This is a genomic window from Halomonas sp. GXIMD04776, assembly GCF_049808615.1.
Lineage (GTDB): Bacteria > Pseudomonadota > Gammaproteobacteria > Pseudomonadales > Halomonadaceae > Modicisalibacter.
The window spans coordinates 1-55,556 of the sequence record NZ_JBNCAN010000025.1 but is presented as its reverse complement, the minus strand read 5'-3'; the positions used below and the strand labels follow the sequence as shown (position 1 = coordinate 55,556).

Annotated in this window: 59 protein-coding genes and 1 pseudogene (1 of these 60 running past the window's edge); 35 read left to right on the top strand and 25 right to left on the bottom strand. The window is 58.6% G+C overall.

What is annotated here, in order from left to right; genetic code table 11:
• From ACPF7Z_RS16045 to ACPF7Z_RS16035, 3 genes are all read left to right on the top strand, one after another.
• Positions 1-750, top strand: partial view of a histone deacetylase family protein gene (locus ACPF7Z_RS16045; RefSeq protein WP_425194266.1) — the 3' portion only. Its footprint begins 282 nt before the window's first position; 750 of the gene's 1,032 nt are visible here — the last part of the coding sequence; its start codon lies off the left edge, out of view; it ends in the stop codon at positions 748-750.
• Positions 751-1,077: 327 nt separating this feature from the next.
• Positions 1,078-1,623, top strand: coding sequence for a PIN domain-containing protein (locus ACPF7Z_RS16040; RefSeq protein ID WP_425194265.1), 546 nt, complete (start codon positions 1,078-1,080; stop codon positions 1,621-1,623).
• Between the two features lie 172 nt (positions 1,624-1,795).
• The gene (locus tag ACPF7Z_RS16035; protein WP_425194264.1) at positions 1,796-2,494 is read left to right on the top strand and encodes a glutathione S-transferase N-terminal domain-containing protein; all 699 of its coding nucleotides are present in this window, start codon (positions 1,796-1,798) and stop codon (positions 2,492-2,494) included.
• Positions 2,495-2,503: 9 nt separating this feature from the next.
• Here ACPF7Z_RS16035 and ACPF7Z_RS16030 read toward each other — a convergent pair whose 3' ends face one another.
• Positions 2,504-2,845: a zinc ribbon domain-containing protein YjdM gene (locus tag ACPF7Z_RS16030; protein ID WP_425194263.1), complete on the bottom strand. Its 342-nt coding sequence runs from the start codon at positions 2,843-2,845 to the stop codon at positions 2,504-2,506.
• A gap of 67 nt (positions 2,846-2,912) precedes the next feature.
• Positions 2,913-4,880: a hypothetical protein gene (locus ACPF7Z_RS16025; RefSeq protein ID WP_425194262.1), complete on the bottom strand. Its 1,968-nt coding sequence runs from the start codon at positions 4,878-4,880 to the stop codon at positions 2,913-2,915.
• A 306-nt stretch (positions 4,881-5,186) separates the two neighbouring features.
• Here ACPF7Z_RS16025 and ACPF7Z_RS16020 point away from each other — a divergent pair, with 306 nt between their 5' ends.
• Positions 5,187-6,203, top strand: coding sequence for a patatin-like phospholipase family protein (locus ACPF7Z_RS16020; RefSeq protein ID WP_425194261.1), 1,017 nt, complete (start codon positions 5,187-5,189; stop codon positions 6,201-6,203).
• A gap of 211 nt (positions 6,204-6,414) precedes the next feature.
• Complete coding sequence (locus ACPF7Z_RS16015) at positions 6,415-7,827, top strand: PhoH family protein (protein WP_425194260.1); 1,413 nt, start codon at positions 6,415-6,417, stop codon at positions 7,825-7,827.
• Between the two features lie 35 nt (positions 7,828-7,862).
• Here ACPF7Z_RS16015 and ACPF7Z_RS16010 read toward each other — a convergent pair whose 3' ends face one another.
• The 6 genes from ACPF7Z_RS16010 to zwf all read right to left on the bottom strand — a co-directional run bounded on the left by ACPF7Z_RS16010 (position 7,863) and on the right by zwf (position 13,047).
• Complete coding sequence (locus tag ACPF7Z_RS16010) at positions 7,863-8,918, bottom strand: patatin-like phospholipase family protein (protein WP_425194259.1); 1,056 nt, start codon at positions 8,916-8,918, stop codon at positions 7,863-7,865.
• A 249-nt stretch (positions 8,919-9,167) separates the two neighbouring features.
• Positions 9,168-9,419, bottom strand: coding sequence for a hypothetical protein (locus tag ACPF7Z_RS16005; RefSeq protein ID WP_425194258.1), 252 nt, complete (start codon positions 9,417-9,419; stop codon positions 9,168-9,170).
• Positions 9,420-9,539: 120 nt separating this feature from the next.
• Positions 9,540-10,148: a DUF938 domain-containing protein gene (locus ACPF7Z_RS16000; RefSeq protein WP_425194257.1), complete on the bottom strand. Its 609-nt coding sequence runs from the start codon at positions 10,146-10,148 to the stop codon at positions 9,540-9,542.
• A 32-nt stretch (positions 10,149-10,180) separates the two neighbouring features.
• The gene (locus tag ACPF7Z_RS15995) at positions 10,181-10,843 is read right to left on the bottom strand and encodes a bifunctional 4-hydroxy-2-oxoglutarate aldolase/2-dehydro-3-deoxy-phosphogluconate aldolase (protein ID WP_425194256.1); all 663 of its coding nucleotides are present in this window, start codon (positions 10,841-10,843) and stop codon (positions 10,181-10,183) included.
• 24 nt (positions 10,844-10,867) lie between these two features.
• A complete protein-coding gene (pgl, locus tag ACPF7Z_RS15990) occupies positions 10,868-11,557 on the bottom strand; it encodes a 6-phosphogluconolactonase (RefSeq protein WP_425194255.1) in 690 nt (229 codons plus the stop codon).
• On the bottom strand, positions 11,557-13,047 hold the full coding sequence (zwf, locus tag ACPF7Z_RS15985; protein ID WP_425194254.1) for a glucose-6-phosphate dehydrogenase: 1,491 nt from the start codon (positions 13,045-13,047) through the stop codon (positions 11,557-11,559). The genes pgl and zwf overlap by 1 nt, the downstream gene beginning before the upstream one ends.
• Before the next feature lie 212 nt (positions 13,048-13,259).
• On the opposite strand from zwf, the gene ACPF7Z_RS15980 reads away from it, so the two are divergent.
• From ACPF7Z_RS15980 to ACPF7Z_RS15895, 18 genes are all read left to right on the top strand, one after another.
• A complete protein-coding gene (locus tag ACPF7Z_RS15980) occupies positions 13,260-14,117 on the top strand; it encodes a MurR/RpiR family transcriptional regulator (protein ID WP_425194253.1) in 858 nt (285 codons plus the stop codon).
• 116 nt (positions 14,118-14,233) lie between these two features.
• On the top strand, positions 14,234-14,935 hold the full coding sequence (locus ACPF7Z_RS15975; RefSeq protein ID WP_425194252.1) for a beta-ketoacyl synthase chain length factor: 702 nt from the start codon (positions 14,234-14,236) through the stop codon (positions 14,933-14,935).
• 17 nt (positions 14,936-14,952) lie between these two features.
• Complete coding sequence (locus tag ACPF7Z_RS15970) at positions 14,953-15,711, top strand: lysophospholipid acyltransferase family protein (RefSeq protein ID WP_425194251.1); 759 nt, start codon at positions 14,953-14,955, stop codon at positions 15,709-15,711.
• Between the two features lie 18 nt (positions 15,712-15,729).
• On the top strand, positions 15,730-15,993 hold the full coding sequence (locus ACPF7Z_RS15965; protein ID WP_425194250.1) for a phosphopantetheine-binding protein: 264 nt from the start codon (positions 15,730-15,732) through the stop codon (positions 15,991-15,993).
• 4 nt (positions 15,994-15,997) lie between these two features.
• Positions 15,998-16,561: a hypothetical protein gene (locus ACPF7Z_RS15960; protein ID WP_425194249.1), complete on the top strand. Its 564-nt coding sequence runs from the start codon at positions 15,998-16,000 to the stop codon at positions 16,559-16,561.
• A complete protein-coding gene (locus ACPF7Z_RS15955; protein WP_425194248.1) occupies positions 16,551-18,326 on the top strand; it encodes an AMP-binding protein in 1,776 nt (591 codons plus the stop codon). Before ACPF7Z_RS15960 ends, ACPF7Z_RS15955 begins: the two co-directional genes overlap by 11 nt.
• On the top strand, positions 18,316-19,080 hold the full coding sequence (locus ACPF7Z_RS15950; RefSeq protein ID WP_425194247.1) for a glycosyltransferase family 2 protein: 765 nt from the start codon (positions 18,316-18,318) through the stop codon (positions 19,078-19,080). The genes ACPF7Z_RS15955 and ACPF7Z_RS15950 overlap by 11 nt, the downstream gene beginning before the upstream one ends.
• Positions 19,077-20,030: a glycosyl transferase gene (locus tag ACPF7Z_RS15945; RefSeq protein ID WP_425194246.1), complete on the top strand. Its 954-nt coding sequence runs from the start codon at positions 19,077-19,079 to the stop codon at positions 20,028-20,030. The genes ACPF7Z_RS15950 and ACPF7Z_RS15945 overlap by 4 nt, the downstream gene beginning before the upstream one ends.
• Complete coding sequence (locus ACPF7Z_RS15940) at positions 20,020-21,576, top strand: HAL/PAL/TAL family ammonia-lyase (protein WP_425194245.1); 1,557 nt, start codon at positions 20,020-20,022, stop codon at positions 21,574-21,576. Before ACPF7Z_RS15945 ends, ACPF7Z_RS15940 begins: the two co-directional genes overlap by 11 nt.
• Positions 21,566-22,180, top strand: a complete 615-nt coding sequence (locus ACPF7Z_RS15935) for a LolA family protein (RefSeq protein ID WP_425194244.1) — start codon at positions 21,566-21,568, stop codon at positions 22,178-22,180. Before ACPF7Z_RS15940 ends, ACPF7Z_RS15935 begins: the two co-directional genes overlap by 11 nt.
• Entirely contained in the window at positions 22,164-24,584 is a 2,421-nt protein-coding gene (locus ACPF7Z_RS15930) for an MMPL family transporter (protein WP_425194243.1), read from the top strand. Before ACPF7Z_RS15935 ends, ACPF7Z_RS15930 begins: the two co-directional genes overlap by 17 nt.
• Before the next feature lie 37 nt (positions 24,585-24,621).
• Complete coding sequence (locus ACPF7Z_RS15925; RefSeq protein WP_425194242.1) at positions 24,622-25,896, top strand: NAD(P)/FAD-dependent oxidoreductase; 1,275 nt, start codon at positions 24,622-24,624, stop codon at positions 25,894-25,896.
• 24 nt (positions 25,897-25,920) lie between these two features.
• Positions 25,921-26,559 (top strand): DUF3261 domain-containing protein, encoded by a 639-nt coding sequence (locus ACPF7Z_RS15920; protein WP_425194241.1) that lies wholly within the window; start codon positions 25,921-25,923, stop codon positions 26,557-26,559.
• Positions 26,556-27,740 carry a beta-ketoacyl-ACP synthase gene (locus ACPF7Z_RS15915; protein ID WP_425194240.1) on the top strand — a complete coding sequence of 395 codons (1,185 nt, stop codon included), beginning with the start codon at positions 26,556-26,558 and terminating at the stop codon, positions 27,738-27,740. Before ACPF7Z_RS15920 ends, ACPF7Z_RS15915 begins: the two co-directional genes overlap by 4 nt.
• A 1-nt stretch (position 27,741) precedes the next feature.
• Positions 27,742-28,233, top strand: coding sequence for a hypothetical protein (locus ACPF7Z_RS15910; protein WP_425194239.1), 492 nt, complete (start codon positions 27,742-27,744; stop codon positions 28,231-28,233).
• Positions 28,230-28,955, top strand: a complete 726-nt coding sequence (gene fabG, locus ACPF7Z_RS15905; RefSeq protein ID WP_425194238.1) for a 3-oxoacyl-ACP reductase FabG — start codon at positions 28,230-28,232, stop codon at positions 28,953-28,955. Before ACPF7Z_RS15910 ends, fabG begins: the two co-directional genes overlap by 4 nt.
• A gap of 119 nt (positions 28,956-29,074) precedes the next feature.
• On the top strand, positions 29,075-29,752 hold the full coding sequence (locus tag ACPF7Z_RS15900; RefSeq protein WP_425194237.1) for a LolA family protein: 678 nt from the start codon (positions 29,075-29,077) through the stop codon (positions 29,750-29,752).
• A gap of 78 nt (positions 29,753-29,830) precedes the next feature.
• On the top strand, positions 29,831-30,454 hold the full coding sequence (locus ACPF7Z_RS15895; protein ID WP_425194236.1) for a hypothetical protein: 624 nt from the start codon (positions 29,831-29,833) through the stop codon (positions 30,452-30,454).
• On the opposite strand, the gene ACPF7Z_RS15890 is transcribed toward ACPF7Z_RS15895, so the two are convergent.
• The 7 genes from ACPF7Z_RS15890 to ACPF7Z_RS15860 all read right to left on the bottom strand — a co-directional run bounded on the left by ACPF7Z_RS15890 (position 30,451) and on the right by ACPF7Z_RS15860 (position 38,716).
• Positions 30,451-30,813, bottom strand: a complete 363-nt coding sequence (locus ACPF7Z_RS15890) for a RidA family protein (RefSeq protein WP_425194235.1) — start codon at positions 30,811-30,813, stop codon at positions 30,451-30,453. The two genes, ACPF7Z_RS15895 and ACPF7Z_RS15890, sit on opposite strands and share 4 nt — an antisense overlap.
• Before the next feature lie 44 nt (positions 30,814-30,857).
• On the bottom strand, positions 30,858-31,712 hold the full coding sequence (locus ACPF7Z_RS15885; protein WP_425194234.1) for a universal stress protein: 855 nt from the start codon (positions 31,710-31,712) through the stop codon (positions 30,858-30,860).
• Between the two features lie 85 nt (positions 31,713-31,797).
• Entirely contained in the window at positions 31,798-33,288 is a 1,491-nt protein-coding gene (locus tag ACPF7Z_RS15880; RefSeq protein WP_425194233.1) for a SulP family inorganic anion transporter, read from the bottom strand.
• Between the two features lie 128 nt (positions 33,289-33,416).
• A complete protein-coding gene (locus tag ACPF7Z_RS15875) occupies positions 33,417-34,358 on the bottom strand; it encodes a DMT family transporter (RefSeq protein ID WP_425194232.1) in 942 nt (313 codons plus the stop codon).
• Positions 34,359-34,397: 39 nt separating this feature from the next.
• Positions 34,398-35,213, bottom strand: coding sequence for a slipin family protein (locus ACPF7Z_RS15870; RefSeq protein WP_425194231.1), 816 nt, complete (start codon positions 35,211-35,213; stop codon positions 34,398-34,400).
• 47 nt (positions 35,214-35,260) lie between these two features.
• Complete coding sequence (locus ACPF7Z_RS15865) at positions 35,261-36,736, bottom strand: NfeD family protein (protein WP_425194277.1); 1,476 nt, start codon at positions 36,734-36,736, stop codon at positions 35,261-35,263.
• Between the two features lie 66 nt (positions 36,737-36,802).
• Positions 36,803-38,716, bottom strand: a complete 1,914-nt coding sequence (locus tag ACPF7Z_RS15860) for a DUF748 domain-containing protein (RefSeq protein ID WP_425194230.1) — start codon at positions 38,714-38,716, stop codon at positions 36,803-36,805.
• A 255-nt stretch (positions 38,717-38,971) separates the two neighbouring features.
• Here ACPF7Z_RS15860 and fmdA point away from each other — a divergent pair, with 255 nt between their 5' ends.
• The 4 genes from fmdA to ACPF7Z_RS15840 all read left to right on the top strand — a co-directional run bounded on the left by fmdA (position 38,972) and on the right by ACPF7Z_RS15840 (position 41,933).
• Positions 38,972-40,198, top strand: a complete 1,227-nt coding sequence (fmdA, locus tag ACPF7Z_RS15855; protein ID WP_425194229.1) for a formamidase — start codon at positions 38,972-38,974, stop codon at positions 40,196-40,198.
• Positions 40,199-40,280: 82 nt separating this feature from the next.
• Entirely contained in the window at positions 40,281-40,796 is a 516-nt protein-coding gene (locus tag ACPF7Z_RS15850) for an AmiS/UreI family transporter (RefSeq protein WP_425194228.1), read from the top strand.
• Between the two features lie 62 nt (positions 40,797-40,858).
• Positions 40,859-41,233: an FmdB family zinc ribbon protein gene (locus ACPF7Z_RS15845; protein ID WP_425194227.1), complete on the top strand. Its 375-nt coding sequence runs from the start codon at positions 40,859-40,861 to the stop codon at positions 41,231-41,233.
• Between the two features lie 55 nt (positions 41,234-41,288).
• Positions 41,289-41,933, top strand: coding sequence for a TIGR04282 family arsenosugar biosynthesis glycosyltransferase (locus ACPF7Z_RS15840; protein WP_425194226.1), 645 nt, complete (start codon positions 41,289-41,291; stop codon positions 41,931-41,933).
• A 37-nt stretch (positions 41,934-41,970) separates the two neighbouring features.
• On the opposite strand, the gene ACPF7Z_RS15835 is transcribed toward ACPF7Z_RS15840, so the two are convergent.
• The gene (locus ACPF7Z_RS15835) at positions 41,971-42,678 is read right to left on the bottom strand and encodes a DUF6969 family protein (RefSeq protein ID WP_425194225.1); all 708 of its coding nucleotides are present in this window, start codon (positions 42,676-42,678) and stop codon (positions 41,971-41,973) included.
• 35 nt (positions 42,679-42,713) lie between these two features.
• Entirely contained in the window at positions 42,714-43,439 is a 726-nt protein-coding gene (locus tag ACPF7Z_RS15830; RefSeq protein ID WP_425194224.1) for a hypothetical protein, read from the bottom strand.
• A 258-nt stretch (positions 43,440-43,697) separates the two neighbouring features.
• On the opposite strand from ACPF7Z_RS15830, the gene ACPF7Z_RS15825 reads away from it, so the two are divergent.
• From ACPF7Z_RS15825 to ACPF7Z_RS15810, 4 genes are all read left to right on the top strand, one after another.
• Entirely contained in the window at positions 43,698-44,795 is a 1,098-nt protein-coding gene (locus ACPF7Z_RS15825) for a phosphotransferase (RefSeq protein ID WP_425194223.1), read from the top strand.
• A gap of 97 nt (positions 44,796-44,892) precedes the next feature.
• Positions 44,893-46,116, top strand: a complete 1,224-nt coding sequence (locus tag ACPF7Z_RS15820) for an ABC transporter substrate-binding protein (RefSeq protein WP_425194222.1) — start codon at positions 44,893-44,895, stop codon at positions 46,114-46,116.
• The gene (locus tag ACPF7Z_RS15815) at positions 46,116-47,819 is read left to right on the top strand and encodes an ABC transporter permease (protein WP_425194221.1); all 1,704 of its coding nucleotides are present in this window, start codon (positions 46,116-46,118) and stop codon (positions 47,817-47,819) included. The genes ACPF7Z_RS15820 and ACPF7Z_RS15815 overlap by 1 nt, the downstream gene beginning before the upstream one ends.
• Before the next feature lie 37 nt (positions 47,820-47,856).
• Positions 47,857-48,495: an ATP-binding cassette domain-containing protein gene (locus ACPF7Z_RS15810; protein WP_425194220.1), complete on the top strand. Its 639-nt coding sequence runs from the start codon at positions 47,857-47,859 to the stop codon at positions 48,493-48,495.
• A gap of 588 nt (positions 48,496-49,083) precedes the next feature.
• Here the strand turns inward: ACPF7Z_RS15810 and ACPF7Z_RS15805 are convergent.
• Positions 49,084-49,857 carry a YiiX/YebB-like N1pC/P60 family cysteine hydrolase gene (locus ACPF7Z_RS15805; RefSeq protein ID WP_425194219.1) on the bottom strand — a complete coding sequence of 258 codons (774 nt, stop codon included), beginning with the start codon at positions 49,855-49,857 and terminating at the stop codon, positions 49,084-49,086.
• A gap of 148 nt (positions 49,858-50,005) precedes the next feature.
• Between ACPF7Z_RS15805 and ACPF7Z_RS15800 the strand changes: the two genes are divergently transcribed.
• From ACPF7Z_RS15800 to ACPF7Z_RS15790, 3 genes are all read left to right on the top strand, one after another.
• Positions 50,006-50,692 (top strand): TIGR04283 family arsenosugar biosynthesis glycosyltransferase, encoded by a 687-nt coding sequence (locus ACPF7Z_RS15800; protein ID WP_425194218.1) that lies wholly within the window; start codon positions 50,006-50,008, stop codon positions 50,690-50,692.
• 61 nt (positions 50,693-50,753) lie between these two features.
• Entirely contained in the window at positions 50,754-51,344 is a 591-nt protein-coding gene (locus ACPF7Z_RS15795) for a sigma-70 family RNA polymerase sigma factor (protein ID WP_425194217.1), read from the top strand.
• Positions 51,341-51,571: a zf-HC2 domain-containing protein gene (locus tag ACPF7Z_RS15790; RefSeq protein WP_425194216.1), complete on the top strand. Its 231-nt coding sequence runs from the start codon at positions 51,341-51,343 to the stop codon at positions 51,569-51,571. Before ACPF7Z_RS15795 ends, ACPF7Z_RS15790 begins: the two co-directional genes overlap by 4 nt.
• A gap of 37 nt (positions 51,572-51,608) precedes the next feature.
• Here the strand turns inward: ACPF7Z_RS15790 and ACPF7Z_RS15785 are convergent, their stop codons facing one another.
• Both ACPF7Z_RS15785 and ACPF7Z_RS15780 read right to left on the bottom strand, forming a co-directional pair.
• On the bottom strand, positions 51,609-52,091 hold the full coding sequence (locus tag ACPF7Z_RS15785) for a DUF302 domain-containing protein (RefSeq protein ID WP_425194215.1): 483 nt from the start codon (positions 52,089-52,091) through the stop codon (positions 51,609-51,611).
• A gap of 76 nt (positions 52,092-52,167) precedes the next feature.
• Entirely contained in the window at positions 52,168-52,839 is a 672-nt protein-coding gene (locus ACPF7Z_RS15780; RefSeq protein ID WP_425194214.1) for a haloacid dehalogenase type II, read from the bottom strand.
• Positions 52,840-53,033: 194 nt separating this feature from the next.
• On the opposite strand from ACPF7Z_RS15780, the gene ACPF7Z_RS15775 reads away from it, so the two are divergent.
• Positions 53,034-53,258: an addiction module protein gene (locus ACPF7Z_RS15775; RefSeq protein ID WP_425194213.1), complete on the top strand. Its 225-nt coding sequence runs from the start codon at positions 53,034-53,036 to the stop codon at positions 53,256-53,258.
• Positions 53,259-53,412: 154 nt separating this feature from the next.
• On the opposite strand, the pseudogene brnA reads toward ACPF7Z_RS15775, so the two are convergent.
• The 5 genes and pseudogenes from brnA to ACPF7Z_RS15750 all read right to left on the bottom strand — a co-directional run bounded on the left by brnA (position 53,413) and on the right by ACPF7Z_RS15750 (position 55,377).
• A pseudogene (gene brnA, locus ACPF7Z_RS15770) lies at positions 53,413-53,682 on the bottom strand (type II toxin-antitoxin system BrnA family antitoxin).
• Positions 53,672-53,941: a BrnT family toxin gene (locus tag ACPF7Z_RS15765; protein ID WP_425194276.1), complete on the bottom strand. Its 270-nt coding sequence runs from the start codon at positions 53,939-53,941 to the stop codon at positions 53,672-53,674. The pseudogene brnA and the gene ACPF7Z_RS15765 overlap by 11 nt, the downstream one beginning before the upstream one ends.
• Before the next feature lie 129 nt (positions 53,942-54,070).
• Entirely contained in the window at positions 54,071-54,352 is a 282-nt protein-coding gene (locus ACPF7Z_RS15760) for a type II toxin-antitoxin system RelE/ParE family toxin (RefSeq protein WP_425194212.1), read from the bottom strand.
• Positions 54,349-54,621 (bottom strand): CopG family ribbon-helix-helix protein, encoded by a 273-nt coding sequence (locus ACPF7Z_RS15755; protein WP_425194211.1) that lies wholly within the window; start codon positions 54,619-54,621, stop codon positions 54,349-54,351. The genes ACPF7Z_RS15760 and ACPF7Z_RS15755 overlap by 4 nt, the downstream gene beginning before the upstream one ends.
• Positions 54,622-54,759: 138 nt before the next feature.
• A complete protein-coding gene (locus ACPF7Z_RS15750; RefSeq protein WP_425194210.1) occupies positions 54,760-55,377 on the bottom strand; it encodes a LysE family translocator in 618 nt (205 codons plus the stop codon).
• Between the last annotated feature and the right edge of the window lie 179 nt (positions 55,378-55,556).

Below are 55,556 nucleotides of genomic sequence, written 5' to 3'. Positions count from 1 at the left end.
CGGCGCATGGATAGCGGCAGGATCCCGGACAATATCGAAGGCAAGATCGGCTACTACGCGCTGACCACGGATACCTCGCTCTGCCCCAACACCTTTGCCGCCGCCCAGACCAGCAAGGACATTGCCCTCTCGGCGCTGGATCATGCCATCAACACCGGTGAACCCGCCTTCGGCCTATGCCGCCCACCCGGCCATCATGCTGCTATCGACCAATACGGCGGCTACTGCTTCTTCAACAACGCCGCCATTGCCGCACAACACGCTTTGAATAGTGGCATGCGCAAGGTCGCGATCCTGGATGTCGACTTCCACCATGGCAACGGCACCCAGGACATCTTCTACGAACGCGACGATGTATTGTTCCTCTCGCTGCACGGCGATCCGCGTCAGGAATTCCCCTACTTCCTGGGCTTTGCGGATGAGACCGGACGCGGCAAGGGCGAGGGCTTCAACGTCAACTACCCTCTGCCCAGCGGCACCGACTACGCCACCTGGGCCAACACGCTGGACGATGCCATTCGACGCATAAAGGCCTACCAGCCGGAAGTGCTGATCATTTCCCTTGGTGTCGACACCTTCGAGTACGATCCAATCAGCTCCTTCAAATTGAAGAGCGACGACTACCTCGACTGCGGGCGGCGCCTCAAGACACTCGGGCTTCCCACCACCTTTCTGCTTGAAGGCGGTTACGCCGTGGAGGAGATCGGCATCAACGTCGTGAATGTGTTGATCGGCTTCGAAGGCAGCTGAATTTATCGGTACCCCGGACATTGCGCTGTTTGCAACGTCGTCAACCACTGCGCTGACCCAGGAGCCGCAGGATCAGGGTCAAGAGCTGGTCGGGCAGTGTCGATAGATAGAAGACACTATAACAACAGGTCAGTCCAAGGCCTGATCACATAGCGAAACGGCCTCATCGAGGTCGTTTTCGATTCATTGCTGTTCTCGAACCATTGCACTCCAGCGCTGCACAGCAGTAAAGAAAAGCATCGTTTATGCCGATAAATAAGTCAGGTTTTAAAATGAATGATGCTTTCAAGCTGAAACGGTGGTCACTTAAGCGTGAGAAGATAAATCATGAAATGGGCGTTCATCGATTACGAAAATATCGGAAGTCTCGGCAAGATCGACCTTTCGATCTACGAGAAGATAATTGTCTTTCTTGGCGCAAAACAGCCCAAACTGGATTTCACCGATATCAAGTATGACAAGCCTATCAATCTGGTCGTGGTCCAGTTAAAGGCAATTCAGGACAATAACCTGGATTTTCACTTAGCCTATTACCTTGGAAAATTCGATACCCAGGCGGACAATGCGATAGCCTTCGAAGTCATCAGCAACGACTCTGGCTTTTCGCCGCTCATCGCCCATATCAAAAACAGCGGTCGTATTTGCAAACAGGTCAAAGTAGCTGGCGCTCCCGCGGATACTCAAAAGCTGATCAAATACCTCACTTCTATCCCAAAGGAGAAGCGCCCACAGAAGATAGCCAGCTTACGTAATCACATCGCGGCACACCTTGCAATCAAGGGCAACGAAGTGGCTATTCAAAATCAAATAAATCAGTTAGTTAAAGCCAACATCGTTACGCTTTCAGATGCCTGTATAGAATATAAATACTAACTTATAGCAGCCATATAGGCTGGTAACTGTTGGGCGGCCCTTGCTCTACCTGACACCGTCATTCGGACACGCGGCACCGGACTCCGGCTTGCAAGAGAAGCGAGAACTAACGCAAGATCAATGCTCTTGTATCGATGTAAGTCCATTTGGCCAATCCGCAAGGTTTCTTATGATGACCGATCTCAGCGCATTTCCCGTTACCCATAAGTGGCCCGCCCAGCATCCCGATCAGCTTCAGCTATACTCACTGCCCACACCCAATGGGGTGAAGGTCTCGATCATGCTCGAAGAGATCGGATTGCCCTACGAGGCGCACCGCGTCAGTTTCGACGATGGCGATCAGCATTCCCCCGAATTTCTTTCGCTGAATCCCAACAACAAGATTCCCGCCATCCTAGATCCCAATGGCCCGGCGGGTAAGCCACTACCGATGTTCGAGTCAGGCGCCATATTGCTCTATCTGGCCAAGAAGACCGGACAACTATTGCCTAATGATCCTCATGAGCGCTACGAGGCACTGCAGTGGCTGATGTTCCAGATGGGTGGCATCGGTCCGATGTTCGGACAAGTCGGTTTCTTCAATAAGTTTGCCGGCAAGGAGATCGAGGACAAACGCCCTCGGGATCGCTATGTCGCGGAGTCGCGGCGCTTGCTGGGTGTCCTGGATCGACATTTAGAGAGTCGGGACTGGCTGCTGGGCGATACCTACTCGGTAGCGGATATTGCCACGTTCCCATGGATACGCAATCTGATTGGCTTCTACGAGGCGGGTGACTTGGTGGGCATTGACGATTTTTCGCATGTCACCCGCGCCCTGTCTGACTTTCTGGAGCGGCCCGCCGTGCTACGTGGCCTGACGATTCCAGAATAGTCGTCTCCATCACACCTTCTTGACGAACTCCGACTTGAGCTTCATCGCGCCCACGCCGTCGATCTTGCAGTCGATATCGTGATCACCTTCGACAAGACGGATGTTCTTGACCTTGGTGCCGACCTTGACCACCGAGGAGGAGCCCTTGACCTTGAGGTCCTTGATCACGCTGACGGTATCACCGTCCTGCAGCAGGTTACCGTGAGCATCACCGACCATCAGCGCGTCACTGGTATTCTCGACCGCTCCATCGATGACCCACTCATGGGCACATTCCGGGCAGATCAACAGGCCCATGTCCTCGTAGGTGTATTCCGAGGAGCACAGCGGGCAATTGGGTAACTGACTCATGAATTCTACCTACTGTTATTAACAAGGCGCGGAGTGTACCGGGTCGATGTGTAGAAGCACAGGCCGCTCAATGATCCGCCGCCCAACTCCCCCGGCCCAAGCCGACGATCCGGGCGACTTCGTCATCGGGAACCGCCAGCGTATCCCCCTTTTCCAGCGGATCGTAGTGAAACACGTAGAGCCGCGAGGCGAACTCGGCGATAGGCAAGGACGCCTCACCGGGACGCTCGCCATGGCCTTGAGTCGCACACACGATATTCTGCCCCCAGTCCTGACCGCTGTCGTTGTTGGGGTTGAAGAAATAGACGCGCATTTCGTCGTTGGGGTCCAGCATCACACGGAGCAGGGTAATCGCATGCCGCCCCACCAGACGTGCGGCGCTGTCGGTCACGACGATTCCCGCAGGCTGCGGGTGAATCAAGGGCATGTTGCCGTTGTAAAACGGGTGATAACACGCATAGAAATGGCGAATGAATCCCGCGTAGTCGTCAATCTCGCCGGTGCGTATATTCGCCACCACACGAAACCCCTGCCCGACCCACCAGCCGTAGAATTCAGGATTGATCCAGCGATGCAGATCGTCGTCACGCTTGCCACATAACCGGCCCATTTCCATGTAAAGACGATCGAGATGCGGTATCAGCACCAGAGAAACCGGGTCAACGTCCAGCGGTGGCACCTTGGCAAGACCCGCCTCCAGGGACTTGGAGGAGATGCGTTCACCCTCGAACCGGGTAAGCACTTCATCGTCTCGGGCCGCCCATGCCACGAGTTGCAAGAGATAATCGCCATCGTTATCGGCCCACATGGAAAGACCGATGACCGATTGGCAGGTCGGGTTATTGCCCTGCCCCACACCCAAGGGCTGGCCCAACAAGCTCAGCACACCGGCAAGCAGAAAGACGCGCGGCGGATGCGCTTCGCCGAAGACGGCACTCAACGTACTTGACGTATCAGAAGATAGCGTTAACCGGATCTGACGCCACAGACCAGAGGCGATGGGGGCCGAAAAAAGCGCGCCGCGTTCAAGTAGCAAGGACAACCCGTAAACCGCCTGACTGGTCTCTGGATAAATGGCTTCATCGATCAGCGCATAAACCAGCTGTCGGTAACACAGCAGGGTCTCGCATCCGGTACTGCTCAGCCCCAGTGCTACCAGCAACAAGTCGTCGCGATGACCGCGCAGGTAGCGCAGCAATGCGGGGTGATAGGGCGATACCAGGCCCGTATCGTGCATTGCACGAGCGAAGTCAGTGGCTTCTGTGGCCAACGCGGTTTCATCCATTGCTGCCAAGCGCTGGGTGTACACCTCAAGACCTGGATCGTCACGACAGCCCGGGGTGGGGCCAAACAGTGCACTCACCAAGCGCGCAGCGCTTTCCGTACCGGCGGTATATATTTCAGGATCGAACAGACACTGGGCAATCTGGCTGATCATCTGCTTGATGCTGTCCGTCTGAACCGGACGCTGGGCGAGCAGGCGCTGGATCTCATCGACCAGGCTCTCGAGAATGCTTTCGTAACCCAGGTGTGCCAGCAGATACTGATACAGTGCCTGCACGATCTTCCCTAGCGCTTGCGGGCGCTCTCGATCCGCCTCGCTCATTGGTCCGGCAAGAAGATCCAGATTCAATGCCATCACCTGATTGAGGAAATTTCTAGCCTGTTCGGCGGAAATGCCTAGATGGAAGTAGCCCCCCAAGGCAACGGCCAGCAAGCGGATTTCGCTAAGCGCCTCGATGGTGGCGACGTCGGGTTCACCGTGACGCAGCGAACGCACGGCCAGGGCGGGCTTTAGAATGGCGGGCGAGGCCCAGTCACTGCCCGCGAAGACCCCCGCCATCTCCATCGTCGCAACGCGGACATACAACGCAGCGAAGCCGCCGGAGATTGTCATCACCTCCCTCGCCGAGGCCAGTACCTCCTCTTTCGAGGGATTTGGCTCAACCAGATGGGCCTGAGCCAGTCTCATCAAAGCACCGTCGAAAGCGACAATCGACGAATCCAGACCTCCGTCGGGGTAGGTAAAACTCATGGCTAATTTCCTTATTGGCTCTGGGGAGAAACCACATGTACATAGTGCGCTGACGCACAGATGAATCACGATGAAGCGTGGCACTTTCAGCAACGAACTTGCACGCTTTATTGTTCTCATTCATCAAAATAATTTTTTACGGCTACCCCGGTTAAGGTAAGTCCTGCGGCAGCGGACAACCCTCTTCTAGGCACTCATGCACATCGAAGCTTGGGTTGGGGCGTTTGTCGCCTTCGCCAGCAGCAGCTATGCTGGTCGATATTGCAATGCACAATGACAGGACAGATAAATGTCCACGGGAGAACGATGACTCAAGCCAAGGCGATCAATCTGGCCCTGCAAGGTGGTGGCGCTCACGGCGCTTTCACCTGGGGCGTGCTCGACTATCTGCTCGAAAGCCCTCGAGTGCGCATCGAGGGCATCAGCGGTACCAGTGCCGGTGCCATGAACGCAGTGATCACCGCTGACGGCTTGCTTGAAGGCAATGAAGACCTCGCCCGGGAAGAACTCGAAAAGTTCTGGTTCTCGGTGAGCAAGGCGGCCCTGCTCAGCCCCATACGACGCACGCCATTGGACATGTGGATGGGTAACTGGAGTCTGGACTGCTCGCCGGGCTATCTGTCCTTCGATCTTTTCAGCAGGGTGATCTCGCCCTATCAGTTCAATCCGCTGGGCATCAATCCGCTGCGGGACATTATCGCCGAGCGGGTCGATTTCCAGCGTGTGCGGGCATGCCAGTATCTCAAGCTGTTCGTTTCCGCAACCAACGTGCGCTCGGGCAAGCAGCGGGTCTTTCGACGCGAGGAGATGAGCCTGGATGCGGTCATGGCCTCCGCCTGCTTGCCGTTTTTGTACAAGGCGGTGGAAATCGACGGCGAAGCCTACTGGGATGGCGGCTATGTGGGCAATCCGGCGCTCTTCCCATTGATGGAGGAGTGCGATTCACGCGACATCGCCATCGTGCAGATCAACCCGATCTATCGCGACAAGGTGCCACGCAGCGCCCCGGAGATTCTCAACCGCATGAACGAGATCACCTTCAATACGTCGTTGATCAAGGAGGTGCGCACCATTGCCATGCTCAAACGCCTGATCGAGGTCAGCGACAGCACTATGACCTGTTATCGCGACGCGCACTTCCATCGCATCGATGCCGAAGATGCGCTGCAATCGTTATCCGTTTCGAGCAAACTCAATGCCGAATGGGCCTTCCTCACACATCTGTGCAACCAGGGCCGGCGTACCGCCGCGGCCTGGCTCGACGAAAATTTCGAGGCACTCGGCGAACGTTCGACGCTGGATATCGATTCGGTTTACATGTAAATGTCGTAAACGTGGAATGACACTAATGGCATTCCCGATGTCAAAGGTCCATGTTGAAAGCATCATGTTGAAGAAAGAGTCCATTGACCACTTTTGAAAGGAGCCCACAACTTGTAGTCAGGAAGACGACGTCTGAGCATCGATGTCACGCAGATGACATTTCCGCAACTGGCGTCGTTCATCGCCGTTACTTTCAGGAGTACCTACGCCGATGGTTCGAATCGACAAGAAAGTCACCCGCCTTTACGTACTCGACACCAACGTTCTGCTCCACGATCCCGCTGCGCTTTATCATTTCGAAGAACACGATGTGGTCATTCCCATGACCGTGCTCGAGGAACTCGACAAACTCAAGAACGGCGTGCGTGACATTGCGCGTACCGCCCGGCAGGTCAGCCGTACGTTGTCCGAACTCACCAGTGCCGTCTCCTTCGACGAAATCCAGCAGGGCATTCCCTTGATCGATGCCGTCGGTCAAGGGGGGCGTCTGCGCTTCCTGTGCTACAGCAATCTGCAACCTCTCGATCACCTGGAGGATAACGCCGACAATCGTATCCTGGCCGAGACCTGTCGCCTGCGAGATGAGCGCCCGGATGCCTCGGTGATTCTGATCACTAAGGATATCAACCTGCGGGTCAAGGCAGCGGCGTTGAACGTGCCGGTGGAGGATTATCGTAACGATCGCGTGTTCAGCGACAGCGACGTCATGATCGAAGGCGCCAAGGTCTACACCATCGCCGGCAAGGACGGCGCGGGCCTATGGGAGTCGCTCAACGTCGAGGTCAAGGTCGAGCGCGTCGATCACCACCTCTTCTACCATCTCAGTGGCGAGATGCCCCCTGATTGGCACATCGGCATGCTGGTCTCCGACAGTGACAATGGCGCCGATTTCGAGGCCATCGTTCGCGACCTCACCCCGAACAGTGCGCGCCTTCAACTGTTGACCAACTACCGTCACCATGCCGGCGTGTGGGGCGTGCATGCTCACGACAGCCGTCAGAACTTTACCCTCAACCTGCTGATGGACCCGGAGATCGACCTGGTCACCATCGCCGGCAGCGCCGGTACCGGCAAGACCTTCATGACCCTGGCTGCCGCCTTCCAGCAAACCCTGGATACCAAGCTGTTCGAGCGCATCGTCTTCACTCGCGCGCCGATCCCCATGGGCGAGGACATCGGCTTTCTGCCTGGCACCGAAGAGGAAAAGATGTCGCCCTGGATGGGGGCCTTCCATGACAACATGGACAATCTGCTTCGGGACGAGAGGGACGGCACTTCGAGCTGGAGCGAAGGCGCTACCCGTCAACTGATCGGCTCACGAGTGCAGATCCGCTCGCCAACCTTCATGCGTGGACGCACACTGAACGATACGTTCCTGATCATCGACGAGGCCCAGAACTTCACACCGAAACAACTGAAATCCCTGATCACCCGGGCCGGTCGCAACACCAAGATCGTGTGCCTGGGTAACGTCGGCCAGATCGACACGCCTTACCTCACCACCAATACCTGTGGCATGGCCGCGGTCGTCGAGCGTTTTCGCGACTGGCCCCATGCCGGCCATGTCACCCTTAAGAGCGTCGAACGCTCTCGCCTGGCCCTGGCAGCGGAAGAACTGCTATAGCGTCAAAACCTCAGGAGCGGCTCAGGCAAAGCCATTCAAGTAAAGAGCCGCTCTATTTGCACCGAGGCATGGCGTCCGACTGAACGTTCATTGGCAGCCAACCAGCGTTCGGTTCTATTTCGGCCGAGATCACGCAGGTGGCTGATGAATCCATTAGACGCATTGAGCTTACTGATACTGTTCATATCCGCAAGATCGTCAGCCTCGATTAGATGAAAGCGCAGACGCTCCAACAGGCGCTCCAGACGCCCTCGAGGCAGCCAAGCACGAGACGACGAGGTAGCGATATAGCTGCGCGCCTGGCAGAGGGTGCGCATCTCCCGCAGGAAACTGGAAGAAAAACTCAACTCCATGCTACGGCTGGCAATCCCCTTGGCGCTGCGAGGGAGCTCTTGGATCTCGAGAGAATCAAGCAAGATCAACAGGATATCCGGCGTCTGGCAATCGTAAACCAGCGGATAGATCGCAGGATTGGCGGTATAACCACCGTCCCAGTAGTACTCATCCTCGATTTCTACCGCTTGATGCACGCTTGGAAGGCAGGCGGAAGCCAGCAGGGCCTTCTCGCTGAGCTCCCGGTTGCCGAATAGCTTTACCTTGCCGGTTCCGACATGGGTGGCCGCGATGAAGAGCTTGAGCGGACAGGCTTGTCTCAGGCGCTCGAAATCGAACTGCTCCTGCAGAATATCGCGCAGGGGATTGATATCCAGTGGATTGAACTGATACGGCGAGAGCATCTTCGTGAGCGTCTGCATCATATGCATTGATACAGGCATGGCGGCGTCGCCATTGGGATCGATTTGCTGCAGGAAATCCAGGTGAAACGGTGCGCGATCCGTCACTGCTTGCCAGAAGTTCGCCAGGGACTCCCGTGCACCTTCCGCACCGTCGTTCATCCATCCCTGGGCAAGGGCGACGGCGTTCATCGCCCCGGCGCTGGTACCACTGACGCCCTCGATCCGCCAACCCTCTTCGAGTAAACGGTCCAGCACTCCCCAGGTATAGGCGCCATGAGCGCCACCGCCCTGCAAGGCGAGACTGACCTGGGGAACGGACGAAACGCCTACCAGACCTGCGAGTTTCTGCCACATAGTTAGACTCCGCGACATTGCTTAGAATCCGTTCATGACCTGCTGCGTGTTGCGTCGCAACAATACACCCCTCAAGCGCATACGCCAAAAGTCGAATTATGGAAAGAAGGTGACAGCAGTTAGGCGGTAAGGCGGACGATTCCTTGCGGCATCAAGGGGGACACCTGGAGGACATTCAGGTTAGCGCGCCATGGTCCCGGGTGCTGACCATGGTGCAAAATGCGCTTCTAGACGCGATGGATCTCAGCTTTAGGAGTCTTTATCGAACCCCTTGTCGAAATCCTTGTTGCTCACTCGTTCGATGAGCTCCTCTTTTTCGCTCTTGGGATCGTTTTCCAGACGATCCTGGGCTTCCCGGTAAAGACACACGAAGGTATTGCAGGAACCGCAGAACACCTTGTCATCCGGGTTCTTCTCCTGGGAAACGCGCATACGATGATTGCCGCAATTGGGACAAGGTTTGTCCAGGCGAAACTCTTGTGCAAAATCGGACGCGGACATGGATAGCCTCCTTTCTTGACCGGTCGAAACCCGATCGTGGGATCAGTCATTAGCTTACAGTGTTTGGGGCAGCGCCGAATTAATCAAGTCAATGCGCCTTGCCTCTCGTTTGACGCAGCACTACTTTCGCAACACCAGGCTGAGATTGTTGGCCGGCATCTCGACGATACGGTCGACACTCAAGCCATGTTCTCCGGCCAGCGCTTCTATGTTGTTCAGATCCCGGATGCCCCAGCGCGGATCGCGTCGACGCAGATCCGCATCGAAGACTGCATTGCTCTCGGCCGTGTGCTGCCCATCCCGCTTGAAAGGGCCGTACAAATACAACACACCGCCCTTGCCCAGACGCTCACCGGCTTCTATGAACAGGGCCTGAGCCGCCTCCCAGGGGGCGATGTGAATCATATTGATGCACACCAAGGCGTCGAAGTCTCTCAGCGGCCAAGGTCGGACGGTAACATCCAACTGCAAGGGCTCGAGCAGGTTATCGAGCGGCTCGGCATCGCGCCAGGCGGCGATGGAGGCCAACGCCTGAGGACTAGGATCGCTGGGCTGCCAGCGAATCGTCGGTAGATGGCGGGCAGCGTACAGCGCATGCTCGCCGCTGCCGCTGGCGATCTCCAGCACCTTGCCACGCGCCGGCAATACGTCGCGCAGTACCGCGAGGATCGCATCGCGGTTACGTGCCACAGCGGGACTGCAAAGCCGTCGATCGACCTCGTCATCCACCGAGTTCACCCCCTGTCATCTGCGTTGCTTGGTCAGTGATGAAAACGATCCGCGGCCTGCCGCGCCAAGGCGCGAATGCCTTCCCAATCCCCGGCATCGATAAGCTTCTTGGGTGTGATCCAGGAGCCGCCCACGCACATCACATTGGGAAGTTTGAGATAACTCTCGGCGTTGTCCAGGGTAATGCCGCCGGTGGGACAGAAGTGCGCTCCTGGAATGGGGGCAGCGAAGGACTTGAGTGCCGCCACGCCACCACTGGCCTCTGCCGGAAAGAACTTGAAGCGCCGATAGCCATACTGCCAGCCGGTCATCAGCTCGGAAATGGTCGCCACCCCCGGCAGCATCGGCACGGGACTGCTCACGCCGTAGCGGTATAGCGCATCGGTGGCCCCGGGCGTGACCACAAAATCGGCTCCCACTTTCTCGGCCTGACGGTATTGAGCCGGCGTCAGCACCGTGCCGGCGCCGACACTGGCTCTGGGAAGCACCTCGTTCATACGCTTGATGGCCTCCAGGGCACAGTCGGTGCGCAGTGTGATCTCGAGCACCGGCAGACCACCCTTCACCAGAGCTCGCCCCAAGGGTACGGCATCCTCCAGGCGTTCGATCGTCAGTACCGGGATGACCTCGGCTCTAAGACAGATGCTGTCGAGTTCCGTGGTGCGGGTCGAAGGCAGTTGCTTTTCGATACTCATGATGTACTCCACTAGAAATTCAGCTCAGGGCGCCCAGTAGATAGCGAGCGGACAACTCAGAAAAACGCGGATGGGCAACTCTCGCACGTCGTCGCCTCCCATGGCGCGGGCCAACACGGCACGCTTGTCGTCGCCGACGATATGCAGCATGTGGCGTCTTGCCTGGTGCAACCAGCCCGCGCTTAGAGTAATGCGCGGCTGGGGAACGCTGGGCGCGCGCACCGCTACCGTTGCCTCGTCGGAACTCAAGGCCAGGCTCAACTCGCCACTATCGGGGAACAGTGACGCAGTGTGACCATCTCCCCCCATGCCCAGCACGATAGCGCTGGCGGGCCAGGAAAGCCCGGCAAGACGTTTGGCAACCTCCTGCGCGCCTTCCTCAGGCGTGCCGTCATCGGTGGTCAGCGGATGAAAGCGTGCGGCAGCCGCCGGGCCTTGAAGCAAATGCTCGCGTACCAGCCGGGCATTGCTGTCCTTATGTTCTTCATCCACCCAGCGCTCATCTGCCAGGGTGATATCGACCCGCTCCCAAGGCAGGTCCACCGCCGCGAGGCGGGCGAAGAACGGCACCGGTGTCGAGCCACCGGAGACGATTAGCAGCACACGCTCCTGGTTAGTCAGATCTACCGCTAGAGCGCTGGCGACGGACTCCGCCAGTTGGGTCGCCAACTGCTCGCGCGGGGGTGACGACGATGTGGAAACGGATGAGCTCATCAGTAATCCTCGTACCAGGAACGACCATCCTGGGTGATCATGGCAATCGAGGCCACCGGCCCCCAGGAACCCGCCGGATAGCGCCGGGGTGGCATATCGAGCTCATCCCAGGCCGCTACCAATTGATCGGCCCAGCGCCAGGCATATTCGACCTCGTCTCGGCGCACGAACAGATATTGCTGACCTTTCATGACCTCCAGCAAGAGGCGTTCGTAGGCATCGGGAATGCGCGACTTGGGGAAGGCGCTGTTGAAATCCAGATGCAGCGGTCCGGGGCGCAGACGCATGCCCCTATCGAGACCGCCGTCCTTGGTCAACACCTGCAGCGCGATGCCCTCCTCGGGCTGCAGACGAATGATCAGCTTGTTGGAGGCCAGGCTACGCTGATCCGGATCGAAGATGTAGTGCGCCTGTTGACGGAAATGTATGACAATCTGCGATAGCTTCTCCGGCATGCGCTTGCCGGTACGCAGATAGAACGGTACGCCGGCCCAGCGCCAGTTGGCGACCTCGGTGCGCATGGCGACGAAGGTTTCGGTATGGCTATCCGCGTTGGCTCCCTCCTCGTCCAGATAACCCGGCACGCTGACACCGTCGATCGAGCCGGCAATGTACTGGCCACGCACCACATCTCGAGGAATCGAGTCACGGCTGAACGGTTTGAGCGCCTTGAGCACCTTGACCTTTTCATCGCGGATGGCATCCGCATCGAGATTGGAAGGAGGGTCCATGGCAATCAGACATAGAAGCTGCAGCAAATGATTCTGCACCATGTCGCGCAACTGTCCGGCTTTATCAAAGTACCCCCATCGACCTTCGATGCCGACCTGTTCGGCGACGGTGATCTCGACGTGAGAGATATGATTCTGATTCCACTGCGTTCCGAACAACGGATTGGCAAAGCGCATCGCGATCAGGTTCTGGACGGTTTCCTTGCCCAAGTAGTGGTCAATGCGGTAGATACGAGACTCGGGAAACACCGCGCCAATGGCATCGTTGATTTCCCGGGACGACTCGAGATCGTAGCCGATAGGCTTTTCGACCACCACCCGGGTCTCGTCATCAAGACTGCCGCTTTTGTGCAGGTTATGGCAGATGTCGCCGAAGATGCTGGCGGGTACCGCTAGATAGACCGTCATGGGCGGGCTACCTTTTTCCGGCGCGGTATTCGCTCTCCACTCGCGAATGGCCTTGAAGCCCTCGGCGTTACTGAAATCGAGTTGCAGATACTCGAGACGCACGAGAAAACGCTCCAGGCACTCTTTTTCCAAGGAAGCAGATTTGACGTAGGTCTTGAGCGTCTTGTGCACGCGTTCTCTAAAGGCCTTGGTATCCATCTCCTGACGCGCCAGGCCAAGAATCCGTGTGCCGTCCGCCAACAGGTCGTCACGATCGAGATGATAGAGCGCTGGATACAGCTTGCGCAGCGCCAGATCACCCAAGCCACCGAACAAAGCGAGATCGACATCGGGGGTGGTGCTTCGGGCCATGGATTGCCTCTCAGACTTCTAGTTGAATTACTAACAAAGTACGCCACTACTACTTATTTCTGCAAATAGTTTGGTAATGTTAGCAAAAAACGTAGTGTAGACTCTTTGAACCTTCTGCCATTATGGTGTCAGGCTAGAACAGCGACGACATCTTGGTGAATCGCCACAACACAGTATGGTAGGAATTTTCCTATGGTAAAGAGTGCCGCCTGATGGCCAGCCACGATCTTCTCGAGCGTATCCGCCACCGTCTGGAAGAACTCAACCGTTCCGAGCGCAAGGTGGCCGAAGTCATTCTCGCCGACCCCCTGACCGCTACCGGCTTGAGCATTGCCACTCTGGCCCGGCGTGCATCGGTCAGCGAACCCACCGTCAATCGCTTCTGTCGCGGCTTCGATGCCAAGGGCTATCCTGACTTCAAGATCAAGCTGGCGCAGAGCCTGGCCGGCGGTACTCCCTATATCAGCCGCAATGTGGAACGTGAGGACGACGCGGCCAGCTACGCCGACAAGATTTTCGGTGCGAGTGTCGTTGCGCTGGACGATGCGCGGCGCGCCCTCGATGCCCGCTCTATCGAACGCGCCGTGGACTACCTCATTCAAGCCAAGCAGATCAGCTTCTTCGGACTGGGGGCCTCGGGGCCGGTAGCCCAGGACGCGCAGCACAAGTTCTTTCGCTTCAACCTGCCGGTAATGGCCTACGAAGACGTATTGATGCAACGCATGGTCGCGGCTGCCAGCCATACCGGCGATGTCATCGTGATCATCTCCTATACCGGACGTACCCGGGAACTGGTGGACATCGCTCGGGTAGGACGCGATAACGGTGCGGTGATTCTCGGCATCACCGCGCCAGACTCTCCCTTGGCCGCGGAATGTACCGAAACGCTAGGGGTCGTTGCCCCGGAAGATACCGACATCTATATGCCCATGACCTCGCGCATGATTCACCTGGCCTTGATCGATGTGCTGGCGACCGGCGTCACCCTGCGTCGCGGCGAAGACTTCCTACCACACCTCAAGAAGATAAAGGACAGCCTTCAGGCGACCCGTTATCCACCCGAAACCTGATCCTGACGTCAGCTCAACGTGATGTATCGCAAAGTAGCCTATCGTCCAAGACTCGCGTAGGGTATGCCCGTTGCGCTGACCACGCCTGAAATAAGATGCTCGGGACGAAACGCTTGATGAATACGGCCTCGCTTACCCTCGAGGACTGGCGCGCCTGGCAGCCCGGGCGCTCCCCCACTGACGATCCACGCCTGTCGATTGACGAACGCCCTTCCGGCGCCTCCGTCCCGGCCATGTTGCGCCGTCGCCTCAACGGTGCCGGACGTGCCGTATGCGACATGCTCGCGGAACTCGATCCGAACGCCGAGTGCGTACTGTTGCATGCCTCGCGACATGGCGATGCCGAGCGCACTCTGGACATGCTCTACGCCCTCAATGAAGAGGAGTCGCTTTCCCCGGCGCGCTTTGGCATGTCGGTGCATAACGCGGTGATCGGCGTACATTCCATTGCCAGCGACAATCGCCGCTCCCTTCAAGCCATCGCAGCCTCCGGTGCCGAAGTCTCGGCGCTTTTCAGTGACGCCTTGGGCTATCTCATGGAGGGTGAAGAACACGTCGTCGCCGTGTTCAGCGATGCCCCCATCCCTGTGCGCTTTGCCGATCACACCACAGGCCCATCGACCATGGCCGCCGTCGCCCTGCGTCTATCGTTGACCACGCCGGGCCAGAGTGGCCGGACACTGATCACCCGATGTGCGACCGGATCGATGTTTGATCAATACCACCCACCCAAGCCCGATGACGTGATCGCGTGGCTACTGGGTGAAGCAGCATTGGTCTGCCCCATGCGTCGGCGAGCATGGGCGCCGCCCTCCTGATGCCCGGTGCTGCAATCATGCCTCGTGCTATTGGCACTGGACTCGACCGTGGTTGGCGTCGTGTTGCCACGGGCTGCTGTTTTATCCTGTTTGCACTCTGCGCGTTGGTGCTGGGGCTTGCTATCGCCCCTACGTTAAAGCTCTTGAGCCGCAACTCCGGCATCGCGCAGCAACGCGTGCGACGTGTCGTTCGTGTGTTCTGCAAGGGATTCGTTGGCGTGCTTCGTGGCCTGAGACTGATCGATTATCGATTGATTCATGACGAACGCCTGGCTCAACCTGGCAGTCTTCTACTGGCCAATCACCCATCGTTGATCGACGCGCTGTTTCTACTGGCCTACACGCCTGATGCCGTGTGTATCGTCAAGGGGCGCCTTGCCCATCACCCGGTCACCCGCCATGTCATCCAGTCCGCCGGGTTCATTGCCAATCGCAATCCACGTCAGGTGATTGCACAAGCCTGCAAGGCCTTGGAAAATGGGCAGTCATTGATCGTTTTTCCCGAAGGGACTCGATCGACACCGGGGGAGCCGGTGCGTTTGCGCCGGGGCGGCGCCATTATCGCCCTTATCAGTGGTGCTACTGTCGTTCCGATAAGGATTCATTGTGAACCCAACACCTTGATCAAGGGCGACCCCTGGCACCGAGTGGCGCCACGCAGGCCTTTATTTACCCTGGAGATCGGTAAGGCCATACAGCCGGTCGCAGTGCCATCGCTTCTGCGTGCTGCCCGGCGTCTCAACCGACGTCTCGAAAATTATTTCAATCTTTCTTGATGGACGAGGATATCGCCCATGGCGAACGCTCTGGAACTTGAACTCAAACACCTGATCATCGACACCCTTGAGCTCGAGGACGTCACCCCGGACGATATCGACCGCGATGAACCCTTGTTCGTAGAGGGGCTGGGGCTGGATTCCATCGACGCCCTGGAATTGGGCCTGGCCCTGCAGAAGACCTACGGCATCAAACTCGAGGCAGACAGCGAGGAGTCGCGTCGCCATTTCGCCAATCTGAAAAGCCTCGCCGCACTGGTGGAGGCGCGCCGCGTTAAGTAATGTAATGGACGCCAGGCGCTCATCCCCAACGCCCACCACACTATTGCTCGGCCTGCTGATGCTGGCCTGGCCGCTGCTGGTGTTGTTTTTGCTGCCACAAGGCGGAGGGGTGCTCTTATTGGCGCTGGCTGTCGCCCTTGTCAGCTGGCGGCTGCCTCCAGGCTACAAGCGCTGGGGGCTGTTGCTGGCCTTGCTCGTATCGACCCTGGCGCTTCTGGGTCATGCGACTCTTGGCGTGCGCGCCTGGCCGGTGCTGATCAATGCCGCACTGCTTATCCTGTTCGCCTGGAGTTTGCGCCATCCGCCGAGCCTGATCGAGCGCCTGGCACGCCGCCAGGAACCCGAGCTGCCCGCCAGCGGTGTGCGCTACACTCGGCGCGTCACCCAACTGTGGTGCGGTTTCTTTCTGCTCAACGGCAGCATCGCCCTATGGACGGCACTTTACGCCGACCTGAGTACCTGGGCCCTGTACAACGGCGGCATTGCCTATGGGCTGAGCGGTGCCTTGTTCGCCGGTGAGTGGTGCATTCGTCAACGCGTGCGGAGCAGGATCGCCCATGATGACTAAGGCCCCGCTTCTCGGCACCCCCTGGCGGCACGCACCGCGCGACCGAGCGATCGGTTGGCACTGCGCGTTGCCAGCGCGTGAAGCCGCCGTGCCCTGGTCGATTTTTCATGGGCGCGTGGGTGCCTGGCAGGGGCTGCTGGACTCCCTGGCGCCCGCGGGCCAGCGCTGGCTCCTACACCTGCGCGAACCGCTCGAATTCGCCGCCGCCCTGCTCGCCTGCTGGGAACGCGGCGACAGTGTGGTGCTGCCCGCCGACGACCGGCCGGAAACGCTGTCCGGCGTGGACCATCTGACCCGGGCACGCCTTGGCGATGTGACGGGTGGGCATCGGGCCGGCCCCGAGGCCAGAATACCGCGCTGGGGAGAGCTCGACGCCGATGCGCTCGCGCTGTCGTTGTACACCTCCGGGTCCAGCGGCGAGCCGCAGCGCCTGGACAAGTGCTTTGCCCAGCTCGATGCGGAGCTTGGCGTGCATGCTCACCTCTGGCCGTTGGAGGGGCGGCTGGTCATCAGCCAGGTGAGTCATCAGCATATCTATGGCTTGCTGTTCGCCATCCTGCGTCCGCTTTGCGAGCAGGCGCCGATGGCTTTGAGCCTGTGCCGTTATCCGGAAACCCTGAGCGATTGGCTACGGCGCCTGGACGAGACTCGCCATTCCGACGATATCGGCACGCTGAATGCGCCTCCCGGCACGGTCCTGATCAGCGCGCCGCCCCCGCTTGAACGTCTGCCCCAGGAGCTCGACTGGCAAGCGGCCCCTCGAGTGCTTTCACGCATTCATTCCTCCGGCGCCGCCTTGTCGCACATCGCCAGTGAACACGCTCTGAAGGTGCTCGGCGTTCCGGTCAGTGAGATCTACGGCAGCTCCGAGACCGGTGGCATTGCCTGGCGTATTCAGCAACGAGACGAGTGCTGGACGCCGCTACCCGGCATCGAGATTCGTGATGATCGACACGGCGCCCTGTGGCTGCGTTCCCCCTTCCTCTCCAGTACGGACTGGCAGCGCCAGGCCGATCGCATCGCCCTGGAGGACTCTCGTTTTCGTCTGTTGGGGCGCGCCGACCGTATCCTCAAGGTGGGGGGCAAGCGTCTATCCCTGACCGGCATGGACCGCACTCTTGGCACGCACCCCGATGTGATTCAAGCCCGTACCGTCAGCCTGCCGGAGCGAGATACACGCCTGGGTGCCATCGTCCAGCTCGACCCGGAACGTATCCCCCTGGACCACGACTCGCGTCGCGACCTGATCGCGTCCCTGCGCCAGTATCTGTCGAGCGCTTATGAGTCCACGGTGGTGCCCCGCTACTGGCGCTTCGTCGATGTCTGGCCAACCAATGCTCAAGGCAAGCTATCGAATGCCTTGGTGCGACAGCTTTTTCGCGATCTTGAGGATCATCGCCTGCCGCGGTGGCTGGGTGTGAGCTTCGAAGGTGATGAGCGCTGTCAGGTGAGCCTGGAAGTTCCCGAGCGCTTGCTCTATCTGAAAGGCCACTTCGATGAGCAGCCGATCGTCCCCGGGGTGGTGCTTGTGCAATGGAGCGTCGAGCTGGCCCGGGAACACTTGCAATTGCGCGGGGCGTTCCAGCGTCTCGAGCGGATCAAATTTCCCCAGCTACTGCTGCCCGGCGAACGGATAACACTTATCCTTGCCCAGTCGCGGAGCGAACAAGGCATACGGTTGTCCTTCACCCTGCAGGGCCGACAGGGTATTCATGCCGCCGGCAAGATCGTCTTTACACCGCAGGAGACCCATGATGACGAGTGATCAGCCGGCTCGCCCCTGTGTGCTGATTCCGATCTATAACCATGCCGCCGCCATCACCGCGACCTGCGCCGGGGCGCGGCGCCTGGGTGTACCGCTATTACTGGTCGACGATGGCAGCGACGCCGAATGTGCCCAAGTGCTCGACACGCTCGCCGAGGCGGAGGATGTGAGCCTGGTGCGTCTGCCGGAAAATCGCGGCAAAGGCGCGGCAGTCAAGGCAGGCTTGATCGAGGCCGCTCGCCAGGGCTTCACCCATGCGCTTCAGGTCGACGCCGACAGCCAGCACGACGCCAGCGATTTTCCACCGTTCCTGGAAGGGCTGACCGCCAACCAGCAAGAGCTGCGCATCGCCTATCCACGATTCGACCAGAGCGTGCCGCGGCATCGCTATTACGCCCGCTACGCCACCCACGCATTGGTATGGCTCAATACGCTGTCCTTTGCGCTACGCGACACCATGTGCGGAGTCAAGCTGTACCCGGTCGAGGCGACCAATCGTCTGGTGGCCCGCCACAGCTGTGGCGAGCGCATGCAGTTCGACACCGAATTACCGGTGCGTTGGTTGTGGGCGGGTTTGCCGGTCACGAATCTGCCCGTACGGGTTCACTATCCGCTGGATGGTGTATCGCATTTCGATCTATGGCACGACAACGCCTTGCTGGTCGCCATGCATGCGCGCCTGTTCTGTGGCATGCTGCGACGTTTGCCACGCCTGCTCTTTCGTCGATCGAGAACGTTGAATCATTCTTCATGAATCACTCGTCTGATACCCCCCACCATTGGGCACGCATCCAGGAATCCGGCTCGGTGGCCGGCATGCGTATCATGGTATGGATTCGTCGTCATCTCGGGCGTCTGCCCTTCCAGGTGGTTCTGGGCCCGGTCATCATTTACTACTATCTTGGCCAGGCATTGCCTCGTCGGGCCTCGCGACAATACCTCGAGCGCATATGGCCACTGCATGCCGGGCAGCCGCCTCGTTGGCTCCCGTGGCTTGGGTTGAAGCATTTCATGGCCTTCGGTCAGTCCCTGATGGACAAGGTCGATGCCTGGAGCGGCATGTCGATGGGCGTAAAACTGACGCCCGAGGATCGCGCCTGCCTGGACCAGGCCATTCGTGGCGGGCGTGGCGGCCTGATGCTGGTATCGCATATCGGCAATCTCGAAATCTGCAGTGCCATCAGCGATAGCCGGGACGATTTTCATGTCACCCAGCTCATGCATACCCGCAATTCGCGCAAGTTCAATCAACTCCTCGATCGTTCCACGCTCAGGCGTGGCCCGGAGATCATCGAGGTCACCGAGATCACCCCCGCCACCGCCCTGGCCTTGGCCGAGCGCATCAACGCCGGCGGATTCGTGGTAATCGCCGCGGATCGCGTCCCTATCGACGAAGGTGGTCGTGTGCGTCCCCTCGATTTTCTGGGAGCGCCGGCGCTGTTCCCGGAAGGCCCCTTCTGGCTGGCGGCATTACTGCGCTGCCCCATCTATACGTTGAGCTGCCTGCGCGAGGGAAAATCGCATCGCGTCGAATTCCAACCCTTCGACGACACCAGCCACCTGCGCCGGGTCGATCGTGAGGCCTGGCGTGAGGATGCCATGCGTCGCTACGTGGCCTGGCTCACGGATCAATGTCGCCGCTATCCCCTGCAATGGTTCAACTTCTTTCCTTTTTGGCAGACCGGTGACCGACATGTTTCCTGATCATCCTCCTACTCGACTACTGCTCGATGGCAGCCAAATCGACCTCGAGTCCGTGCTGGCCGTCGCCCGGCGCCAGATGCGGGTCACGCTTTCCGAATCGCCCGCGTTTCACGAGCGTATCGCTGCCGGGCCGGCCTTCCTCGATCGTCTGATCGAGGAAGATGGCGTCGTCTATGGCGTCACCACCGGCTACGGTGATGCCTGCACTCGCGCGGTGCCCGCGGATCAACACGGCGAGTTGCCGCGTCACCTGTATACCTTTCACGGCTGCGGCCTTGGCGAGATTCTCGATATCGAAGCCGCCCGGGCGGTGATCCTGGTGCGCCTGGTATCGCTTTGTCGCGGTGTTTCCGGGGTCAGTATCGAGCTACTGGAGCGCCTGGTATGGCTGCTCGAGGAAGATGTGATCCCGGTGATTCCCGCGGAAGGCTCGGTGGGTGCCAGCGGCGATCTCACGCCGCTGTCTTATCTTGCCGCCGTGCTGTGCGGCGAGCGCGAAGTGTTCGACCAGGGCCAGCGACGCCCGACCGCCGAGGTGTTTGCCGAGCGTGATCTTATGCCCTATCGTCTGCGTCCCAAGGAAGGTTTGGCGCTGATGAACGGTACCGCGGTGATGACGGCCCTGGCCTGTCTGGCCTATGGGCGCGCCGAACAGCTATCGCGCCTGGCTACGCGCCTCACCGCCATGAACTGCTGGGCGCTGGACGGCAACCCCTATCACTTCGATACGGACCTGTTCGCCGCCAAGCCCCACGCGGGGCAACAGCGAGTCGCCGCGCGTCTGCGCCGGGATCTTGAGCAGGCGGACGGCAGCGATGAAACCCCGCGTAACTCTTCGCGTCTTCAGGACCGTTATTCGACCCGCTGCGCCCCGCACGTCATCGGTGTGCTGGAAGACAGCCTGCCCTGGCTGCGCGGTTTCATCGAAAACGAACTCAACAGCGCCAACGACAACCCGTTGATCGATCCGGTCGCCGGCAAGGTGATGCATGGCGGGCATTTCTATGGCGGCCACATCGCCTTCGCCATGGATTCGCTCAAGACCCTGGTGGCCAATATTGCCGATCTGCTCGACCGGCAGCTCGCCCTGCTGGTCGATACCCGTTACAACCATGGCCTACCCGCCAATCTGAGCGGTGCCAGACCGGAACGGGCGCCGCTCAATCATGGCTACAAGGCAGTGCAGATCGGTGTCTCGGCCTGGACCGCCGAAGCGCTCAAGCTAACCCTGCCGGCGAGCGTCTTTTCCCGCTCCACGGAGAGCCACAACCAGGACAAGGTGAGCATGGGCACCATCGCCGCCCGGGATGCGCTACGCGTGCTCATCCTCACCGAGCAGGTCGTGGCCGGTGTACTGCACGGTGCCTGCCAGGCGTTGGATCTGCGCCAGGCGCTCGATGTCAGGCTACCGCCGGCTCTGGCCGCTTTCCAACGCCGGTGCCGGGAGTGTATCGCCTTCGTTGAGGAGGACCGCGCTCTGGAAGCCGATCTTCGTTATCTATGCACGCATTTACCTGACCTGACGGAGGGCATGTATGCCGATTAGAGCCACGCTGCTGGGCCGAGCATTTCTGCTGCTGATGGTTCTACCGGGAGCGGTGCTGGCCTTCGAGCTCAATGACCTGCAAACCCGGCTGAATCAGAACGACGCGCTCAAAGGACGATTCGAACAGCAACGCCATCTTGCCGATCTGGATACCCAGTTGCGAAGTACCGGTCATTTCGTCTACGAACGCGACAGCAAGGTCGTCTGGACGCTGGAAACGCCGGTGTCAGATCGCCTTGTCTTCACGCCCGACAACGCATCCAATACGGCCGCTCGGCTGGACGACGAATCCGACGCCAACAACGATCGACAACGCGAACAGGTCGGCACGCTGTTACTGCAACTGCTGCAGGGCGATTGGCAGGCCTTGCAGGAGCGCTTCACTCTCGATCTGTCAGGTACCGCGGACGACTGGCAGGTCACTCTCACCCCCAAGGCCGAGGCACTTCGCAAGCGCTTTACGCACATCGAGCTGCGGGGCGCTCGCTACCTGGAGCACGTCGAGCTGCATGCGGCCAACAACGATGTGCTCAGGGTGCGCTTCTTCGATCAGCAGCCCTACGATCCCGGCGCCACCGAGGCAGTCGATGACGCCCCCCGCTGAGCCACGATCGCAAAAGGCGGCTAAGACCCCACGCTTACTGGCCTGGCTATGGGGGCTGGTGCTGCTTGCCTGCATTCTTGGCCTGGCCTGGCTGCTGCGCGATGGGTTGCCGGTGGATACGCGCCTGACCGCCATGCTGCCGGAGGATCATCAATCACCGCTGATCGAGCAGGCCAATGCCCAACTGGGCAGCGGTTTCGAGGATCGCTTCGTGTTGCTGCTTTCCTCCCCGACTCTGAAGACCGATGCCCAGGTCCTGGCCAAGGCCTTGAGCGAGGCCGGCAAAAACGAGAATGATGAGAGCGATAGCGCGCCGCTGCTTTCCGAGATCGATTGGCGGGACATTGACCTGATCGACGGCAACAGCGATCCGCGCCAGGCACTGGACAGTTACCGCTATCGCCTGCTGACCCCTGAGCTGCGTCGAATCATCGATCAGGACGGCGGCGAGTCCCTGGTCGAGCCAGCGCTGCGCGCACTGTTTTCACCGGCAGGACAGCCGGACCCCGTCGCCGATCCCTTCGGCTTGCTGCAGCGTTGGCTTGGCGCACGAGATACCAGTCCAGTGCAAGCCCGGGATGGCCTGCTCACCGTCGCCGTTCAGGGTCGCCCTCGGGCGCTGCTGATCGGCGACCTGGCCAGCAACCCCTACGACATCGGGGCGCAACAGGCCATGACCCAGACGCTCGAAGACTTCGAGCGAACCCACCCTGAGGCCACACTGCTGCGTTCCGGACTGATATTTCACGCTGCTGCCGGCGCGCGTCAGGCTCAGCGGGAAATCACCACCATCGGGCTCGGCGCCTTCATTGGCCTTGTCATGATTCTGCTGCTGGTGTTTCGCTCGCCCCGGGTGCTGGCGCAGATGCTGCTGCCCCTGGCCTGCGGTTTGCTGTTCGCCCTGCCGCTGACCCTGGCCCTGTTCGGACGCCTGCACCTGATGACCCTGGCGTTCGGTGCCAGCCTGATTGGCATCGCTATCGATTACGCCCTGCATCTACAATGCGATCGCGCCGTGCATGGGCGCGCCTTCCGGCTACGCCGACTGCTGCCCGGCCTGACGCTGGGTCTGGTCTCGAGCCTGTTGGCCTATCTCGCCCAAACCCTCACGCCCATGCCGGGACTGCGCCAGATGGCCACCTTCGCCGCTCTAGGATTGCTCGGCGCCTGGCTGAGCGTCGTGCTATGGCTGCCACGCCTGCGCCTACCCAGTTCTGCATCGACAGCACGCCTGGCCGAGCGGTTATGGCGATGGACGACACCGCCTCGCGGTCTCAAACCCGGCGTCGCGCTCATTGCAGTGCTGATATCCAGCGCCCTGATCGGCTGGCAATTGACCAGCGACGATAGCCTGCACCTGCTCAACCCCTCCCCAGAAACGCTGCTCGAGCAGGAGCGCCAGGTGCAGCAAGCGCTTGGCAGCGACACCGGTAATCGCTATCTGCTGGTCACCGCGCCAAACGAGGCCGCCCTGCTCACTCGTCTTGCCAAACTGGGCGATACCCTGGAGGGCTGGAACGACGAAGGCGTTTCTCTGAAGACCGCCAATCTCGCCGATAGCGTGCCGCCCCCCGAACAACAGGAAGAAGATCTGGCCCGGGTGCGACGTCTGTACGGACAACCCTTGGAAACACTGGCCCGGCGAGCGGGACTCGATACCCGGATCGTCGAGCGCGCCCGTGAACGCCTGGAAGACGTCCCCGTTCTCGATGTTGCGACCTGGCTGGACTCCCCCCTGGGAACCGCTCAGCGGCGACTGTGGCTGGGCAGGCCTGAAACCAAAAGCAAAACCGTCGACGTCCAGGGTAAACGCCCTGTTGCCGCCACTCTATTGATTCAATCTACGGGCAAGGCCGATAAAGATGGTCAGGCGATCGACCTTGAACGACGACTGACACGACTGGCGGCCCAGGACGACAATGTCACTTACGTCAATCGCGTGGCGCGCATCGCCGACTTGCTCGGCCAGTTGCGGAAGAACATCGTCTGGTGGGTAACGGCGGCGGTGGCAGCCCTGACCCTGCTGCTTGTCTGGCGTTATGGTCGCGCGACCTGGCGGGTACTGACGCCTCCCATGGGGGCCTTGTTAGGTGTGTTGATGCTGTTTGCCCTCAGCGGCATACCCCTGAACGTCTTCAGCCAGTTGGGCTTGCTGCTGGTGATGGGCATCGGCCTGGATGCGGGCATCTTCAGCGTCGAACATGGCCGCCGCGCCTCGACCTGGCTGGCCATCAGCCTGTCGACGCTGACCAGCCTGCTGGCCTTTGGCCTACTGGCCTTCAGCGCGACCCCGGCGTTGCACTATCTAGGGTTATCCTGTCTGATTGGACTGGCGATGGTGTGGTGTCTGGTACCCTGGGTGCGGCCTGATCCTGAGCACGCCCCAAAACGACGCTCTTTATAACGGCTCTTGTCATAATGACATCCTGCGGAGAAACAGTATGGCATCTAAAAGCGCCCCTCATTTCGATACCGATGTCGTGGTGATCGGTGCCGGTCCTGCCGGCGCCGCCGCCGCGTCGCAATTGGTGCGCCTGGGTCATGAGGTACGGGTGCTGGAACGCAGCCACTTCCCTCGTTTCTCGATCGGTGAAAGCCTATTGCCCCAGTGCATGAGCTATCTCGAAGCGGCCGGCCTTCTCGAGACCGTGCAAGCCGCGGATTATCAATTCAAGAACGGCGCTGCCTTCACCCGCAGCACCAGAACCACCGCCATCGACTTTCGTGAAAAATTCAGCCCCGGCTGGGGCACGACCTATCAGATCGAACGCGCGGATTTCGATCAACGCTTGATCCAGGCCGCCGCCGCTTACGGTGCACAGGTCGCCTTCGGCGTCACGGTGACGGATTTTCAACCCGATGATGAACGCCCTCGGGTGAGCTACGTCGACGAGCATGGCCAAACCGCGACCCTGACCGCCCGCTTCGTGCTGGATGCCAGTGGCTATGGCCGGGTGCTGGCGCGCCAGCTCGACCTGGAACGCGATCCGCGTCTTGAACCACGCATGGCGCTGTTCACCCACCTCGAGGATCACATCGATGATCCAAGCTATGACCGTGACAAGATCCTGATCGGCGTCCATCCCGACGACGCCACCATCTGGTACTGGCTGATTCCGTTTGCCAACGGCCATGCTTCGGTGGGGGTGGTCGGCGCCATCGACACTCTGGAGCAATACGGTGACAATACGGAGGAGCGCTGGCGGGCGTTGATCGACGCCGAGCCACGCTATCGTCAACTGTTACACAACGCCCGGCCGGTGCGCCCCTTCAGCGAACTCAAGGGCTATTCCGCGGATGTCTCGAGCCTGCATGGGCCGGGTTTTGCCCTGCTCGGCAACGCAGGCGAATTCCTCGACCCGGTGTTTTCCTCCGGGGTGACCATCGCCCTGCGTTCGGCGAACATGGCCGCCCCGTTGGTCGATCGCCGGCTGCGTGGCGAGGCAGTGGATTGGCAGATGGAGTTCGAGGCGCCGCTGCGCCAGGGCATTGCTACCTTCCGTGCCTTCGTCGATGCCTGGTATGACGGTCGTCTTCAGACCATCGTCTTCAACGAAGCGCAACCCGAGGGGCTAAAACGGATGATCAGCTCGGTTCTGGCCGGCTATGCCTGGGACCTGGAAAATCCTTTCGTCGCCGCTGCGGACAAACGACTGACGACCCTGGCGCAGCTCTGCGACGATACCCCACCCCAGGCGCAACAGAGCCCTTTATGATGAGACCTGGATGAAGAGACCGGCATGATGATTCGCTTGTTTACTCCATTGCGCTCGGCCTTGGTGCTGATATCACTACTGGTGCTGTTGAGCGGCTGTTCACTGTTCCCTTCGACCGCCCCCTCACCGCGCTTCGCGAATCTCCCCCTGTCCGAGACACTCAAGCGCCGCCTGACCTTCATTCCTGATGACGAGCCCGACAAGGCGCACACCCTGATCGCCTTGATCCGTCGCGAGGATACTCGACTTCGCGCGGTGTTTTTGACCCCCTATGGCCAGCGCCTGGCCACCTTGATACATGACGACGAGGACAGCCGTTTCGAGGAAGGCGACATTCCAGAGCAGGCCATGAAAGAAGCGCTACCGGTATCCCCCGAGTGGCTGGCCTCGCGGCTCGAATGGAGCCTGTGGCCTGCGGTGGCACTCGAGGAAGCCTTCATCGACAGCCCTTGGTCGGTAATCCTGGAAGATGATGCCAGAGAGATTTATCGCTACGGCACGCTCATTGCCCGTGTCACGCCGGCGATGACGGATGCGTCCCGGGAAGAGACGGTAGTACTAGAGGATCGTCAGGGCCATTATCGCCTGCGGATCGTGCCGTTGGAGGGGACATCCGAAGAACGGTCTTCCGAAGCGCCATCTGCCGAGGAGCCGTCTTCATGAGTCGGAAGGACAAACTCGCGGCCATGCCTTGCCGTTTATCGCCCCCGGGGGTTGTGTGCGGCCTAGGGGACTCTCTGGACACCATCGCGTCGGCCCTGTTCGGCGGTCATCGCGGCCTTACATCAAGCGATGCCTATACGCCCGGGCGCATATTGCCACTCGGGCGGGTAACGAGTGTCTTGGCCGATGACACAGGTTGGCCCGTCGAACATCGCAGTCGCAACAATCGTCTGCTGGCTACTGCGCTACAACGCCTCGATACCTCAACGCTTCTGGCCCAGCATGCGCCCTCACGTATCGGGGTCGTCATCGGTACCAGTACCTCGGGGATAGGCGAAACCGAGCAGGCACTGGCGCTTGCCGGTCGCGAGAGCCCTCTTCCCGATAGCTTTCGCTATGCACAACAGGAACTCGGGGCACCGGCACGGTTCGTTGCGGAACAGCTGGGGCTCGAAGGGCCGGCCTATGTGCTCTCCACGGCCTGTAGCTCCAGCGCCCGAGCCTTGGCCAGCGCCCGGCGGCTTTTACGCTCCGGCGAATGCGACGCGGTGATTGCCGGCGGTGCCGATACCCTGTGCCGACTGACGGTCAACGGCTTCGCCAGCCTGGAAGCGATCAGCGACGGTCCCTGCCTGCCTTTCTCCGCCAACCGCAACGGTATCAATTTAGGCGAGGCGGCAGCACTGTTCGTCGTCACCCGAGAGTCCGGCGGTATTCAGCTCGAAGGCGCTGGAGAAAGCTCCGATGCCTATCATGTCTCGGCGCCGCGTCCGGATGGCAGCGGTGCGCTGGCCGCCATGCGCGCCGCGCTGACTCAGGCCGGTCGTCGCGCCGAAGAGATCGATTATCTCAATCTGCACGGCACCGGCACGCCTCATAATGACCTCATGGAATCCCGCGCGGTGACACAACTGTTCTCTGCGCCACCGCTCTGCAGCTCCACCAAGGCGCTCACCGGCCACACCCTGGGGGCCGCCGGCGCCCTGGAAGCCGCTTTTTGCTGGTTGGCGCTCACCCAGGGCAAACTGCCGCTGCATGTCTACGATGGGCATTACGATCCGGCGCTTCCCGACCTGCCATTGGTATCCGATGCCAGTGCCAGGATGCCGCGGCGGGTAATGAGCAATTCCTTCGCCTTCGGGGGCAACAACGCATCCTTGCTGCTGAGCAGGGCGGATTGATATGGATTCAGCGCGTCGTCCTGCAGATCTGCCCTGCTCAATCGCGCCCTTCGTTCCCCAGAGCCGGGGCATGTGCCTGCTCGATAATATCCTGGCCGTCGACGATGACAGCCTACAGGCCGAAGTAACCCCAAGTGCAGCGGATCTCTTCGCCACCGGCGCGGGCATCCCGGGTTGGGTAGGTCTCGAGTGGCTGGCCCAGGCCGTGGCCGCCTGGGCCGGCTGGCATGCCCGGTCATGTAACGAGCCCCCGGCGATCGGCTTTCTGATCGGCAGCAAGCGCTTCGAGTCGCTCTGTGAACATCTGGCAATTGACCGCACCTACAGAGTGAGCATTCACCTCGATTTTCGGGCCGACAACGGCCTCGGTCACTTTCACGGTGAGATCCTGAATGACGACGGCACCCGCCTTGCTCACGGCACCTTGACCGTCTTCCAGCCACCATCAGACGAGCAGTCTGAACAAACACTCGACAAGGAGCCGTCCCCATGACCGATACGATACTCGTCACCGGTTCGAGTCGCGGCATTGGTCGCGCCATTGCCCTGCGTCTGGCCCGGGACGGCTTCGATATCGTGGTGCACTGCCGTCGGGAGCGCGAGGCCGCAGAGAAGGTCAGCGCCGACATTCACGCCCTGGGTCGCAAGGCCCGGATCTTGTGTTTTGACGTCGCCGATCGCGAGGCGGCACGCCAGGCCCTCGAAACCGATATCGATACCCATGGTGCTTACTACGGGGTGATCTGCAATGCCGGCATCACCGCCGACGGTGCTTTCCCCGCACTGACCGACGAGGCCTGGGACAGCGTCATTCACACCAATCTGGACGGCTTCTACAACGTGGTGAAACCCCTGGTCATGCCGATGATCAGGCGTCGTGCGCCGGGCCGTATTCTTGTGATGTCTTCGGTCTCGGGGATCATGGGCAATCGGGGCCAGGTCAATTACAGCGCCGCCAAGGCGGGATTGATTGGTGCGGTCAAGGCGCTCGCCATAGAGTTGGCCAAGCGTCGTATCACGGTCAATTGTGTTGCGCCAGGGTTGATCGATACCGACATGACGGATGAAGCGACCAACGAAGAAGCCCTCAAGATCATTCCCATGCAACGCATCGGCACCGGCGCCGAAGTGGCGGCCACGGTGAGCTTTCTCTGCTCTTCTGATGCCTCCTACATCACGCGCCAGGTGATTGCGGTCAATGGTGGAATGTGCTGAGTGATTTAGCGCCTCCCGATCATTGATCCACGCTAGAATATTGTCATTTTGCGGCGTTTGTAATATTGCGTCGCCATGATCAGTCGTCTTTCATTTTGCCTATGTGCAGGAATTCATCCATGAGATCTCTCGCCTCGGGTCTATTGCTATTGTTCTCCCTTCAAGTTCACGCCTTTAGCCTGGATGAGTGGCGTTCCTGGCAGTCCGCCACGCCGGCCTTTCAGAGCCGGATGGAACAAAGCCGCTGGCTGCATGAAGCCGAGATTCGCGTTCATGCGACTGGCCAATTGCTATTCACGCCTTACCGCTCGCTGATCTGGCAGTGGCTGACCCCGGAACCACGCCTGGTCGAATTCGACAAGACTGGCCCCCTGCTCAATCTAAAGCCCTCCGAGGATGGCACCGCCACCGCTCCGCCATTGGAAGAAAGCGATGACAACCTGCCCGGCGAGCAGTTGACTGCCATGCTGTTGCTTCAGGCCCTGAGTGGCAATCTCGCGGCCCTGGAAAAAAAGTATCATTTGCTGCTGGAGGGTGATCGCAATGACTGGCAGCTGATTCTGCTGCCTCGCGAAAGAAACGATGAGGTGCCCAAAAAGATCACCCTTGAAGGGGGGCGCTTCATCCAGGCACTTCGCGCCACGAGTTCGAACGGTAATGAACTGACACTGGAGCTTGCCGAGCATCAACGCCTGGTAAACCCCAAGGGTGCCGAGCAACTCGCCACGGCGCTGCGTGAGAACGCCTCATCGACACGCGATGATGACACCGACGCTGAAAAAGAAAATGACGCTTAAGTTTCAACGCTCAAGGCCGATACCACCATAAGCGGCCCCCTACCTGATTTCGATGACGGGTCCTCTTGAACCAGGAGCATGAATCAGGAGAAAGACGTGAGAATAGCGGTCATCCTCATCGTACTCGTCACCTTGACCCTAGGGGCCGGGGGTATTGTGGTCAGTGACTTGCACTGGCCCTTATCTCAGTCGGCACTGATCACGGTCAGCCTCTATGCGCTGGTCTTGATCGCCGGCATGGGATTACTGGCTCTTCTGGCGGGGCTCCTTATCACCCTGGGCGCTCAGCAGCGCGCGCTGCAACAAAGCCTTGCTGCCCAATGGGATCAGCAGCACTGCCTGCTCATCGTCCAACTCACGGAACGCTTCGTGCATCAGGCCGAGACCCTGCTCGAGAAAGAGAGCCTCGACCCCAACAAACGCAGCGTGCAGCGTTGTCTGGCGGTCGATGCGCTGCGCGGCAACAGCGGACGCGGCGATCCCAACTATCAACGCCTAGGGAGATTGTTCGAATGGCTCGCAGAAGAAGAGGCTGCTGTTCAAGATGACGCGTCCAGCAAGCGCCTTTTCGAACCGGTGCTGCGTCACTATGCGGAAATCGCCGATCAGCTTTGCCGTATCAACGAGACCGACGAAAAACGGCTGGGAGCGTTTTTACGCCACCAGCCGCAGGTCGAAAAAAGTGGCGAAGAAGGAAGTTAGGAACCTTTTATCGCCGCGGTCACGGTAATCTCGACTTTGAGTTCCTCCGCCGGCATCGGTGCGACGACACAGGTGCGCGCCGGCGCATGGCCTTCCGGTACCCAGGCATCCCAGACCTCGTTCATCGCGGCGATATCACCGCCATCCTTCAGATAAATCGTTGCCGAGATCATGTGCTGACGATCCGAACCAATCTCCTTGAGCAGTGCATCAAGGCGCGACAGCATGCTCCGGGTCTGCTCGACGATGTCACCCTCACGGGCTTCGGGGCCGGCTACCTGACCACAAAGATAGGCGATACCATCGTGAATGACTGCGCGGCTCATGCGGGTCTGAGTATCGTGACGCTGTAGGGTCATGCAGGTTCCTCTTTTTGGTTGATGAGGTGTGATGGTAAAAAAGATCAGCGTAGCAGCAGCAAGGGAATATCGGCCTTGCGCAGCATGGCGGAGGTGGTACTACCGACCAGCAGATGGCGAATGCGCGAATGGCCGTAGGCTCCCATCACCAGCAGATCGATGGCATGCTCTTGTTGATAGGCACGCAGTGTTGCCTCTACCTCCCCTGCGCGTATGGCACCCTGAACTGCAAAACCAACATTCTTCAGGGTATCCAGGGCCCAATCAAGCTGAGCCCGAAAATCGGACACCTCCGCCCCGACCATGACGATGTGAAGACTCAGCCCCTTGAATAACGGACTGGCAGCGATCATCTCGATTCCCTTGCGAGTACTCTTGCTACCATCGAAGGCGACCATCACGCGCTGCGGCGCTCGATAGTCATTCGGCACCATCAGGATGGGACGATGCATCGCGCGCACTACCCGCTCCAGGTTGGAACCTACGTGCTCGCTGGCAAGATGAGCCGACTCTCCGCGCTTGCCCAGCACCAACAGGCGTATCTCGCTTTCCAGATCGCTTAGGGTCTCGACCAGTTCACCGTTGCGCTGACGCGCCTGGGGATCCTCATTCCCCTGCTCTCTGGCCCGCTCCCGCGCCGCGTCAAGCATCGTTCTACCCTGCTCCTGGGCGATGCGCGCACGACGCTCATCCAGCGAAGCAAGTTCCTCGAGCAGGTGTTCGCGGCTACCCAGACCGATATTGCCGGACAAGTTGCCTTCCTCCGGAGGCTGATGATTGTCCAGCACATGCAGGAAGGTCAGCGGTGCCGCGAGGCGTTGACTGGCCCAGACGGCATAGTCGCTCACCGCTGCGGAGTAACCCGAGCCATCGATGCAGGCCATTACGTGTTCGCTCATGCTGCGCGGTCCCTTCTGGTCGTTTTGCGTTTTGCTATCACTTTGTACGTTTCTAACCGATCCTGGCAACGATGAACAGGCTCTCTCAGTGGCCGCTCATCAACTGCTCCACGGCATCCGGCTTATCGTGAACGGCGAAGCGGTCGACGATGGTGGCACTCGCCTCGTTCAGGCCCACCACTTCGACCTCGGTGCCCTCACGGCGGAACTTGATCACCACCTTGTCCAGTGCGCCAACGGCAGTGATATCCCAGAAGTGTGCGCGGGACAGGTCGATACGCACACGCTCGACGGTCTCCTTGAAATCGAAAGCGTCGGTGAAACGATCCGCCGAGGTGAAGAACACCTGACCGATTACAATGTACTCTCGAGTACGTCCATCGGCGCTCATCTCGTTACCAATATAGAGCACCTGCCCCACCTTGTTGGCAAAGAACAGTGATGCCAGCAATACACCGACGAACACCCCGATGGCCAGGTTATGCGTTGCCACCACGACCACCACCGTGGCAACCATGACGATGTTGGTACTCATCGGATGTTTCCTGAGATCGCGCAGTGATTCCCAACTGAAGGTGCCGATGGAAACCATGATCATCACCGCCACCAGCGCAGCCATGGGAATCTGCGACACCCAGTCGCTCAGGAACACCACCATCAACAGCAGCACGACACCGGCGACCAGCGTGGAGAGCCGGGTACGTCCACCGGACTTCACGTTGATTACCGACTGGCCGATCATCGCGCAACCGGCCATCCCGCCGAGAAGGCCCGAGCCGATGTTGGCGATGCCCTGGCCCTTGCATTCGCGGTTCTTGTCACTGGGGGTATCGGTCAGTTCGTCGACGATGGTGGCGGTCATCATCGATTCCAGCAGGCCGACCACTGTCAACATCACCGAATAGGGGAAGATGATCTGAAGGGTTTCGAGGGTCAATGGCACATCCGGCCACAGGAATACCGGCAGGGTATCCGGCAGTTCGCCCATGTCGCCGACGGTGCGAATATCCATGCCACTGGCCATGTAGACGGCAGTCAAGACCAGGATGCATACGAGCGGTGAGGGTATTGTACGACCAATCTTCGGCAGCAGCGGAAACAGATAGATGATGCCCAGGCCGGCGGCAGTCATGGCATAAACGTGCCAGGTGACACCGGTCAACTCAGGCAACTGGGCCATGAAGATAAGGATCGCCAGGGCATTGACGAAGCCGGTCACCACCGAGCGAGAGACGAAGCGCATCAAATCGGCCAATCGCAAATAGCCGGCGATGATCTGCAGCACCCCGGTCAACAAGGTCGCAGCGAGTAGGTACTCCAGGCCGTGTTCTCTCACCAGGGTGACCATCAATAGCGCCATGGCCCCGGTGGCCGCCGAGATCATGCCTGGACGCCCGCCGACAAAGGCGATGATCACGGCGATGCAGAAGGAAGCATAGAGGCCGACCTTGGGATCGACCCCGGCAATGATCGAAAAGGCGATGGCCTCCGGGATTAGCGCCAGAGCGACCACGATACCGGCCAGCGAATCGTTCTTGATGTTGGAAAACCAGGAGTGGCGGATGGATCGAATCATTCTCGGTTCCGTTGGGTTGTCGTGCGCTATACCGTATGCAGCGCGGGCGCCCTGCTGCGACGAACGACAAGGTGATGGATATACATTCAGGGGAAATAAGAGCCGCGCATTCTAGCAGCTCGCAAGCATCACTTCATCCCGATAGGTTCGAGCGCGGCGCGTAAACGCTTCTCGCGGCGGCGATCGATCAGCCCCTTGATCAGCAGCGTACCGATGATCAGGGCACCGCCGGCGAAGGCCAGGCTCGAAGGCTGCTCGCCCAGCGCCCACCACACCCAAAGGGTGCCGGCGACGGTTTCCAGTAGAAACAGCAGACTGACCTCGGCAGAAGGCAGGTAAAGCGGGCCGCGCTGAATCAAGGTAAATCCCATGGGGATGAGGATCAGACATAACAATATCAGCCACCCCGCTTGATCGGGATTGGGTAACGCCAGCCCACCGCTGGCAAACAGTGGTGCCGTTGCCGCCACCATCAACCCCGCCAGAGTCAGCATCGGGCTCATGTCGACGCCGGGACGGGTACGACACAAGGTGAAGTTGGCTGCCAGGGAAAACGCCGCTAACAGGGCAAAGGCGTTACCGATCCAGGAACCGGCCCCGGCGTCGTCGAAGACGATCAACGAAGTACCCAGCAGGCATAGCCCGATGGCGATCCAAGTACGCAGCGGCAGGAGTTCCTTGAGAAAAAAGCGCGATAGCAGTGCCGCGATCAACGGTGCCCCGGCGAGAATCATCAGCACATTGCCGCCCTTGGTGTACTGATTGCCGAGCACGAAGCCGTAATTCGACAACGTAAACAGTGCCGCCACACCAAGACCTACCCAACCGCAACGCCTGAATTTGATAACGGTATAACGCCCACTGCGCAACACCACGATCGTCAAAAACCCCAAGGCCGTCAGCAGCCCGCGCCAGAACAGCATCTGGCTGTCCGGCAGGCCGATCAGCTTGATCAGCAGCGCATCCGGGGAAATGATCAACGGTCCCGCCGCGGTCAGCAGCAAGCCCTTCTGGCGATAGGAGAGAGTGGAAAACAAGGCATCCTCAGCGGCAATCCGGTCCGGCTCCAAGCCTGACCGGATTGCTCACTGGAAACAAGCCATCAGGTATCAAGACTCTTTGGGTGTGGAACCATCATCGCTGCCTGGCTCGCGAGTCGATGACGGCTTGGAGATACCGCCCTTACTCATCGACTTGAAGACGTCCATGATATCCAGCGGTAGCGGGAAGAAGATGGTCGAAGCGTTCTTGTTGCTCATATCGCTCATGGTCTGCAGGTAGCGCAACTGTAGCGCCGCCGAATTCTCGGACATGACGTTGGCTGCCTCGACCAGCTTCTGCGAAGCCTGGAGTTCGCCCTCGGCATGGATGACCTTGGCGCGGCGTTCGCGTTCCGCTTCCGCCTGGCGAGCGATGGCGCGAATCATGCTCTCGTCGAGATCGACGTGCTTGATCTCCACATTGGCGACCTTGATGCCCCACTCCTCGGTCTGGGTATCGATGATCTCCTGGATATCATCGTTGAGCTTGTCCCGCTCGGAAAGCATCTCGTCGAGATCGTGCTTGCCCAGCACGGAACGCAGCGTGGTCTGGGCCAGTTGGCTAGTGGCGATAGTGAAATGCTCGACCTGGATGATCGCTTTCTCAGGATCGACAACACGGAAATAGAGCACCGCATTCACCTTCACGGTGACGTTGTCCCGAGAGATCACGTCCTGCTCCGGCACGTCCATGGTGATCACTCGTAGATCGACCACTTCCATCTTCTGGATGATGGGAATAATGATGAACAGACCCGGGCCCTTGACCGCCTGGAAGCGTCCCAGGAAGAACACCACACCGCGCTTGTATTCCGGCAGAATGCGAATCGAGGCGGCCAGCAACAACAGCACCAGCACCACGGGAACGAGATAGGATACCCACATGGAAACACCTCCTTGGACCGCCTCGAGCAGAGGCTGAATGAATGCATTCATGATGTCGACGCTTCACTGTCGATAGGCGCCACTTCGACGGTCAATCCATCGATCGCCATCACCTTCAAGCGCTGATCCTTGCGCACCGTTTCACCGCTGCGCGCGTTCCAGCGCTCACCGCGCAGCCGCACATGCCCTTGATGATCAAAATCCTCCAGGGCGATTGCCGTTGCGCCGATCATCTCCTCCTCTCCGGTGCGCGGGGGGCGCTTGCGTAGCCCCATGAAGCGCAGCATCACCCATAGCAACAACCCCGAGGCCACCAAGGCCACACCCGCTATCAAGGGAATCGACACGGCCATATTTCGATCATCCATCAGAATTATCGAGCCCACGACGAAGGCTACAATGCCGCCGATACCGAGAATACCGAAACTCGGCATCAACGCCTCGCCGACGATCAATCCCAGCCCCAAGAGTACCAACGCCAGCCCCGCATAGTTGACCGGCAGTACCTGAAAGGCAAACAGTGCCAGCAACAAGCAGATAGCGCCGATGGTGCCCGGCACCAGGGCGCCCGGATTGATCAACTCGAAGATCAGGCCGTAAAGGCCGATGATCATCAGGAAGTAGGCAATATTGGGATCGGCAATGATCGACAAGAGTTCGGTGCGCCAATCCGGATCGAAGCGCTCAATGGTCAGATCGGCGGTTTGCAGTGTCTCGCTGCCACCCGTCATGACGACTTCTCGCCCATCGATCTGCGTCAGCAAGTCTTCTACGTCCGAGGCCACTACATCGGCCACGTTCTGCTCCAGGGCTTCCCGGGCGGTGAGATTCACCGCATCGCGCACTGCGCGTTCGGCCCATTCGGCGTTGCGACCATGACGTTCGGCCAGGCTGCGAATATAGGCTACCGCGTCCTCGAGCACCTTGCGCTCCATGGCCGTCTCGCCACGCCGTTTACCATCACCGCTCTCTTGCGGGGCCTCTCCCTGTCCTTGACCCTGCAGTTCACCTTGTTGCCCATCGCCTGAGGATTGCTCTTCGGTCTGATCGGATGGCTCTGACTGCTCGGGATCGTCCTCTTCCACACCCGGCAGTCCCCCGCCACCAAGCTGCACCGGAGTTGCCGAGCCGAGATGGGTCGAGGGCGCCATGGCGGCCACGTGGCTTGCCAGCAGTAGATAGGTACCGGCACTGGCGGCGCGGGCGCCAGCAGGCGAAACATACACCGCTATCGGCACCTTGGAGGCGAGCATGGCGCTGATCATGTCGCGCATCGACGAGTCCAACCCGCCCGGGGTATCGAGTTGAAGAATCACCAGTGCGACGTTCTGCTCGTCAGCTATTTCCAGGCCACGCTGGAAATAATCGCTGGACGCGGGGCTGATACTGCCATCGATGGTCATCACTAGAGCGCTTCGGCGCTCGTCTTGTTCCTGAGCGCTGGCTATATAGGCGAGCAATACGCCGCTGAGCAGGCAAAGCAGCCATAGGAGACGATAGCGATTGTTCAAAAGCTGGCGCATATCCGGCATGGTGCCCTCATGAAACCGCTAGCTGCTTATAAGCTAGCTACTATTGTTGTGGCACGGTCAATTTGGCGTCTGGAGTCTCCTATACAGACTTTGGGAATCTTCTTGAGGTTCATTGCTTGCACCATCATTGCCACTGCTGGACTCGCCCTCGTTGCGATTGCCCCCCTCGCTACCGCCATTGTCATTACTGACATTCTCATTGCCACCATCGTCGGCGCTGCCGCTATTGTCGCTATCGTTATCGTTGTCACTACCGCCCTGCACCACCTCACCGAGGGTTTCGATCGGTGAAGAAATCAGATTTTGCAGCGCCTTGCGGATAGCCTGGCCGGCGATGTCCCCAAATTCGATGGAACCGGATTTATCCAGCGGTATGGTCATGGGAATTTCGAGCTCGATAGTGCCGTCGTCGTTACGTAGCACGCCGATCAACGTCTTGACCGGTAGCTCCGTCGCGGTGGGGTCGACCTGTTCCCCTAGCCGGATCCGACGCAATACCAGCTGATTGTTGGTGTTCAACCGCCCATCCTCGAGACGGTAATCGAGTCCCAGGGAGACCTCCCCTCTCTCTATTTCATAACCGGCAAACCGACGCAGGTAAGGCGCAAAGGTGGTCAGACGCATGCGTTCGACATGTATATCGAGATTGCCTTGCCAGGGGTCGCTCAGCGGATCATAACGGCCCTCGATACTCAGTGGCGCGCCATCGGACACCTGGCCTTCCAGGGACAGCTCGCCGCCCCCCTGCTGAGACGAAGATAACCCTTTCCATTTACCTTCAAGCGCCGAAAAGTCGATCTTAAAGGGCTCGGGCAAATGCCGATCGGCGAATGTCATCGTCCCCTCTTTTACGACAAGATCATCGAGGGCATAGCGCATCGAAGGTGATTGTTGCTTACCGTTACTCCCCGTGCTCTTTTTTGACGTGCTCTGCTCTTTCGGCGGTAGCCAGGCAGTGAGATTGGTACCCATTCGCTCATTGATGATTACCTCGGCCCAGGGCTGCTGGAGGGTCATGCGTCCGGCCTCGAGACGCGGTCGATCGAGCTCGAACAGGAACTCGTCGATATTCATTCGTTCTGCTCTGGCAATCGGCTGATCGCCGTCAGGCTCCAGCATCTCGATTTCATGTAGTTCACTCTGGCCCGTGATACGCAAACCGGCATCCGTTGCTTCCCCCGCCTGCATCCGAGCTTGCGTGGTCAACATGCCGGAATTCACCCGGGCTCTCACCACTTTGGACAGATAATCCGAAAGCGTGGCCAGCGGTAGCTCGTCCGCCGTGAGGTCAACGTCCAGCTTCCAGGGGGCGAACCCCATCTTGCCTTTGGCACTCAACGCTGCCCCGGCGAGACGGGATTGGCTCTGCAATGTAAAAGGTGCATCGGAGGTATTGTCATAATCCTCGGCATCAAGGCTTACCTGTTCGAAGGAGAGCGTGACCGGCTTATCGATACGCCGATTGATCCAATCGAATCGGCCACCGCCGGCAGTGATTCGCTCGATCAGTATGGGGGTGGGTTTCTTATCCTTACTTTTGTTCTTGTCGTCACTCGCGAGCATTTCGACGAGGTTCCAGTCGCCGTTTTCCCGCCAGATGAGCTGCAGGCGCGGCGACTGAAGATCCAGCTGCGCGAGGCGCCAGCCCGGCGACCAGAGCGAGCGCCACTGGACATCCGCCATGACCTTGTCGCTGGACAGTACTGGGATCTGGTCCTGGCCGGCGATGCGAAAATCCTCGAGCGTCAATGTGGCTGTAAATGGATTGACCGCAACATGCTTCATGCTGACTTCGCGCCCCGTGATGGAGGAGAACGTCGACACAAGGCGTTGCTCGATGTAATACGGCAGAGCCCATAGCCAGGCAACGACTAGTAGACCTGCCAGGATGGCCAACCCGAGCGGAACTAGCCACCAGCGCTTGCGCGATGGCTGACCACGACGCGACGCCTTTTGATGTATCGAGACCATTGAACCCTCCCTGGGATATAAAGAACGGCCTGTCCTTTACAAAAGTGGCATATATTCAATCAAAACCCAGCAGCTCAATACTTTTTCGTTAAATAAATAATCATGTTGTCACAAAGATTCACGGCTATACCTGAAAATGCGGTTGTTGCTTGCGCCATGTTAAGAAGATGATCGCAACGACCTGGAATTAAAAGGCTCGTTCAATTTCATCGCAGCGGATCGGTCCATGCCAGAACTCAGATAACGAGGCACGCCATGACTCATACAGCCTTCAAAGTGGAGCTAAACAAAAGCCCCGAGGAACAAGACACAAAGACCCATAATCGATGGCATCCGGACATCCCCATGGTCGAGCAGTTCAAGCCCGGCGATGTCTTCCGCGTGGAAACCTACGACTGGACAGGCGGCCAGATAGACAACAACGACTCCGCCAACGACATCCGCGATGTCGATCTCACCAAGGTGCATTACCTCAGTGGTCCCTTTGGCGTGGAGGGTGCCGAACCCGGCGATCTACTGGTCGTCGACATACTCGATGTCGGTGCCTTGCCGGATTCTCCCTGGGGCTTCAACGGTGTCTTTGCCAAGGAAAATGGCGGAAGCTTCCTGGTTGAGCATTACCCGAATGCCTTCAAGTCCTGCTGGGATTTTCACGGCATTTTCACCAGTTCGCGTCATGTCCCCGGCGTACGCTGGCCAGGCATCATCCACCCTGGGCTAATCGGTTGTCTGCCCGATCGCAAGCTGCTCGAGACGGCCAACAAACGCGAAGCGGCATTGATCGCCACCAACCCTGACCGGGTTCCTCCCCTGGCCGCGCCTCCCTATGCAGACACCGCCCTGATGGGGCAGATGGAGTCCGGTGCCGCCAGCAAGGCCGCAGCGGAAGCATGGCGTACCGTTCCGCCACGCGAGCATGGCGGTAACTGCGACATCAAGAATCTCTCCCGGGGCTCGCGCATTTATTTCCCGGTCTACGTCAAGGGTGGCGGTCTCTCCATGGGCGATATCCACTGGTCCCAGGGCGACGGCGAGATCACCTTCTGCGGCGGTATCGAAATGGCCGGCTTCCTCGATATCGGAGTCGATATCATCAAGGATGGCGTCAACAAATACGGGGTGACCAATCCGATCTTCATGCCGAGCCGAATCGACCCTCAGTTTTCGGACTACATCGTCTTCGAAGGCATCTCCGTCGATGAACATAGTGGTGAGCAGTACTATCTCGATGCCCACGTCGCCTATCGCCGTGCCTGCCTCAATGCGATCGAGTACCTGAAGAAGTTCGGCTATACCGGCGAACAGGTGTATACCCTGCTCAGTACGGCACCCGTGGAAGGACACATCGCCGGCATCGTCGATATTCCCAATGCCTGCTGTACCTTGGCGATCCCCACGGGGATCTTCGATTTCGATATTCGTCCGAATGCCAAGGGCCCGGAAAAGCAGGTTTCGGGGGCAAACGTCAGCTTCGCGAGCTGATACCTGGCGGACGTACCTTATAACAGACAATAATCGCCACCTGCCGGGGCATTTGGCCCCGGCCATTGCAACAGGTGTCGCTATGCTACTTGGACTCGCCCTGCTTTATGTTGGTGCCGTGCTGTTTCTCAACGGCCTCTGGTTGCTGGAACATATCGGCGACAAGGAAATCGGCGTCATCAATATTTTTGTCGGTGTCCTGACCTTCCTGGTCGCGTGTTACTCCGCCTTTGGCCCAGATGCAGATGCCGCCTCCATCAAGGCGGCTGCGCTGACCCTGCTATTCAGCTTTACCTACCTATGGGTAGCGCTCAATCGCTACAACGGTGCCGATGGCCGGGGCCTGGGCTGGTTTAGCCTATTCGTCTCGATCACCGTACTACCTATCGCCCTGCAAACCCTTCTGGGGGCGCAATCGGTGTGGGATGTCTGGTTCGGCCTGTGCTGGGCGGCCTGGTCGGTGCTGTGGTTCATGTTCTTCCTGTTGCTGGCTATGCGTAAGCCCATTGCCAAGGCGACCGGCTACATGACCTCGTTGCAGGGTGTGCTGACAGGCTGGTTGCCGGGATTTCTGTTGCTCAACGGGGTGCTGGGGTAGCGCTAGGAACATCCAGGAACAATCTTTGTACTGCATCCATTACGAACAAAAGGACTCTGCTCATGCCAATCTACGATTATGTCTGTCACCAGTGCGGGCCCTTCAGCGCCAGAAGACCGATGGCCCGGGCGACGGATCCTGCGGACTGTCCTCGATGCACCTTCAGCGCGGCTCGCGTTATCAGCGCGCCGTTCCTCAATACCATGAACGGCAACAGCCGCAAGGCATATCAACGCAACGAACTCAGTGCCGACTGCCCAAAGGTGATGTCCCGCGCCGAACTGGATCTGAAGCGTGCCACCACGCATCATTCCGACAGCGCGCACCGGCATGGCTGCAAACACGATCACAGCGCCTCGGCCTCTCCCGACACCCGGCGCCTGACCGGCTCGGCGGACTATCAACAATCCAATAAGCGCTGGATGATTGGGCATTGATCGGGTAAGAGTGACCTCTGATCGAAACGTCGAAGAGAGAAAGACGATAACCGCCTTGGAGAATTTTCCCCTGGCCATCCTGGCCAAGGCGCCTTTGCCGGGCCAAGTCAAGACGCGTCTGATTCCACGACTCGGCGCCGAGGCGGCCGCCAGACTGCACCGTCATCTGGTCTGGCAGACGCTGGAAACCGCCGTCGCCGCCACGGCGGCAGAGTCGATCACGCTATGGACGAGTCTTGCTTTTCCAGGTGAGCCTGAGCACGCTTTTTTTGATATCTGCAGAGCGCATTTCGGTATTCACCTGCGCCCTCAACCCGAGGAGGATCTTGGCCTGCGCATGCAGGCTGCGCTGGCTGCCATGCCAGGACCGGGCTTGGTAATCGGCAGTGACTGTCCGATGCTCGATACGGCCTTGTTGCAGCAATGCCAGGCTGCCTTGGCATCATCGGAGTGCGTGCTGCTGCCGGCGGAGGATGGCGGTTACGCTCTCGTCGGCGCGTGCCTGGCCGATCCTCGGCTATTTCAGGATATCGACTGGGGAACCGAGCGCGTGTTAGCCCAGACGATCGCGCGGCTGCAGGAACTCGGCTGGTCATATGCGTGTCCGGCACGCGTCTGGGATCTGGACAGGCCCGCCGATCTCGAACGTCTGCTGGGTCTGCCCAATGCGAAGCGCTGGCGCGAGATTGTTGACGAATAAACAAGCAACAGCACTTTTATATTGTCTATCATCCTGCTTATCGCTCACGGCCCAACCTGTACGCTAGGTAACGCTCCCAATCCACTAGAGAAATCGGCAACTGGCCGATGACCTCAATATCGCGATTCTCGAAAATGTCGCTCAGGCCGGACTTTTCAAGGATATCTATCTCGCGGTCGCGGTGCTTGATCAAGACCTCGAGATACGAATAAAAGGCGATGATCATGGCACTCACCCAGCGATTGACGGGCCAGGAGGGCCAGGCGTGATCGAGCTCGAATGATCTGGCCAGTGCCAGAGTCCCGGCGGCATCGCGCCAGGTTTCACCGGTCACCCAGCGATTCGTGGTGAAAAGTCCGATGGGCTCGCCCCAGGCATCCATGGAGATGGCGATCAGGTGGGTAGGATCGGCCAACTGGCCGGGGCGATTGTCCTCCGGTGGGCGCTGAAAGACATGAAAATGACCATGCTCTTCACTACCGCGGTGCGCATGGTAGTAGTACTGGCTGCCGGTATCCTTGTCGTAGACATCACCCTTGGGGAAATGATCGAACTCCAGGAACTCGCCTTGTCCCTTGAGCAGCTCCCCCACCAGATTGAGCCCGACCTTCTTCAATACCCGCTGGCAATCCAGGGCGTCCAGGGCAGCCGCATGCATGAGCTGCACGTCATCATCCCCATAGTCCGCGAGACTGGGTTCGCAAATGGCTTCAGCGATGCAATAAGACGATAACGCCGCATTCATACCAGCACCTCCGCGTTGCGCTTGTTCAAGATGAGTTACTGTTGTTGCGGTCCGCTGTAGCCCTGCTGAACGTTCACCACATAGGCTGCCAACGCCGCCAGATCCATCGACTCCCAGTCCAAGGGGTTCGTCGCCATGGGATTGACCATACAGATCTGAACCATCTCGTCGGCGTGCACTTCGTTCATGCCGTAGAGATTCATGCCCATGGCCACCTGGTGCGGATAGGCCTGCTCGAAGGTAGCTTGATAACGCTGATCACCGCTATGACAACTGGCGCAGGCAAGGCCGTTGCTGCTCAGGTCCGTATCGCTGAACAGCGTTTCGCCGCGCATCAGCAATTTCCGGGAATTTTGGCCATCTTCTTTATAACCTGGCGAGTAATCCGCCGGACGTTTCACCGCGCAAGGGTTTTTCTGGCTGTCCGCGGCACAGGGATTGGCACCGGCGCAGGGATTGGCACCGGCGCAGGGATTGGCACCGGCGCAGGGATTGGCGCCAGCACAAGGATTCTTTGTTGCGCACGGATTCTTCGTTGCACAAGGATTGGCGCCAGCACAGGGGGTCTTGCCCGCACAGGGATTGGTACCAGCGCAAGGATTTTGACTGGCACAGGGGTTCTTGCTGGCACAAGGATTAGCGCCGCATTGCGCCATCACCTGACCCACAGCGCCCACCATGGTCACCGTCAACAGGGTACCTGCAAGCGCACTCGCAAACGTTGCGGACCTGGACAGATTCAGAGATTTCTTGAGGTTCATGACAGCACTCCCGGGTCTGTTGGCTATTGTTATCGCCCTAACTGCGCGGTGGCATCGTCCCTCGCTTCGCCTTGCGCATACTGCTTGGTCGCGCGATATGCTTCGCCATTACACTCCTGCGTGATTTTTGTCTTGAACAACGAACAGTGCTTTCGCGGCAGTCGCGAAAACAGTCACTGCGATGTTATCGGTTCCTTTGTAAGGTCGTGGTTTTGAATGCGACCAAGCCTCATACTCTGACTCGCTTTGACATCCGACATGACCCGATCGATGGCCAACTTTCTCACCCTTCGCGATATCGACCCTTTGCTCATGGGGCTACGTCAGGCTTTACGCGAGGCGGAGTTCGACGTCAGCGAACTACGCCGCATGGCGGATACCGGCCTGGCCCATGAGCATGTCTGGATACATCGACGAGGCGGCGATGACCGGGTCGCACGCTTACCCAAACAGAGTCAGATGCGACTCGACCCGCAAGCCAATCTCGACTATCAGGCCTGTTGCTTCTCCCGAGCCGCTTTGAGTGGGCATACCCCGGCTCTACACGCAGTGCTTCCTCCCAGCGATGCGCTGCCCCGGGGCGGCCTTGTGGTGTCCGCTATCGATGGCCGTACTGCGCGATTACCCCACGACTTACCCGCTATCGCGCAGGCATTGGCCAACCTACATCGTCTGCCTCTGCCTCCAGCGGCAGCACGCCCACCGTTACTCACGCCCCGCTCACCTTGGCGGGCGGTGATAGAAGAAATTCGTGCCCAGGCAAGCTACCTGACTCAGGCCAACATCAGTGCGAATACCCATCGCCCAATATTCGAAGAACTCCAGCACCTGGAAGCATGGCTGGCAGAAGCTCATCCATCACCGCCAGCCCTGATCAGCTTCGATGCGCATCCCGGCAACTTCCTGATTCAAAACGATGGTCGCGCGGTATTGGTCGATCTGGAAAAATGCCGCTATGGCCTGCCGGGTCTCGATCTGGCACATGCCACCCTGTACACCTCCACCACATGGGATATCGCCACCCATGCCGAACTCAGCGTGGAGGAGGTACAGAGGTTTTATCGGCATTGGGCAACCGCCATGGGTGATGAGGACAGATATCGCGATCAAGATGCCGTGTTGCAGTGCCGCCGCGCCATGTGGCTCTGGTCGGTGACCTGGTGCGCCAAATGGCGTGTGGAGAATCACTACTCCCGTGATGCAGATGTCGGCGGCGAGGATTGGTCGACAGAGCTGAGCGATCCCACACTGATCGCTCATGTTCGCAACCGGGTCGATCACTATCTATCACCCTCGATCGTGGCACGAGTTTGCGCGGAGTTGCAGTGCCTGCATCAACTCGATCTGTTTGATTGACCGCTGCAACCTTTTCATTCATGACACTCTCTATTAAAGACGCTTTCTATTAACGCTATTAAAGACGCCTTCTATCGACGAAAAAGGAACTTCTTGCATGCTCCGATCACTCGCCTTGCGATTTCTGCCGCCGCTTATCGTCCTGCTGTCCGGCAGTTCGGCGCTGCAGGCACAGGTTCTCGATCTCGACGACTGGGCGTCAATCGAGGCCAAGGCCAAGGGCCAGACGGTCTACTGGAATGCCTGGGGCGGTGATGCGAACACCAATGACTACATCAATTGGGTAAGCGAACAGATGCAGTCGCGCCACGACATCGAGGTGGTGCATGTGAAGCTCGGCGATACCGCCGAGGCAGTGTCCCGGGTGGTGGCCGAGAAGGCCGCTGGCAACAGTGAAGATGGCGCCGTCGATCTCATCTGGATCAACGGCGAGAACTTCGCGGCAATGAAGAAAAATGACTTGCTGTACGGCCCTTGGGCCGAGCGGCTACCGAACTTTGCGCTGACCGCCCCGGAGGCCAATCCCGAAATGCGCAACGACTTCACGCTGCCGGTGGAAGGCCTTGAAGCTCCCTGGGGCAAAGCACAGATTACCTTCTATTACGACAGTGCGAGGGTGGAATCGCCACCCAAGACTATGCAGGCACTGCTCGATTGGACTAACAGCAATCCCGGTCGCTTCACCTATCCACTGGTTCCCGATTTCTTCGGCAGCACCTTTCTCAAGCAGGCCTTGCTGGGCCTGGTCGAGAATACCGAGCCGCTTTATGAGCCCGTCAGCGAGGCAGATTTCGAGATGGTCACCGCGCCGCTATGGAAGTACCTTGATGCGCTACATCCACATCTATGGCGCGATGGCACAAGCTTCCCGAGGAGTGGTAGTGCGCTGCGCCAGTTGATGGGCGACGGTGAACTCAGCCTGGCGTTCACTTTTAATCCTTTGGAGCCCGCCGCCGCGGTGGCCGATTACCAATTGCCGCCGACCACCCGCAGCTATGTGCTCGACAACGGCACGCTGGGTAACGTGCATTTTGTGGCCATTCCCTTCAATGCCAGCCATAAGGCCGGTGCGCTGGTGCTGGCCAATTTCCTGCTCTCTCCCGAGGCGCAGGCGCGTAAGCAGGATATCGAGGTGTGGGGCGACGCCACCGTGCTGGCCATGGATGTACTGAATGAGAAGCAGCGGCAAGCATTTAGAGTGCTTCAGGATAACCCCGCGACACTGCCAGCCGACGCACTACAACGTACGCTGGCCGAACCGCATCCGAGCTGGATGGAGCGTCTGGAGCAGGCCTGGCTCGAGCGGTACGGAGTGCGCTGATGCCCTCGGGATATGCCCTGGGTGTACGTCTGGCACCTTGGTTGGCGATCGCTTTGCTGAGCTTGCCGGTGGCCAGTGGCCTAGTGGGCGTCATCGCACCGGCCTTCGGCTGGCTGCCAGCCTTGGGCGGCGATACTTTGACACTGACGCATTGGCAGGCACTCCTGGAGAGGCCGGGGCTAGACCGCATGGTCCAGCTGAGCTATGTCACCGGCTTGGCCAGTGCAGGGTTATCACTGAGCATCGTGGTGCTGTTCCTGGGTGCCTTCATGCACACTCGACTGTTCAGTGCGGTACGTCGGCTGCTGTCACCCTTGCTGGCCGTACCGCATGCCGCAGCCGCCATCGGCCTGGCGTTTCTGCTCGCCCCTTCGGGGTTACTCAGCCGCGCGCTTTCTCCCCGGCTGACCGGCTGGCAACACCCACCCGACATTCTATTTCCTGGCGATCCGCATGGGCTGGCGCTGATCACCGGTCTCGTTCTCAAGGAAGTACCTTTTCTACTCTTGATGAGCCTGGCCGCACTGCCCCAATGCCGCGCCAGCGAACGCCTGCGTGTTGCACGCTCTTTAGGCTATGGACCGCTCTCGGCATTTCTCAAGGCCGTGCTTCCCGGGCTTTATCCGTTATTACGGTTGCCGGTCTATGCGGTGATCGCTTTTGCATCGTCGACCGTCGACGTGGCGCTGATCCTGGGTCCGACCACGCCACCCCCCTTGTCGGTCGCGGTATTACGCTGGCTCAACGATCCCGATCTGTCGATGCGTTTCATGGCCTCTGCCGGGGCCTTGCTGCAATTGGGTGTGACCCTGGCCGCGTTGGCCACCTGGTGGCTGATCGAATTCTTGGTACGTCGACTTACCCGTGCCTGGCTGGCGAACGGACGGCGCCGCAACGGCGATGCCTTGCTTGGAAGCATCGCCCTGGGCGCCGTCTCGTTTTCGCTGCTGTTGATCGTCGGCAGTCTGATCGGGTTGGTCTTGTGGTCGCTGGCAGCTTATTGGCCCTTCCCCCAGGCGCTGCCGCAGCCGATGACGCTACGTAACTGGATGGGCGCTGCCGGCAGCCTGTCTGACCCGCTGACCCAGGCCGCGGCGATCGGCATTGTTGCCACCCTATTGTCGTTGGTGTTGGTGGTCGGCGCATTGGAAGCCGAGACATTGCACGAACGCCAGACCCGGTCCTGGGCACAGCTGATCCTCTATCTGCCGTTATTAGTACCGCCGGTCGCCTTTTTATTCGGACTGGTGTTGATGCAGGTTCAGGTCGGTGCCCCACCGGGAATAGCAGCCGTGATCCTGGGCCATGCGGTATTCGTTCTGCCCTATATGTTTTTATCGCTAGCGGAAAGTTATCGCAGGCTGGATCCACGCTGGGCGTATCTCGCACGCAGTCTAGGCGCAAGCCCTGGACGGGTCTTCTGGCGGGTACGCTTGCCGATGCTCAGCGTTCCGCTACTGACTGCCGCCGCGGTGGGCTTTGCGGTGAGTATCGGCCAATATCTCCCCACGCTGCTGCTGGGAGCCGGTCGAGTCAGTACTATCACCACCGAAGCAGTCAGCCTGGCCAGCGGTGGCGATCGTCGGCTGACCGCGGTCTACGCCCTGATGCAATTGGCCATGCCTGCGCTGGGTTTCTCCCTCGCCCTTAGCCTGCCTCGGCTGGTATTCCGTCGCCGTAGCGGACTGTTGACCTCGTCATGAACGCTTACCGACGCCACTTTTCATCCCTAGGAGCCCCATGCATCCACTGACTCTGGAAGATGTGCATATCACCTTGGATGGCGCGCCCTTGCTTGGCGTTGATACCATCATCGCCCCGGGCGAAGTGCTGACGGTGATGGGCCCTTCCGGGGTGGGAAAATCGACGCTGTTGGCCTATATCGCCGGTTTTCTGTCACCGGCCTTCACTGCCAGCGGCAAGGTCCGGCTAGGCGATCGCGAACTCACCCGACTTCCCGCCGAGACGCGGCGTGTCGGCTTATTGTTTCAAGATCCGCTACTATTTCCCCATCTCAATGTCGGCGGCAATCTGGCCTTTGGCATGATCGCCGAAGGCTCACGGCGCAAGCGTCAGCAGCGTGTCAAGACCGCGCTCGAGGAAATCGGCCTAGAAGGATTCGCTCACCGTGACCCCGCCACCCTGTCCGGCGGCCAACGCTCCCGGGTGGCACTGATGCGCGTACTGCTGTCCAGACCCTGCGCAATGCTGCTCGATGAGCCATTTTCCAAGCTCGACGCCGCCCTGCGTAGCGACATGCGGCAGTTGGTCTTTGAGCGCGTACGCCAGGAACGTCTGCCGACACTGATGGTTACCCATGACGCCGCCGATGCCGAGGCGGCCGGTGGGCGTGTAATCGAGCTGGGAGTCGAGGCATGACCCTCATCAATGAAACGGACGCGAGGCCTGCCCTCACGCCCGATATCACAGCAACACTATGTCAGCTTTCAGTGATTGAACCTGCTTCGCCTTGCTAGGACTCCGCAGCGCAAGGATTCTTCTTGGCCGCACAAGGATTGGCAGCACAAGGATTTTTGGTAGCGCAGGGATTGGCCGCACAAGGGTTCTTCGTGGCGCAGGGATTCTTGGTAGCACAGGGGTTTTTCGTGCCGCAGGGGTTGGCTCCACACGCCTGCTGAGCTGCACAGGGATTCTTGCTTGCGCAGGGGTTGGCAGCTCCGCAGGCCGCCATGGCCTGCATGGCCGCACCACTCAGCGACATGGCCAACACGGTACCGGCTAGCCGAGATGCGACCTTGCCTCCACGAGAAAGGGAAAAACGCTTCTTGAGTATCATGAGGTCACTCCATCGTTTGTTATTCATCACCTGAAAGACACCATGTTTCGTTAGCGTCTGGTATTTGGTAGGCCGAAGGAGGAATCGCTTACAGATTAAACATTATTTTTATTGGTTATTTATTCATATATAAAACGCATATAAACGCACACTCTGAATCAGAGCAATATTCACCTGTCTGATGACTCAATATTCTCGCTCCATAGCAATGCATGCGGATCGAACCCTGTCTCGAGCGTTGGCTTGACGATCAAGAAATAAGGAGAGAAATCAAAGTCACGCGGAGTGAATAATGTGTAGTTGCGCTTCTTCAGCACCTGCTTTTTGCAACCCTGGCAACGCAGTTCATCCTCTGCCCATTCCCAGTCAGGAAGAATCGGATAACGAACCGACTGAAAAGCCTGAGCAAGCAGGGTCGAACAGATAGCGCGCGTGGGGTCGCCACTCCCCAGGCTCAACATGCCACGTCTCCAATGGCTCGGAACCGGAGGCAAGGGCAATAGATAACGCGCCAGATCAATGATGTTGCGCAGGTCGTATTGATACCCCACACGCTGATAGACGAACCTGATCAGATCGTCGATATCTTTTTCATTCAAGCCAACGGGACGGCAGATACGTAAGTTATAACCCTGGTATTCCTCGAAGCCGACGATCCTGACGCCTTCCGACAAATCCGCTTCGACAAAATACTTTTCTGTATTGCCCCCGTCACGCGCTTCTGCCTCTCCGACATACAATGCCGCATGGGACCAAGAGGATTGGGTCAGATATTTGATAGCGGTGCTCACCCTGGAGGTACCCTCTACCAACAATATGTCTCCCGGACGCAAGCATTTCAACAAGCTGCGTGGCTGATAATTCGGCGACGAGACGTACTGAGGGCGCGGGCAGGAGAGCCAACAACCCAACCAGTAACCAACTCGCTGTAGTAACGATTGCATAGTCTTCTCCTGACTCTCTTCGATATTATATCCTCTTGCTTTTGTATACTTGATATCACTTTTCTTACTTTGCCCCGACAGACCAACTACTATTTTCAACTCGTTGAGTTAAAAACTATTATTCTCACGTTCACACGAGCACCCCCTGATGCAACGACCTCAACTCAGTATCATCATTCCAACTCTGAACGAGGCCCAGGAAATTGAAACGCATCTCGTATCACTCTTGGGACTATGGGTATGTGGTAGTGAAATCATCGTCGTTGATGGTGGCAGCCAAGATCAGACCGTCGCCTTGGCCTCGCCATTGGCGTCACGGGTTCTGGTTTGCGAACCCGGACGAGCCCTGCAGATGAATATTGGCGCCAACGCCAGTCAGGGGAACTACCTTCTCTTCTTGCATGCGGATACACGATTACCCAAGCGCGCGGACAAGTTGATCTCTAGCGCACTCACAAGGCGAGCCTGGGGACGTTTCGATGTGAAACTAAGCGGGCGGCACGCCATGCTCAAGGTGGTTGCAGGAGCCATGAATCTGCGTTCTCGACTTACTGGCATCGCAACCGGCGATCAGGCGATATTCATGACGCGCCAAGCCTTCGATGCCGCAGGTGGCTTTCCTGAGCAGCCGTTGATGGAAGATATCGAGATGTCGGCTCGTCTCAGAAGGCTTTCGCCACCCACCTGCCTACATCATCGTGTCACGAGCTCCGGGCGCCGCTGGATGCGCAATGGACTCTGGCGCACTATCTTGTTGATGTGGCGGCTGCGTTATCGCTATTGGCGCGGGATGGATAGTCATTCACTTGCCAATCACTACCGGCACGTACGTTGAACAACTTGACCTCTCCTTTCAGGCGTTCATGATGACAGCAATCTGCACATGAGGTGTGGCAATGACTGCATCTACGACCGACAATAAGAACGAAAGAATGCAGCGGTTGGCGGCCGTTCGACCCAGGTTGGTATCGTTTGCCCGTTTACAGCTTCGTGACCTCGCCCAGGCCGAAGATGCCGTTCAAGAAGCGCTCGTCGCGGCCATGGAAAAGAATGACAGCTTTCGAGGGCAATCAGGTTACGAAACCTGGGTGTTCGGCATTCTCAAGTACAAGATACTCGATAGCTTGCGAGTTCAACGGCGCCAAGGAAACTGGCGACCCTGGGAAGACGAGCTGGACGAGGAAACCATTGATCGCCAGTTCAAGCAGAATGGCAGGTGGCAGGATATGGCTCGTCCTTCGAACTGGGGCGACCCTGAAGCGGCCTTCGTCAGTGAGCATTTTTGGCGAGTCTTCGACACCTGCATGATCGCCCTGCCGGACAACATTGCGCGTATCTTTTCCTTACGTGAACTGATGGGGCTTTCCACTGAGGAAATCTGCAGAGAAACCGGCATCAAGGAAAATAATTGCTGGGTCATTCTGCACCGTGCCCGATTGCGTCTGCGCGCCTGCATCGAACGCGGGTGGTTATCGGAGGAGTCATGATGTTTAGACTGATGATGTGCCGAGAAATTACCAAGTTGATGTCTCAGCGTCTGGATGCGCCCTTGGGCACCAAAGACAGGCTGTTGCTACGAATGCACATTGGTATGTGCGGAGCTTGCCGAGAGTGCAGCGAGCAGTTCGAGTTATTGCATATTGCCGGTGAGAAGTATCAGGAGCTGACTTTGGCCACCGATGAGACCAATGGTCCGAATCGTGCCCCTGAATAGCAGAAATTGCCCGCAAGAACGACTTACTAGAGCTCACTCACTCCTGCTCGCCAGTTGCCTCGTTGGCTACGGCGCTCAGTACACTGGCAATCTTGTTCAACGGCAACTCGCACTCCTGTAATTCGTGGCGCTTTGCCAGATAAGCGGGGTCGTTCCACTCGATACGCGTGGTATCGCCATCTTCGCGGATCACCATCTTCTGCGGTAGATCCAGCGCCGTGCTGCCCTGGCACTGCATCAACGGCGTGCCCACCTTGGGATTGCCGAAGATCACGGTGCGCGTGGGCGGCAGTTCGAGATCGACATCGGCAGCACCCTGGGCATGATCGACCACGGTGAAGAGCGTCAGCCCCCGTGAATCGATTGCCTCGCGCAGGCGAGTTTCCACCTCCTCGACCGATGACTGCGTGGTGACGTGCTCGATGCCGGGAAAGGGATTTGTCGACTGATCAGCCGAGGCGATACCTATCGATCCGGCGAGAGTCAGCGAAGCCAATGTCATTAAAATTCTTGATTTCATATTGCTTTCCTCTGCAACGTTGTGTCGATGATGCGCTCTTGCCCATCGTTCGAAGGACCATAGTGGCATCTCGCGTTTAGTCGATACGATCCACTAGCTCATTGAGATCCGAGACGATCATATCCGGGTCGCCACCCCAGGTATCAAAGGGTGCCTCGGCGCTACGGCGTATCCAGGCTGCGTGCAGCCCGGCATGCTTGGCACCGATCAGATCGAAGGGGTTGGAGGAGATCAACCAGACGTCCTGTGCGGCCACTTCCAGACGTGTGTGCAGGTGAGCATACACCGCCGGGTCGGGTTTGAAGCGCTTGACCTCCTCGACACTGACGATGTCCTCGAAATGCTGAAGAATCCCGGCCTGCTCGAGCAATCCGCTCACCGCCTTGCGGCTGCCGTTGGAAAACGCCACGCAACGCAGTTTCGATGAGTCCCCCAAGCGCGCCAACGCATCCGCCGCATCGGCAAAAGCCGGCAGGCGCGCATAGGTCGCCATCAACTGATCCTTGTCGTTGTCAGAAAGCTTCGTGCCCAAGGCACGATCGACGAACTCCAGCGCATCGCGGGTGCACTCGGAGAAGTCGGCATAGGCACCCATCAGGCCGCGGCGAAAGGCATATTCGAGCTGCTTGTCGCGCCAGCGCTGGGAGAACGTCGGTGTTTGATCGCCGATCAGCGCCAGCAGCTGCTCGTTGACACCATAGGTATCGATCAGGGTGCCATAGACATCGAAAGCTAGAACCGTGGACATCGCGCCCTCCTTGGTAGAGTTTCGGGTTCGGCTCTCAGTCTCGCCCATGGCCGAAGCGATGTCGACAGGCTGGCCACTCACCAGCCGCCCTCAACGCGAAGTCGCTGGTCGTCTCTTGTGCGCACAATCTGAATGCAGCCCCCCACCTGCACCCATGACAGAATCTAGCTGCATGCAAAAGAAAGGGTTTCCCCATGGATCTCCAGCAAATCGAAGCCGAGGTTCTGCCCCTTTCAGAGGAAGAGCGCACCGAATTGTTTCGGCAGTTGGTGTTCAGCCTGGATTCGCCATCTTCCGAAGAACTTCGCGCAGCATGGTTGACACAAGCGCAGCGCAGGGCAAGAGAATTGGACGGTGGCAGCGTTAAAGCGGTTCCGGGCGATGAAGTATTGAGGAAGGCAAGAGCACTGATTGGGTGAAGTACCATTTCCACCCGGCAGCGGACGCCGAGCTTCTGAAATCGGTAGGTTATTACGAATCACGGTTGCCAAGGCTGAGTGGCGCCTTGGTCTAAGAATTCTAGGCGCTTCCACATCCCATATTGTTTGACTTTTTATTTATTTCAGCGCTCCGCTAATGTGCGTCGCCTGCGTCGTCACCATTGAGCGGTTTGTTAGTAGATTCTGCTTGAAGGCGCTCAACCAGTCACACCTTGATGATTGATTGGCGGGTAACCCCAATACGCGCAGCCTCACGATCCAACGACTCTACGACCCAAGCAGGAAAATCCACGTTGATTCGTTTTTGTTCCAGGTTGGTACGACGGGCTGTGGACAGGTCAAGGTCTTCAATAATGTCCTCCTGGCCTGCGTCAAATTTTCTATCGAAGTCTTTAGCTTTCATAGAACTCAACCTCTTTCTTGCGGGAACGCCTGACTGAAATCAGACGGATACGACCTTTCCTGTACGTGACGACAGCCGACCAGTGTTTTTCGCCAATCTTGCCTATCAGAGCGAACCTTGGCTCATCCTCTGATTTTGCGCGGATTTCCAGCAGATACGGATCTTTCCACAGCTCTTGTGCGGCCACGAAATCAATTCCGTGCTTATCCAAATTGGCCTGACTTTTGGCTTCGTCGAATTCAAACTCATTCGTGAGTATAAACTATACTTTTTTTACTCAAATCGCAAAGTCTGAAAAGAAGCTGGAACTGCTAACGCGAAGCGCACCGGTGACTTTGACGTAGCGAGCGGAAACAAAGGCATCCGAGTGTCGCGGCTGGTTAAATTGCTATCGTTCACCCTGCAGACCATGCCATACCCGAAGAATGATGATGGTACTGGTATGAACCGAATATCGAACGACATATTTACCGAAAACCATATCTCGAACAGAGTCAGGTACCGGAGCCATTTCAACTGGTGTGCCGATTTTGGGGAAATCTGGTAGCAACTCGATTTTACCAACCAGCTCAATGGCTATCCTGGCTGCCGCTGACGGGTTGTGGATCGCAATGAATTCCCTGAGGCGCTTCAAATCTTCAATGGCTTCGTCCGTGTAAGCCAGTTTCACTTACCCGACCTCGGTGCATCCTGCTCGTTTTCAGCTCCCCAACTATTGAGCCAGCCATGAACTTCGCTGGCATCAACCACCTTACCTTGGGTTGCAGACTCCATTGCCTCCAGCGTTTGCTTCCAACGCTCTTGCTCAAGCTGTTGCTTTGCTATGTATTCCGACAATGCCTGGTTGATCACCCAGCCTTTGCTCCGGTGGAGCCTGCTGGCGATCGCATCAAGATGTTGCTCAACTTCTGCTTGAAGGCGGACTGTAGTGACACTCATGGGTGTATCCTCTAATCTGATGACTGCAATGTATTACATCATAGTCCAGAAAGGTGTGCCAAACAATTTAACGCCAACAGCACGCGCAGCTGCGAAATGGAGGCGAAGCCGCAATGTAGTAGGCTGTGATTGTGATTGTTAAGCCTTTGCTATCAGGTACGAACCTGCTCCAACCAGAAGCCCACCAGCCGAAGCCTTAACTGCTCGTTCTGCTCTAAGGCTCGTGGCGAATGACGCAACGGCCACTGCAAAATATGCATAGCCCAATTTGACGCCACCAACTGCGACAACGGTTAAAACTGAAATTATTGCTACATCCAAAGCCCTAATAGTGGCCAAATCAACAAAAACGGGGAGCAGACTCGCGTAGAAAAATATAGCTTTGACATCACCAAGGGTGAGGAGCAACCCAGAGAGAAAGCTTGCTGATAATTTGAATGCTGACCGGCCAGAGTCCTCCACCGACAATGAAGTTTTCGATCTCATTAGACTTATGCCAAACCAAATCAGATATGCACCTGCCAAATATCTCAGTATCAAGAAAAAGCTGCCCATAACTTCTGCCAACGCAGCCATTCCAAAAACAGCTAAAAACACAAAGACAAGATCACCGACTACAATTCCGGCCGCAACGGCACTGCCGTTTGAGAATCCGGCGGACGAAGAGCGAGCAACGACCAAGGCGACGCTAGTGCTAGGAACTAGCGCTAAAGTTACCATCGCTGCAAACAGAGCTAATATTTCGCCGAGACTCATAGTGATTCCTATGCTTAGCGCCCCGCATCAGTGGCTGACAAAGCGCGTAGCGGTTTGGCAGTGGAGTTCCCCCAATAAAATGGACACGCTCCATCAGCTAATCTCTTCGAACTCTAACGGAGTCCGATAGCCCAGGCCACTGTGCAGCCGTTGGCTGTTATAAAAGCCCTCAATATAGT

Bases quoted from the DNA above. Each gene is read 5' to 3' on its own strand.
- ACPF7Z_RS16040 (WP_425194265.1), top strand. From the start codon at position 1,078: ATGAAATGGGCGTTCATCGATTACGAAAATATCGGAAGTCTCGGCAAG.
- ACPF7Z_RS16035 (WP_425194264.1), top strand. From the start codon at position 1,796: ATGACCGATCTCAGCGCATTTCCCGTTACCCATAAGTGGCCCGCCCAG.
- ACPF7Z_RS16030 (WP_425194263.1), bottom strand. From the start codon at position 2,845: ATGAGTCAGTTACCCAATTGCCCGCTGTGCTCCTCGGAATACACCTAC.
- ACPF7Z_RS16025 (WP_425194262.1), bottom strand. From the start codon at position 4,880: ATGAGTTTTACCTACCCCGACGGAGGTCTGGATTCGTCGATTGTCGCT.
- ACPF7Z_RS16020 (WP_425194261.1), top strand. From the start codon at position 5,187: ATGACTCAAGCCAAGGCGATCAATCTGGCCCTGCAAGGTGGTGGCGCT.
- ACPF7Z_RS16015 (WP_425194260.1), top strand. From the start codon at position 6,415: ATGGTTCGAATCGACAAGAAAGTCACCCGCCTTTACGTACTCGACACC.
- ACPF7Z_RS16010 (WP_425194259.1), bottom strand. From the start codon at position 8,918: ATGTGGCAGAAACTCGCAGGTCTGGTAGGCGTTTCGTCCGTTCCCCAG.
- ACPF7Z_RS16005 (WP_425194258.1), bottom strand. From the start codon at position 9,419: ATGTCCGCGTCCGATTTTGCACAAGAGTTTCGCCTGGACAAACCTTGT.
- ACPF7Z_RS15995 (WP_425194256.1), bottom strand. From the start codon at position 10,843: ATGAGTATCGAAAAGCAACTGCCTTCGACCCGCACCACGGAACTCGAC.
- pgl (WP_425194255.1), bottom strand. From the start codon at position 11,557: ATGAGCTCATCCGTTTCCACATCGTCGTCACCCCCGCGCGAGCAGTTG.
- zwf (WP_425194254.1), bottom strand. From the start codon at position 13,047: ATGGCCCGAAGCACCACCCCCGATGTCGATCTCGCTTTGTTCGGTGGC.
- ACPF7Z_RS15980 (WP_425194253.1), top strand. From the start codon at position 13,260: ATGGCCAGCCACGATCTTCTCGAGCGTATCCGCCACCGTCTGGAAGAA.
- ACPF7Z_RS15975 (WP_425194252.1), top strand. From the start codon at position 14,234: ATGAATACGGCCTCGCTTACCCTCGAGGACTGGCGCGCCTGGCAGCCC.
- ACPF7Z_RS15970 (WP_425194251.1), top strand. From the start codon at position 14,953: ATGCCTCGTGCTATTGGCACTGGACTCGACCGTGGTTGGCGTCGTGTT.
- ACPF7Z_RS15965 (WP_425194250.1), top strand. From the start codon at position 15,730: ATGGCGAACGCTCTGGAACTTGAACTCAAACACCTGATCATCGACACC.
- ACPF7Z_RS15960 (WP_425194249.1), top strand. From the start codon at position 15,998: ATGGACGCCAGGCGCTCATCCCCAACGCCCACCACACTATTGCTCGGC.
- ACPF7Z_RS15955 (WP_425194248.1), top strand. From the start codon at position 16,551: ATGATGACTAAGGCCCCGCTTCTCGGCACCCCCTGGCGGCACGCACCG.
- ACPF7Z_RS15950 (WP_425194247.1), top strand. From the start codon at position 18,316: ATGACGAGTGATCAGCCGGCTCGCCCCTGTGTGCTGATTCCGATCTAT.
- ACPF7Z_RS15945 (WP_425194246.1), top strand. From the start codon at position 19,077: ATGAATCACTCGTCTGATACCCCCCACCATTGGGCACGCATCCAGGAA.
- ACPF7Z_RS15940 (WP_425194245.1), top strand. From the start codon at position 20,020: ATGTTTCCTGATCATCCTCCTACTCGACTACTGCTCGATGGCAGCCAA.
- ACPF7Z_RS15935 (WP_425194244.1), top strand. From the start codon at position 21,566: ATGCCGATTAGAGCCACGCTGCTGGGCCGAGCATTTCTGCTGCTGATG.
- ACPF7Z_RS15930 (WP_425194243.1), top strand. From the start codon at position 22,164: ATGACGCCCCCCGCTGAGCCACGATCGCAAAAGGCGGCTAAGACCCCA.
- ACPF7Z_RS15925 (WP_425194242.1), top strand. From the start codon at position 24,622: ATGGCATCTAAAAGCGCCCCTCATTTCGATACCGATGTCGTGGTGATC.
- ACPF7Z_RS15920 (WP_425194241.1), top strand. From the start codon at position 25,921: ATGATGATTCGCTTGTTTACTCCATTGCGCTCGGCCTTGGTGCTGATA.
- ACPF7Z_RS15915 (WP_425194240.1), top strand. From the start codon at position 26,556: ATGAGTCGGAAGGACAAACTCGCGGCCATGCCTTGCCGTTTATCGCCC.
- ACPF7Z_RS15910 (WP_425194239.1), top strand. From the start codon at position 27,742: ATGGATTCAGCGCGTCGTCCTGCAGATCTGCCCTGCTCAATCGCGCCC.
- fabG (WP_425194238.1), top strand. From the start codon at position 28,230: ATGACCGATACGATACTCGTCACCGGTTCGAGTCGCGGCATTGGTCGC.
- ACPF7Z_RS15900 (WP_425194237.1), top strand. From the start codon at position 29,075: ATGAGATCTCTCGCCTCGGGTCTATTGCTATTGTTCTCCCTTCAAGTT.
- ACPF7Z_RS15895 (WP_425194236.1), top strand. From the start codon at position 29,831: ATGAATCAGGAGAAAGACGTGAGAATAGCGGTCATCCTCATCGTACTC.
- ACPF7Z_RS15890 (WP_425194235.1), bottom strand. From the start codon at position 30,813: ATGACCCTACAGCGTCACGATACTCAGACCCGCATGAGCCGCGCAGTC.
- ACPF7Z_RS15885 (WP_425194234.1), bottom strand. From the start codon at position 31,712: ATGAGCGAACACGTAATGGCCTGCATCGATGGCTCGGGTTACTCCGCA.
- ACPF7Z_RS15880 (WP_425194233.1), bottom strand. From the start codon at position 33,288: ATGATTCGATCCATCCGCCACTCCTGGTTTTCCAACATCAAGAACGAT.
- ACPF7Z_RS15870 (WP_425194231.1), bottom strand. From the start codon at position 35,213: ATGTGGGTATCCTATCTCGTTCCCGTGGTGCTGGTGCTGTTGTTGCTG.
- ACPF7Z_RS15865 (WP_425194277.1), bottom strand. From the start codon at position 36,736: ATGCGCCAGCTTTTGAACAATCGCTATCGTCTCCTATGGCTGCTTTGC.
- ACPF7Z_RS15860 (WP_425194230.1), bottom strand. From the start codon at position 38,716: ATGGTCTCGATACATCAAAAGGCGTCGCGTCGTGGTCAGCCATCGCGC.
- fmdA (WP_425194229.1), top strand. From the start codon at position 38,972: ATGACTCATACAGCCTTCAAAGTGGAGCTAAACAAAAGCCCCGAGGAA.
- ACPF7Z_RS15850 (WP_425194228.1), top strand. From the start codon at position 40,281: ATGCTACTTGGACTCGCCCTGCTTTATGTTGGTGCCGTGCTGTTTCTC.
- ACPF7Z_RS15845 (WP_425194227.1), top strand. From the start codon at position 40,859: ATGCCAATCTACGATTATGTCTGTCACCAGTGCGGGCCCTTCAGCGCC.
- ACPF7Z_RS15835 (WP_425194225.1), bottom strand. From the start codon at position 42,678: ATGAATGCGGCGTTATCGTCTTATTGCATCGCTGAAGCCATTTGCGAA.
- ACPF7Z_RS15830 (WP_425194224.1), bottom strand. From the start codon at position 43,439: ATGAACCTCAAGAAATCTCTGAATCTGTCCAGGTCCGCAACGTTTGCG.
- ACPF7Z_RS15825 (WP_425194223.1), top strand. From the start codon at position 43,698: ATGACCCGATCGATGGCCAACTTTCTCACCCTTCGCGATATCGACCCT.
- ACPF7Z_RS15820 (WP_425194222.1), top strand. From the start codon at position 44,893: ATGCTCCGATCACTCGCCTTGCGATTTCTGCCGCCGCTTATCGTCCTG.
- ACPF7Z_RS15815 (WP_425194221.1), top strand. From the start codon at position 46,116: ATGCCCTCGGGATATGCCCTGGGTGTACGTCTGGCACCTTGGTTGGCG.
- ACPF7Z_RS15810 (WP_425194220.1), top strand. From the start codon at position 47,857: ATGCATCCACTGACTCTGGAAGATGTGCATATCACCTTGGATGGCGCG.
- ACPF7Z_RS15805 (WP_425194219.1), bottom strand. From the start codon at position 49,857: ATGCAATCGTTACTACAGCGAGTTGGTTACTGGTTGGGTTGTTGGCTC.
- ACPF7Z_RS15800 (WP_425194218.1), top strand. From the start codon at position 50,006: ATGCAACGACCTCAACTCAGTATCATCATTCCAACTCTGAACGAGGCC.
- ACPF7Z_RS15795 (WP_425194217.1), top strand. From the start codon at position 50,754: ATGACTGCATCTACGACCGACAATAAGAACGAAAGAATGCAGCGGTTG.
- ACPF7Z_RS15790 (WP_425194216.1), top strand. From the start codon at position 51,341: ATGATGTTTAGACTGATGATGTGCCGAGAAATTACCAAGTTGATGTCT.
- ACPF7Z_RS15785 (WP_425194215.1), bottom strand. From the start codon at position 52,091: ATGAAATCAAGAATTTTAATGACATTGGCTTCGCTGACTCTCGCCGGA.
- ACPF7Z_RS15780 (WP_425194214.1), bottom strand. From the start codon at position 52,839: ATGTCCACGGTTCTAGCTTTCGATGTCTATGGCACCCTGATCGATACC.
- ACPF7Z_RS15775 (WP_425194213.1), top strand. From the start codon at position 53,034: ATGGATCTCCAGCAAATCGAAGCCGAGGTTCTGCCCCTTTCAGAGGAA.
- ACPF7Z_RS15755 (WP_425194211.1), bottom strand. From the start codon at position 54,621: ATGAGTGTCACTACAGTCCGCCTTCAAGCAGAAGTTGAGCAACATCTT.
- ACPF7Z_RS15750 (WP_425194210.1), bottom strand. From the start codon at position 55,377: ATGAGTCTCGGCGAAATATTAGCTCTGTTTGCAGCGATGGTAACTTTA.